Source organism: Mycobacterium sp. pV006 (genome assembly GCF_041287115.1).
In the GTDB taxonomy this organism is placed as follows: domain Bacteria; phylum Actinomycetota; class Actinomycetes; order Mycobacteriales; family Mycobacteriaceae; genus Mycobacterium.
On record NZ_JBGGKT010000010.1, the window covers coordinates 167,319 to 217,323 of the forward strand.

The 50,005-nt window shown below is 67.7% G+C and carries 47 protein-coding genes, 2 tRNA genes and 1 pseudogene (1 of these 50 running past the window's edge); 30 read left to right on the forward strand and 20 right to left on the reverse strand.

All coding sequences use genetic code 11. From position 1 onward, the window contains the following. The 4 genes from ACAG25_RS17035 to ACAG25_RS17050 all read left to right on the forward strand — a co-directional run. Positions 1 to 657 carry the 3' portion of a TIGR02391 family protein gene (locus tag ACAG25_RS17035; RefSeq protein ID WP_370489644.1) on the forward strand. 93 nt of this gene lie to the left of the window's left edge, so only the last 657 of its 750 coding nucleotides appear in the window; the start codon falls outside the window, past its left edge; the stop codon is at positions 655 to 657. Next, positions 654 to 4,103, forward strand: a complete 3,450-nt coding sequence (locus ACAG25_RS17040) for a helicase-related protein (protein WP_370489645.1) — start codon at positions 654 to 656, stop codon at positions 4,101 to 4,103. Before ACAG25_RS17035 ends, ACAG25_RS17040 begins: the two co-directional genes overlap by 4 nt. A gap of 407 nt (positions 4,104 to 4,510) precedes the next feature. Beyond that, entirely contained in the window at positions 4,511 to 5,746 is a 1,236-nt protein-coding gene (locus tag ACAG25_RS17045) for a hypothetical protein (protein WP_370489646.1), read from the forward strand. Positions 5,747 to 5,867: 121 nt separating this feature from the next. Beyond that, a complete protein-coding gene (locus ACAG25_RS17050; RefSeq protein WP_370489647.1) occupies positions 5,868 to 6,752 on the forward strand; it encodes a hypothetical protein in 885 nt (294 codons plus the stop codon). A gap of 14 nt (positions 6,753 to 6,766) precedes the next feature. Here ACAG25_RS17050 and ACAG25_RS17055 read toward each other — a convergent pair whose 3' ends face one another. From ACAG25_RS17055 to ACAG25_RS17065, 3 genes are all read right to left on the reverse strand, one after another. Beyond that, positions 6,767 to 7,273: a transposase gene (locus tag ACAG25_RS17055; protein ID WP_370489648.1), complete on the reverse strand. Its 507-nt coding sequence runs from the start codon at positions 7,271 to 7,273 to the stop codon at positions 6,767 to 6,769. A 42-nt stretch (positions 7,274 to 7,315) separates the two neighbouring features. After that, a complete protein-coding gene (locus tag ACAG25_RS17060; protein ID WP_370489649.1) occupies positions 7,316 to 8,878 on the reverse strand; it encodes an ATP-binding protein in 1,563 nt (520 codons plus the stop codon). A 134-nt stretch (positions 8,879 to 9,012) separates the two neighbouring features. Beyond that, positions 9,013 to 9,210 (reverse strand): helix-turn-helix transcriptional regulator, encoded by a 198-nt coding sequence (locus tag ACAG25_RS17065; protein ID WP_370489650.1) that lies wholly within the window; start codon positions 9,208 to 9,210, stop codon positions 9,013 to 9,015. A 631-nt stretch (positions 9,211 to 9,841) separates the two neighbouring features. Here ACAG25_RS17065 and ACAG25_RS17070 point away from each other — a divergent pair. Continuing rightward, positions 9,842 to 10,393 (forward strand): annotated as a pseudogene (locus ACAG25_RS17070) (tyrosine-type recombinase/integrase); the annotation flags it as partial. 206 nt (positions 10,394 to 10,599) lie between these two features. On the opposite strand, the gene ACAG25_RS17075 reads toward ACAG25_RS17070, so the two are convergent. The 4 genes from ACAG25_RS17075 to ponA2 all read right to left on the reverse strand — a co-directional run bounded on the left by ACAG25_RS17075 (position 10,600) and on the right by ponA2 (position 15,481). After that, positions 10,600 to 10,673, reverse strand: a tRNA-Pro gene (locus ACAG25_RS17075). 153 nt (positions 10,674 to 10,826) lie between these two features. Continuing rightward, on the reverse strand, positions 10,827 to 11,996 hold the full coding sequence (locus tag ACAG25_RS17080; RefSeq protein ID WP_370489651.1) for a PLP-dependent cysteine synthase family protein: 1,170 nt from the start codon (positions 11,994 to 11,996) through the stop codon (positions 10,827 to 10,829). Then, positions 11,993 to 12,967, reverse strand: coding sequence for a metallophosphoesterase (locus tag ACAG25_RS17085; RefSeq protein ID WP_370489652.1), 975 nt, complete (start codon positions 12,965 to 12,967; stop codon positions 11,993 to 11,995). The genes ACAG25_RS17080 and ACAG25_RS17085 overlap by 4 nt, the downstream gene beginning before the upstream one ends. Positions 12,968 to 13,015: 48 nt before the next feature. Continuing rightward, entirely contained in the window at positions 13,016 to 15,481 is a 2,466-nt protein-coding gene (gene ponA2, locus ACAG25_RS17090; protein ID WP_370489653.1) for a transglycosylase/D,D-transpeptidase PonA2, read from the reverse strand. Between the two features lie 287 nt (positions 15,482 to 15,768). On the opposite strand from ponA2, the gene ACAG25_RS17095 reads away from it, so the two are divergent. After that, the gene (locus ACAG25_RS17095) at positions 15,769 to 16,125 is read left to right on the forward strand and encodes a WhiB family transcriptional regulator (protein WP_370489654.1); all 357 of its coding nucleotides are present in this window, start codon (positions 15,769 to 15,771) and stop codon (positions 16,123 to 16,125) included. Between the two features lie 26 nt (positions 16,126 to 16,151). On the opposite strand, the gene ACAG25_RS17100 is transcribed toward ACAG25_RS17095, so the two are convergent. Both ACAG25_RS17100 and ACAG25_RS17105 read right to left on the reverse strand, forming a co-directional pair. Next, entirely contained in the window at positions 16,152 to 17,288 is a 1,137-nt protein-coding gene (locus ACAG25_RS17100; RefSeq protein WP_370489655.1) for an ArsA family ATPase, read from the reverse strand. 13 nt (positions 17,289 to 17,301) lie between these two features. Next, positions 17,302 to 18,348 carry an ArsA family ATPase gene (locus ACAG25_RS17105; RefSeq protein WP_370489692.1) on the reverse strand — a complete coding sequence of 349 codons (1,047 nt, stop codon included), beginning with the start codon at positions 18,346 to 18,348 and terminating at the stop codon, positions 17,302 to 17,304. Positions 18,349 to 18,419: 71 nt separating this feature from the next. On the opposite strand from ACAG25_RS17105, the gene ACAG25_RS17110 reads away from it, so the two are divergent. From ACAG25_RS17110 to ACAG25_RS17120, 3 genes are read left to right on the forward strand one after another with little or no spacing between them, the layout of a single operon-like run. After that, positions 18,420 to 18,581, forward strand: a complete 162-nt coding sequence (locus ACAG25_RS17110; protein WP_157897640.1) for a DUF4177 domain-containing protein — start codon at positions 18,420 to 18,422, stop codon at positions 18,579 to 18,581. Then, positions 18,578 to 19,042: a RidA family protein gene (locus ACAG25_RS17115; RefSeq protein ID WP_370489656.1), complete on the forward strand. Its 465-nt coding sequence runs from the start codon at positions 18,578 to 18,580 to the stop codon at positions 19,040 to 19,042. The genes ACAG25_RS17110 and ACAG25_RS17115 overlap by 4 nt, the downstream gene beginning before the upstream one ends. A 5-nt stretch (positions 19,043 to 19,047) precedes the next feature. Then, positions 19,048 to 19,830, forward strand: a complete 783-nt coding sequence (locus ACAG25_RS17120) for an MBL fold metallo-hydrolase (RefSeq protein WP_370489657.1) — start codon at positions 19,048 to 19,050, stop codon at positions 19,828 to 19,830. 93 nt (positions 19,831 to 19,923) lie between these two features. On the opposite strand, the gene crp is transcribed toward ACAG25_RS17120, so the two are convergent. Together crp and ACAG25_RS17130 are read right to left on the reverse strand one after the other, a co-directional pair. Next, a complete protein-coding gene (gene crp, locus ACAG25_RS17125) occupies positions 19,924 to 20,598 on the reverse strand; it encodes a cAMP-activated global transcriptional regulator CRP (RefSeq protein WP_005138643.1) in 675 nt (224 codons plus the stop codon). A 103-nt stretch (positions 20,599 to 20,701) separates the two neighbouring features. Beyond that, positions 20,702 to 21,046, reverse strand: a complete 345-nt coding sequence (locus tag ACAG25_RS17130; RefSeq protein WP_370489658.1) for a hypothetical protein — start codon at positions 21,044 to 21,046, stop codon at positions 20,702 to 20,704. A 205-nt stretch (positions 21,047 to 21,251) separates the two neighbouring features. On the opposite strand from ACAG25_RS17130, the gene nth reads away from it, so the two are divergent. Genes nth through marP form a run of 4 tightly spaced genes read left to right on the forward strand, consistent with a single transcriptional unit; the run spans position 21,252 to position 24,578 of the window. Next, entirely contained in the window at positions 21,252 to 21,932 is a 681-nt protein-coding gene (nth, locus tag ACAG25_RS17135) for an endonuclease III (protein ID WP_370489693.1), read from the forward strand. A gap of 12 nt (positions 21,933 to 21,944) precedes the next feature. Beyond that, entirely contained in the window at positions 21,945 to 22,592 is a 648-nt protein-coding gene (locus ACAG25_RS17140; RefSeq protein WP_370489659.1) for a TlpA family protein disulfide reductase, read from the forward strand. A gap of 10 nt (positions 22,593 to 22,602) precedes the next feature. After that, positions 22,603 to 23,388, forward strand: a complete 786-nt coding sequence (locus ACAG25_RS17145; protein WP_370489660.1) for a CoA pyrophosphatase — start codon at positions 22,603 to 22,605, stop codon at positions 23,386 to 23,388. Then, on the forward strand, positions 23,385 to 24,578 hold the full coding sequence (gene marP, locus ACAG25_RS17150; RefSeq protein WP_370489661.1) for an acid resistance serine protease MarP: 1,194 nt from the start codon (positions 23,385 to 23,387) through the stop codon (positions 24,576 to 24,578). The genes ACAG25_RS17145 and marP overlap by 4 nt, the downstream gene beginning before the upstream one ends. A gap of 1 nt (position 24,579) precedes the next feature. On the opposite strand, the gene ACAG25_RS17155 is transcribed toward marP, so the two are convergent. Continuing rightward, a complete protein-coding gene (locus ACAG25_RS17155) occupies positions 24,580 to 25,539 on the reverse strand; it encodes an alpha/beta fold hydrolase (RefSeq protein WP_370489662.1) in 960 nt (319 codons plus the stop codon). Further along, complete coding sequence (locus ACAG25_RS17160) at positions 25,539 to 26,042, reverse strand: phage holin family protein (RefSeq protein WP_370489663.1); 504 nt, start codon at positions 26,040 to 26,042, stop codon at positions 25,539 to 25,541. Before ACAG25_RS17160 ends, ACAG25_RS17155 begins: the two co-directional genes overlap by 1 nt. 176 nt (positions 26,043 to 26,218) lie before the next feature. Here ACAG25_RS17160 and ACAG25_RS17165 point away from each other — a divergent pair, with 176 nt between their 5' ends. Then, the gene (locus ACAG25_RS17165) at positions 26,219 to 26,875 is read left to right on the forward strand and encodes a serine protease (RefSeq protein ID WP_370489694.1); all 657 of its coding nucleotides are present in this window, start codon (positions 26,219 to 26,221) and stop codon (positions 26,873 to 26,875) included. On the opposite strand, the gene acs is transcribed toward ACAG25_RS17165, so the two are convergent. Then, complete coding sequence (gene acs / locus ACAG25_RS17170; protein ID WP_370489664.1) at positions 26,876 to 28,837, reverse strand: acetate--CoA ligase; 1,962 nt, start codon at positions 28,835 to 28,837, stop codon at positions 26,876 to 26,878. 125 nt (positions 28,838 to 28,962) lie between these two features. Here acs and ACAG25_RS17175 point away from each other — a divergent pair, with 125 nt between their 5' ends. Further along, positions 28,963 to 29,718 (forward strand): oxidoreductase, encoded by a 756-nt coding sequence (locus ACAG25_RS17175; protein WP_370489665.1) that lies wholly within the window; start codon positions 28,963 to 28,965, stop codon positions 29,716 to 29,718. A gap of 429 nt (positions 29,719 to 30,147) precedes the next feature. Here ACAG25_RS17175 and ACAG25_RS17180 read toward each other — a convergent pair whose 3' ends face one another. Further along, positions 30,148 to 31,014 carry an HAD-IB family hydrolase gene (locus tag ACAG25_RS17180; RefSeq protein ID WP_370489666.1) on the reverse strand — a complete coding sequence of 289 codons (867 nt, stop codon included), beginning with the start codon at positions 31,012 to 31,014 and terminating at the stop codon, positions 30,148 to 30,150. 415 nt (positions 31,015 to 31,429) lie between these two features. On the opposite strand from ACAG25_RS17180, the gene ssd reads away from it, so the two are divergent. The 8 genes from ssd to ACAG25_RS17220 are packed head-to-tail and all read left to right on the forward strand — an operon-like array spanning position 31,430 to position 37,146. Further along, positions 31,430 to 32,524, forward strand: coding sequence for a septum site-determining protein Ssd (gene ssd / locus ACAG25_RS17185; protein WP_370489667.1), 1,095 nt, complete (start codon positions 31,430 to 31,432; stop codon positions 32,522 to 32,524). Then, positions 32,521 to 33,696 (forward strand): TadA family conjugal transfer-associated ATPase, encoded by a 1,176-nt coding sequence (locus ACAG25_RS17190; RefSeq protein ID WP_370489668.1) that lies wholly within the window; start codon positions 32,521 to 32,523, stop codon positions 33,694 to 33,696. The genes ssd and ACAG25_RS17190 overlap by 4 nt, the downstream gene beginning before the upstream one ends. Continuing rightward, complete coding sequence (locus ACAG25_RS17195; RefSeq protein ID WP_370489669.1) at positions 33,693 to 34,472, forward strand: type II secretion system F family protein; 780 nt, start codon at positions 33,693 to 33,695, stop codon at positions 34,470 to 34,472. The genes ACAG25_RS17190 and ACAG25_RS17195 overlap by 4 nt, the downstream gene beginning before the upstream one ends. Next, entirely contained in the window at positions 34,469 to 35,035 is a 567-nt protein-coding gene (locus ACAG25_RS17200) for a type II secretion system F family protein (protein WP_370489670.1), read from the forward strand. Before ACAG25_RS17195 ends, ACAG25_RS17200 begins: the two co-directional genes overlap by 4 nt. A 25-nt stretch (positions 35,036 to 35,060) precedes the next feature. After that, positions 35,061 to 35,261, forward strand: a complete 201-nt coding sequence (locus ACAG25_RS17205; protein WP_370489671.1) for a DUF4244 domain-containing protein — start codon at positions 35,061 to 35,063, stop codon at positions 35,259 to 35,261. A 41-nt stretch (positions 35,262 to 35,302) separates the two neighbouring features. Beyond that, positions 35,303 to 35,584 carry a TadE family type IV pilus minor pilin gene (locus ACAG25_RS17210; protein WP_370489672.1) on the forward strand — a complete coding sequence of 94 codons (282 nt, stop codon included), beginning with the start codon at positions 35,303 to 35,305 and terminating at the stop codon, positions 35,582 to 35,584. Further along, on the forward strand, positions 35,556 to 35,933 hold the full coding sequence (locus ACAG25_RS17215) for an Rv3654c family TadE-like protein (RefSeq protein WP_370489673.1): 378 nt from the start codon (positions 35,556 to 35,558) through the stop codon (positions 35,931 to 35,933). The genes ACAG25_RS17210 and ACAG25_RS17215 overlap by 29 nt, the downstream gene beginning before the upstream one ends. Before the next feature lie 19 nt (positions 35,934 to 35,952). Next, complete coding sequence (locus ACAG25_RS17220) at positions 35,953 to 37,146, forward strand: serine/threonine-protein kinase (protein ID WP_370489674.1); 1,194 nt, start codon at positions 35,953 to 35,955, stop codon at positions 37,144 to 37,146. Here the strand turns inward: ACAG25_RS17220 and ACAG25_RS17225 are convergent. Together ACAG25_RS17225 and ACAG25_RS17230 are read right to left on the reverse strand one after the other, a co-directional pair. Then, on the reverse strand, positions 37,143 to 38,201 hold the full coding sequence (locus ACAG25_RS17225) for a PAS domain-containing protein (protein WP_370489675.1): 1,059 nt from the start codon (positions 38,199 to 38,201) through the stop codon (positions 37,143 to 37,145). The genes ACAG25_RS17220 and ACAG25_RS17225 overlap by 4 nt on opposite strands. Positions 38,202 to 38,211: 10 nt before the next feature. After that, the gene (locus ACAG25_RS17230) at positions 38,212 to 40,551 is read right to left on the reverse strand and encodes a DEAD/DEAH box helicase (protein ID WP_370489695.1); all 2,340 of its coding nucleotides are present in this window, start codon (positions 40,549 to 40,551) and stop codon (positions 38,212 to 38,214) included. 310 nt (positions 40,552 to 40,861) lie between these two features. On the opposite strand from ACAG25_RS17230, the gene ACAG25_RS17235 reads away from it, so the two are divergent. The 3 genes from ACAG25_RS17235 (at position 40,862) to topA (ending at position 44,714) form a co-directional block, all read left to right on the forward strand. Next, positions 40,862 to 41,065, forward strand: a complete 204-nt coding sequence (locus tag ACAG25_RS17235; RefSeq protein ID WP_006243848.1) for a cold-shock protein — start codon at positions 40,862 to 40,864, stop codon at positions 41,063 to 41,065. A 120-nt stretch (positions 41,066 to 41,185) separates the two neighbouring features. Further along, positions 41,186 to 41,776 (forward strand): hypothetical protein, encoded by a 591-nt coding sequence (locus ACAG25_RS17240; protein ID WP_370489676.1) that lies wholly within the window; start codon positions 41,186 to 41,188, stop codon positions 41,774 to 41,776. A 139-nt stretch (positions 41,777 to 41,915) separates the two neighbouring features. Further along, positions 41,916 to 44,714, forward strand: a complete 2,799-nt coding sequence (gene topA / locus ACAG25_RS17245; RefSeq protein WP_370489696.1) for a type I DNA topoisomerase — start codon at positions 41,916 to 41,918, stop codon at positions 44,712 to 44,714. A gap of 6 nt (positions 44,715 to 44,720) precedes the next feature. Here the strand turns inward: topA and ACAG25_RS17250 are convergent, their stop codons facing one another. After that, the gene (locus tag ACAG25_RS17250) at positions 44,721 to 46,340 is read right to left on the reverse strand and encodes an adenylate/guanylate cyclase domain-containing protein (RefSeq protein ID WP_370489677.1); all 1,620 of its coding nucleotides are present in this window, start codon (positions 46,338 to 46,340) and stop codon (positions 44,721 to 44,723) included. An 82-nt stretch (positions 46,341 to 46,422) separates the two neighbouring features. Between ACAG25_RS17250 and ACAG25_RS17255 the strand changes: the two genes are divergently transcribed. The 4 genes from ACAG25_RS17255 to ACAG25_RS17270 all read left to right on the forward strand — a co-directional run bounded on the left by ACAG25_RS17255 (position 46,423) and on the right by ACAG25_RS17270 (position 49,018). Next, a complete protein-coding gene (locus ACAG25_RS17255) occupies positions 46,423 to 47,637 on the forward strand; it encodes a DNA polymerase III subunit delta' (RefSeq protein ID WP_370489678.1) in 1,215 nt (404 codons plus the stop codon). Between the two features lie 84 nt (positions 47,638 to 47,721). After that, positions 47,722 to 47,797: transfer RNA gene (locus tag ACAG25_RS17260), tRNA-Thr, on the forward strand. Positions 47,798 to 47,976: 179 nt separating this feature from the next. Next, positions 47,977 to 48,642 carry a DUF433 domain-containing protein gene (locus tag ACAG25_RS17265; RefSeq protein ID WP_370489679.1) on the forward strand — a complete coding sequence of 222 codons (666 nt, stop codon included), beginning with the start codon at positions 47,977 to 47,979 and terminating at the stop codon, positions 48,640 to 48,642. Positions 48,643 to 48,685: 43 nt separating this feature from the next. Beyond that, positions 48,686 to 49,018: a hypothetical protein gene (locus ACAG25_RS17270; protein ID WP_370489697.1), complete on the forward strand. Its 333-nt coding sequence runs from the start codon at positions 48,686 to 48,688 to the stop codon at positions 49,016 to 49,018. A gap of 102 nt (positions 49,019 to 49,120) precedes the next feature. Here the strand turns inward: ACAG25_RS17270 and ACAG25_RS17275 are convergent, their stop codons facing one another. Both ACAG25_RS17275 and ACAG25_RS17280 read right to left on the reverse strand, forming a co-directional pair. After that, positions 49,121 to 49,726, reverse strand: coding sequence for a maleylpyruvate isomerase family mycothiol-dependent enzyme (locus tag ACAG25_RS17275; RefSeq protein WP_370489680.1), 606 nt, complete (start codon positions 49,724 to 49,726; stop codon positions 49,121 to 49,123). A 3-nt stretch (positions 49,727 to 49,729) separates the two neighbouring features. Then, on the reverse strand, positions 49,730 to 50,005 hold a 276-nt coding region (locus ACAG25_RS17280), incomplete at its 5' end, for a carboxymuconolactone decarboxylase family protein (RefSeq protein WP_370489681.1).

Here is a 50,005-nt window from a genome sequence, read left to right on the forward strand (position 1 = left end):
GGCGTGGTGGTGTTCGGAACTCACCAACGCCAACCGGACAGCGTTGTTGCGGAGTTGGCACATGTGGCCGAACAAATTCTCGATCGCGTCCTTCCTGAATGGCGTTCCGCCGACGACCGGCCGAAAGATGTTCGGCATAAGGCTCGCTGGAAACACTTGCGCGACTGGGCAGGCCGCGGAATGGCCGCGCTTAAGCGCGAACAGGAGTTGCGTGAGAAACTGGGCGAGGACGCGCCGCAGCTCTCGGCCGCGCGACTTCATCCTTGGGTTTGGAGCGGTGCGAAGTCCCTGTGGGTTTCACGCCACTTCCGCTCTGCGGTTGAGGACGCTGCGAAGAAGGTCAATGCCGAGACACAGAACAAGGTCAGGCGGCGGGACGTCAGCGAAACGAACCTCTTCAGGGAGTCCTTCAGCCCCGACCCTCCAGCGGAGGGACGTCCACGGCTTCGGCGGATGGCGGACGACGGAAGCGATACGTATCGGTCGATGCAGCGCGGCGGGATGGCCCTTGCGGAAGGGATCTTTGCGGGGATTCGAAACCCGTTCAACCACGAAGATCCCACCGACATTCAAGAGCAGGTTGCGCTGGAGTATCTCGCCGCTCTGAGCGTCCTTGCGCGATGGGTCGACGAGTCGACCGTGGAGCATGCCTCATGACCCAGCTTCCTGATTTCGCGACGAACCATTCGCCGAGTGACGCCGCGTCCACAGTTGCGGATAAGGTCAACGAGCTCTTTTATCTGTTGCGCCAGAACAAAGTAACTGCACCGCCGATCGCGATCGCGACGGCGTACATCAACCCGGCAGGCTTCGCGCTGCTCGCCGACGAACTGGAGCGGGCGCCTCGTGTGCGCGTTCTTCTAGGCGCGGAACCCGAGGAAGATTCCGTTCGAGCGATCGTTTCTGGCGACGCCGATCAAGACGCGCGGCGCGACGCCGCAGTACAGCATCACGAAGCATGGCTGGAAGCCGAGCGGGACATGATGGGGTTTGCGCGAATACCCACCGCCCAGGCGAGGCGGTTGGTCGAGTGGCTGCGCAGCGTCGACCCGGCTGGCAAGGCGAAGGTCGAGGTACGACGTTATGCAGGCGGTTTCCTGCACGGTAAGGCGTATCTTGTCCAGGACGGCGCCGCGCAGGCGGCAATCGCTGGTTCATCGAACATGACGTACGCCGGTCTGGCGCACAACGCGGAGCTGAATCTCGGCACCGGCGGTGGTACCAGCTCGGCTGCGAAGGTCTGTGAATGGTTCGAGCACTTCTGGAATTTCAGCGACCACTACGACCTGGCTGAGCTCTATGGCCGCTTGTGGGAGCCCCACACGCCATGGGTCATCTACCTTCGGATGCTCTGGGAACTCTATGGCGATCACCTTGAGGCCGACGAGAACCCGAATGTTCGTACGGGACTCAACCTCACGCGGTTTCAGGCAGACGGCGTGGCTCGGATGGAACGACTACTCGACGAGCACGGAGGTGTGCTAGTCGCCGACGAGGTTGGTCTCGGCAAGACATTTCTTGCCGGCGAAGTGATCTATCGAACGGCAAACATCAACCGGCAGCGGGTGCTAGTTGTCGCTCCGGCCGCACTGAAAACCTCAATGTGGGATCCGTTTCTGGTGACGCACGACTTCAGCAGGTGGGTGAAGGTCTATTCGTACGAAGAAGTGCGGAACCGCCTCGACCCTGACAAGGGCCCCATCGACGCGTTCTTGCAAGAGGTTGAGGACTACTCGCTTGTCGTGATCGACGAGGCCCATAACTTGCGGAACTTCGGCGCACAGAGGTCCGGTGCTGTAGATCGCGTCATCACCGCGGGCAGGCCCAAGAAGGTCGTGTTGTTGACGGCAACGCCGGTCAACAACTCGTTGATCGACCTCGAGACTCTCATCAAATACTTCATACGCGATGACGCCCGCTTTGCCTCGCTGGGCATTCCGAGCATCCGGGAATACATCAAGCGGGCGCAGGCGGTCGACCCAACAAACCTCACGCCAGAGCACCTGTTCGACCTCATGGACCAGGTCGCCGTGCGGCGTACCCGAAAGTTCGTGAAGGAGCACTACGCGAACGAGCTGATCATCGGGCCCGACGGCAAACCGACCACGATCAAATTTCCGCAGCCGAAGGTGCGGCGCATCGACTACGACCTCGACGCTGAAGGCCTCACGCTTATCGACGCGATGGTCTACGCGCTCGATGATCCGACCGACCCCCATGCGCCTCGCGCCTGGGAGGACCGCAGCCGGGATCCCAAGCGGCTCATGCTCGCCCGCTATCTATCCAGCATGTACACCGTTGACCACGACTTGCAGGAGTACCAGATTACCAATGCTGGGCTACTTCGTTCGGGCCTGCTCAAGCGGCTGGAATCCAGCCCTCACGCGCTTCACGCGTCGCTGGAAAAGATGATCGTCTCCCACGAGGCGTTCCTCGACGCTTTGGGCAAGGGTTTCGTGCTCAAGGGCGAGGCCCTGAGCGACTGGGTTTCGTCCGACTCAGATGACCTTGACGAGTTCGTGGCCGAATTCGACGAGGACGACCAGATTGAGGCGGTCGGCGGCTATCACCTGGCGGAACTGGCAGCTGACGTCGAGTCCGACATCACGCTGCTGTGTGAGCTGCGCGACCTTGCGGCGACGGTGATCAAAGGGGTTGAACCCAAGGCTCAGAAGCTCATTGACGAGTTAACCGAGATTGCAAGGGAGGCGCGGCGAGTCGACCCGCGCGGTTTATCGCACAGCGATCGTCGGAAGGTCATCGTGTTTTCAGCCTTCACAGACACGGTCATTCCTATTCACGCGGCCGTGGAGGAGGCCATCAACGCTTCTCCCGAGGGATCGCCTCTGGCCGATTTTAGAAACCGTGTTGCTCCGCCGATCATGGGGTCATACGCGAAAGTGCATGAGCGTGGGGCCACCGGAGGCGTAGACCAGGGCGGTCGTGCGTCGACAATTGCCGGGTTCGCTCCACAGACGGCCGGTCCTCGTAACGCTGCCGGTGAGCCAACGGCGAAGGATGAATTCGACATCCTCTTCACCACTGATGTCCTCGCTGAGGGTATGAACCTCCAGCAGGCCGGTCAGATGATCAACTATGACCTCCCGTGGAACCCGATGCGGATCGTTCAGCGCCACGGCCGCGTCGATCGCATCGGATCAAAGCACGACTACGTCCACCTTGGGCTGTTCTTCCCCGCCGAGCGGCTTGACGCCTTGCTCGAGTTGGAGGCTCGCTTGGAGGCGAAGCTCGCTCTGGCAGACGCAGCCGTCGGTGCCGGCGAAGTGCTGCCGGGACGAGGTCCAGGCCACGAGGTCAACCTCGCCGATGATCAGGTCGTCGACGAGTTCGAGAAGCTGCTTGACGCCGGCGGCTCGAGTGCCTCACTCTCTGGCGAGGAGTACCGTCGTCGCCTCTACGGCGCCTTCGATATGGAGCCTGTCCTGAAGTCCGATATCCGCGGCCTCCCTTTTGGATCGGGCAGCGGCTTCGTAAACCCGGCCGTGCAAGGCAACGGCTACGTGTTCTGCATCAAGATCGGTAAGAGTGGCAAGCCCTGGTTCCGTTACGTTCCCACGACGGAGGATTGGTCCATCAGATACACGGAAGACAGGCTCCCAATCGTATCGTCGGACACGCTGATCTCTCTTCGCGTAGCCGATCCGGAGGGCGCCATTGCCGAGCGGTGGCTGCCCGACGAGGTCTACGACAAGGCCTTTGACGCGTGGGAGGTCGCACGTGATAGCGCCTACATGGCGTGGAAGGAACTCACCGACCCCAATGCTTTCCAACCCGACTTGCCGCTGTCGTTTAGAGACGCCTACTCGCTCGTGCTTGGCAAGGGCGGATACCTCGGGAAGGATGCGCAGATTGCGCTCGCTAACCGCCTTCGCAGCGTGCCGTCGGCAAAGGTATCCCGTCAGGTGCGGAGAGCCCTCAATCAAGGCCGCACTGACGAAGAGCGCATCAAGCTCGTAGCCGAAGTGCTCGACGAGGCAGGCATCACCGCACCCCCGCCGCGCGAGCCTCTGCCCGACATCGAAGAGCACGAAGTGCGACTCGTGACTTGGGTGGCCGTTCACGGGACTCGAGGCCTTCTGTAACTCGTTGAATGACCTCCGACTTCAAACTCTCGATTTCAGCCATTCGCAGTGCGTCGGCCTGAATACCAGACGAAGCGGGTGATCGGTCCTCGCGGTCCTCGCGTGACGTCCCGCCCTAATCGAAATCTCACAGCCGACGATGCCGGGGGAGAGTTGCGGATATTAGACATTCTTGGCGTCGCGACGGCTGGCAGCGATACGGCGCTGAGCGCCGTCTGGCGAGCGGATGGACGCACCGGTCTGCTCGCCCACGGTTACTGCTTCGATGCCAAGTTGGGGTCCGCTGAAAATTCGTCCGGCGATAACTGACCGTTTCCGGCCCGGAGTGCAAGAGGTGTGTGGAATCGGCATTGAACGGAGGCTTGATGTGATGCGGCAGTGTCGAGGTGCATTGACCCTGCGGCAACGTGGCGGAGGATAAGGCGATGAGCACCTGCGAGTTCCGCGACGACGACACCGGCTACATGGAGTGGCTCACCGAGCACCCCGCTGGCTTCGTGATCAACATCAGGCGTAATCACAGTCCGACCGACGCGCGCGTTCACGGTGCCGACTGCTCGGCGATCAGCGTTCGGCAGCAGGGCGGCAAGGGATCATGGACCGACCAATACGTGAAAGTCTGTGCGGAGCACATGATCGGGATCGAACAGTGGGCGGCCGAACACGTAGGAGAGCCAATCTCGGGGTGCAGGACGTGCCGTCCTGGCCAAGACGTACCTCCGCGTGTTCTCGACAGGGAGACAGAGACCGCAGCTTCGAGCTCTGAACACGCAGACCGCTTTGAGATCCACGGACCGGACGGTGAGGTCGTCCAGGCGTGGGCCGATGACTACATCCGATTCGAGCGCCAACATCGGCCTGACTGGCAGGAGCGCTTGCGTTCGGCTATCAAGTCCCGTTGCAGGCAACTGGAGCCTGCAGGGGGACAGGTGCTACACGCCACATTCTTTGGCGAGAAGGACGACAGGGCAGACGTCGAAAACGTCGTGCTCTACGGCATCGACTCCTTCGCAGTGGCTGGCGCCAACGGAATGCGCTTCGAACTCGCCGGTGCCGCGAAACTAGCTCCGAGTGGTGCCGCGTACGCGTTTAGCTACCGCTACGCGCTTCGGTCGCGGTCTGATGGCTTCGACATCTGGCAGCAGGGCCGACAGCTGGCGGCGTTCGGTTGGACGGACTTGGGCGCGTTCGCAGGGGAGAAGCTGGCAGCACAGGTGTGGCTAGCAGTGGTCCGCGGACAGGTCAAGGTGGCTGGGCCAGTCTGTGATCGAGGGACGGCTTTCGCGGTCATGGTCGAGGTGCGACCTCCACATAGGCATCGGCGAGTGTTGGGCAACCTGGTGAAGGGGATCGTTGACGGTGTGGTCGCTGCGTTCCAGGCGCACACTGACACAACGATCCTGCAGGAGGCCGCGGCGCGGCTCGCAACAAGTCTCGCGGCCGATTCCGCAGAGATTGAACATCACCTGCTCGATCAACGCCGCGCTGTGCTCGGCTCGGTGCCGCGACTCGTCCGCTTGTCTAACGACGGCGTCGTTTGGGCACCTGCCGACGAGTTCTGCGTCGCCGGCGAGCTACTCCAGGTTGAAGCGATAGATGAGCACTGGGCGTTTCGGGGCGAGGTCGTCGAAGTCTCCCGCTGACATCACGGTGCGACGGCGTTAATCGGGCCTCGTAGGTCGCCCTGCCGTGGGTCTCGGACTGTCTGTACGAATGTGGCTCTGGTGGTGGACTAATCCGGCTGCCGGTTCGTAGGTTGCAGACATGGGCGGGAATGAGAAGCTTCTTGCGCGGCGCCGGGCATGGGAAGCGCAGCGAAAGAAGATAGAGGAGCGGGCTCGCCGTGATCGAGCGAACGCGGCGGGTGCCGAGGAGATCCGGGCAATTCTCCATAGAGTTGACGTCGTTGATATTTGGGAACGCAAGCGATTAGACCAGGCCGACGCGAACATCCGCGCTGATGCGGTGAAGAGGCGGTCGGGTCACTTCCGTGGACTGCAGACCGTCGTCGACCAGATGCGGGCTCGCGGCCAAACCTTGGCGCAGATCGCTGAACTCGTAGGCGTGGATGTCCGCGAGATCCAGATCGTCCTGCGCCGGGCGCGCACTGGAGATGAGGGTGGACGGGGTTCACTAGCTTCGGCGGCAGCGAGTTCGCGACCTGTTGATGCAGCGAGTCCGGACGTCGCCTCGGTCAGCGTCGATCCATTGCCTGAGGATGTGCGACGGGGGTCCGCCGGTGAGGGTGTTGATGGTGGTTACGACCCGACTCGCTGTGTTCGCTGCGATGCGGTGATGCTTGATGAGGACACCGCTCCTCGGCGCGGCCGTCGTCGACTGTATTGCTCGGACACGTGTCGTCGAGATGCGTCGGCGGCGCGCACAGCCGCGGAGCGCTACGGCGCACCGATACGAATCGTCGAGGTGTCGAAAGTCATTGCATCGCAGGAGCAATCCGCGCCAACAGGCGGACGGAGCGAGTCTGCCGTACAGGTGGATGCCGTCGGAACTGCTCTGGGTGACGCCGGGGTGCTGTGTGAGTTGCTCGCACGTGTGGCAGAGCAGGCTCGGCTTAAGAAGCTGGATCGGGCAACGCTGACGGCCGCGCGGGATCTGTCCAATGCCGTTCATCCGCACCGTAGTTGGTGAGAAGCTCAGGCGAATCAGCGGCTCGTGTGTCTCGACGTCTGTCGGGAACGTCGTCCGGCGGGACTACACCCGGTCATACTCGCGGCGGTCCGGCCAGTGGTGTGGAGTGCCCTCTGCGCGAGGTCATCTGACAGATACTCGATACTGGCCTGCAACTCGTAGACGGCATCCTTTCGCGCTTCAGCGATCATCACTGAAGCGCCCTCGGAATGGGGTAGGCAGCCGTTCTGCCGACTGAATCCGTCAATCACGACGTCGATCAGGTCGTCGAACCGGCTAATCATCTGCTGAGCGTCCATGTCGGCGTGCTCCGCGATGAACTCGTCGCGGTCGTCGGGAGTCCAGGACGGAGGGAAGGACAGATGCGTCCGGTAGAGGTCTCGGATCGCGGCGTCGAGACGGCCCGAGAATGCGGTCTCCGGCCAATCAGTGACCGCGGCGTCGGCCAACCGCTCCAGATCTTCATCGAGATTCATGTCAACTGGCCTTACCGTGTGTGTCCTGATGATGCCCTCCGGCACCGACAAGACAATGCGCGATTCCGGAGAACCACGGAGGCATTGCTATGCGGGTAGGTCTTCGCGACGCTCATCGGCGACCGGAGCAGCCGGGACCTCAGGGTTAGGCAGCGTGGTGGGGCTCGACCGCACCAGTGAGGGACGCGAGGATTGCGAGGCTTGTTCAGCCACTACATCTTTGTATGGCGGATAGATGGTCCATAGCAACACATTCCGATGGTTACGTGCACCGTCGTCATCGATGACCCATCCCAGGCTCCGCAATGCCGGCGCGTGCCGCCTCAGAATTGCCGTGACATCGCGGCCGTTCCTCGGCCATTCTTTGGGCCGTCGCCAGTGGTCGCTGACCGGGGTGACCATCGTGAGGAGATCACCGCCAGATTTTCCGACAAGTGGTTCTCGGGTGTGCCGGCGCAGTTGTTCGATGAACGGGTCGGCGGACAGGCTGTCCTCGGAGAGCTGATTGGCGCGCGAGAGGTAGCGACGTAAGCCATGGGTCGACAAGACCTCGTCCACGGCCGCCAAGGTGCGGCCAAAGTCCGCCATTCGTGGCGCATCGTCGACCACGATGGTCGCCAGGCGCTGATGGACGGCGCAGGCTAGGTCGATGAGCCCTCCTAAAATGCCTGGTAGAGACTCCACCCACATCTGTCGCATCGTGGCCTCCGGTTGTCGCATGTGGCGATCGATGCGTCGCAGGTCGACCGTCGCAAGTCGCTCGGCGAGGTCGGGACGTACCGCACCGACGTCGATGCCATTGATGATGACGCAGCGGCGGAACTTCACAACCGCCAGATCGGCGTCCGTGTAAAGCGCACGTTTGACGTTGCCGTCGCCAGTGGCGGCACGGCACAGCGAGTCCGACAACCACGGCGGGATGGCGGACAGGTTGTCCAGGGCGACCACCCATGAGCCGGAGGCGGCGGTCACCCAGGAGTCGGCGTCGCGCGGCGCCTGGCGCAGCGGGACCGGCGACGGGTCGATGAGGTCGACCAGCATCCGTGTCGTCGTGCTCTTGGCGCTGCCTTGCTCGGCGAAGAGGGCCAAGACAGGATGCGGCACGTCGCATTGGATCAGTGCAGCGACGAGCACCGCGAGCAACACGGGCCGATCTTCGACGGCGACATTGACGAAATCCCATAGCTTCTTTAAATCACCATCGGCCGGAGGTAGGGGCATGGCTGCGGTCAGCCTCGTTCGAGAAAACCGCACCGGAGCCGAGTCGAGGATCGTCCAACGGCCCGAGCCGATGCGAATGACCTTGCCGTCGGGTCGTCCGGTATCGATATAGCACGCCTCGTGGTGCTCAGCAACGCGCAGGTGCAGCTTCTCCGGGGCCTGGGCAGCTGCCAGGCCTTCAAGGATCAACGTAGCGTCGGTGAGTGCTTGGCCGCCGGCGACTGCGCCGGTCTCGGCGAAGTATCTGGCGGCGAGGTCGGCGCGCAGTCCGGTTCGGCCACCGCGAAGGAGCATCGCGATATGCGGGCGCGTACGTTCGGCGCCGAACGGTTCGCCGTCTTCGGACACCCCGAGAAGGTAGCGTTCCTGCGCCATGCCGACCAGACGGGCGGCGACTGACCGCTTGTCAGCTTTTCCATTGGCGCTCATAGGCTTTCCTGCCCGTGGTGCTTCTGCAGGCAGGCAAGACGAGCTATTCTCATGAGGAACTTCCGTGTTTGAGGTTCGGGTGGTTTGAACGAAAAGCCTCGGCTAGTCCCCGGGGCTTTTCGCTTGGATGGTCGTCATGCTGCGTCGCCGCCTCCTCGACGGGTTGCATTTTCCCGCTGCGAGATCCATCGCAGTACCTCGTTGCGCCGATAGACGACTCGGCGTCCCAGGGTGAAGCTTGCCGGTCCTATGTCCGAGTGCCGCCAGTACCGCAGTGTTCCGACCGGAACTCCGGTCAGCTCCGACACCTGTTTAGCTCCAAGCAGTTCCATGTGATTCCTCCTAGATCAAACTTTCTCCGTACGGATCTCACCCTGCTGGTGGCTTTATCGATCTGTCCACCAGTAGCGTGCAATTCACGCTGAAATTGGTGCCGGTCGGTTCTTCTCACCGACTGTCGGTGGTCGGTGCCAAACTGGCGTTGGCAGAGGAGCAGCTATGCAGAGACGTAACCGCCGAGCCGGTGTTGAAGACCGCTGGCGGCGATCCGACGGAAGCCGCTCGGCGCGCGCAGGCAAGGGACGCCGCTGGCTGGCACGTTATGTCGATGAGCACGGACAGGAGAACACCCGCTCTTTCGAGCGAAAGGTCGATGCACAGGCGTGGTTGAACGAGATCACGGCCGCCCAAACGACTGGAACATATGTGACACCAAGAGCCGGGCGTGTGACGGTCCGTGAGTTGCATGTCAAATGGCTTGGTACTCAGGGTCATTTGAAGGAGACGACTGTCGCTACGCGGGCATTTGCGTGGTCGGGTTACGTGGAAAGCAGGTGGTCATCGGTTTCGGTGGCTGACGTGCAGTCGTCGGACATCAGGTCTTGGGTTCAGGAGCTCGCTGTCGGCGGTGCGAAGCCCGCGACCATCGAGAACGCACTCAGCGTGTTGAGGCAGATCCTTGAGATGGCCGTTGAGGACAAGCGGATATCCCGCAACCCTTGCACGGGCGTCAAATCGCCACGACGACACCACCGACCGCGGGGTTACCTGACTCACGAGCAGGTGGAACTCCTGGCTGGGGAGGTCGGCGACTATGCGACCATCGTCCGGTTCCTGGCGTACACCGGGCTGCGCTGGGGTGAGATGGCAGCGCTGCGGCTGGAGTCATTCGACATGCTGCGTCGCCGGGTCAACATTTGTCAGGCAGTCGCAGAGGTCGGGGGCCGACTGGTCTGGTCTACGCCGAAGTCGCATGAGCGTCGTTCGGTGCCGTTCCCGGCGTTCCTTGCTGAGCCTCTGGCTGAGCTCATGGTCGGCAAGCGGCGCGAGGATCTGGTGTTCACCTCGCCGGAGGGGTCGGTGCTGCGGGTCTCCACCTGGCGACCACGGGTGTTCAACGCGGCGGTCAAACGACTCCAGAAGAAGCATCCGACTTTTCCAGCTGTCACCCCGCACGACCTTCGTCATACCGCGGCGTCCTTGTCGATCAGTGCGGGCGCTAACGTCAAGGCCGTTCAGACGATGCTCGGCCACGCGTCGGCGGTCCTAACTTTGGATACGTACGCCGACTTGTTCCCGGACGACCTGGAGCAGGTTTCTGCGGCGCTCGATGCCGCCCGAAGCAAGTCGTTGAAAGCCGCTGCGGACCAGCTGCGGACTGAGATGCAAGAAGGCCCCGACTGGAACGACCAATCAGGGCCCCTCACCTGCGATGACACGAGTCGGGGTGGCGGGATTCGAACCCACGACCTCTTCGTCCCGAACGAAGCACGCTACCAAGCTGCGCCACACCCCGCGTGAAGCCACGACAGCGTATCGCATCGGCTGCCGTTGAAGCCAAACGCCCACTGCTCGCACGGGATGGAAATCACTGTCGGTGGTGTTGTCCAGACTGACTGTCGGAAACGAGAGAAGCGAGGCGAGAGATGACCGTACTCGGAGCGTCGATCTACGTGGGCTTTTTCGTGCTGGCAGCGCTGTGGCTGTTCCTCACCTCCGACGGGCCGCTCATCCGCAACTCCGATTCGGGCCAGCGCCCGGAGCGTTCGAACTCGGCGAGCACCTCCGACGGCCCGGACAGTTCCATGCCGTGGCTGGTCAGCCACTCGTCGCAGAAGTAGGTCTCGCTGTAGCGGTCACCACCGTCGGCGAGCAACGTCACCACCGAACCCCGGCGACCCTGCTCGGCCATCTGCGCCAGCAGCGCGAACGCGCCCCAGATGTTCGTCCCGGTCGACGGGCCCACCCGTCGTCCCAGCACGCGGCTGACGTGGTGCGCCGCAGCCACGGACCCCGCGTCGGGCACCGACACCATCGCATCGACCACGCCCGGCAGGAACGACGGCTCCACCCGCGGCCGGCCGATGCCCTCGATCCGTGACGACGCGCCCGTGACGACGTCGGGATCCCCGGCGGCATACGACGGGAAGAACGCCGAGTTCTCCGGATCCACCACGCACAACTTGGTGGCGTGGCGGCGGTACCGGATGTAGCGGCCGATGGTCGCGCTGGTGCCGCCGGTGCCCGCCCCGACGACGATCCATTCCGGGATCGGATGGGTCTCCTCGGCCATCTGGGAGAAGATCGACTCGGCGATGTTGTTGTTGCCCCGCCAGTCGGTGGCCCGCTCGGCGTGGGTGAACTGGTCGAGATAGTGCCCACCGGTCTCCTCGGCCAACCGCTGCGCCTCCGCGTACACCTGCGCCGACTCGCGCACGAAATGGCAACGCCCGCCCTGGGATTGGATCAGCGCGACCTTGGCCGCGCTGGTGGACTCCGGCATCACCGCGATGAACGGCAGGCCGAGCATCGCCGCGAAGTAGGCCTCCGAGACCGCTGTGGAACCCGACGACGCCTCGATGACGGTGGTGTCCTCACCGATCCAGCCGTTGCACAACCCGTAGAGGAACAGCGACCGCGCCAACCGGTGCTTGAGGCTGCCGGTGATGTGGGTGGTCTCGTCCTTCAGATACAGCGCCAAGTCACGCTCACCCGCCCACGTGGGCAGTGGGTAGCGCAGCAGGTGGGTGTCGGCGCTGCGGCGGGCATCGGTCTCGATGAGCCGCACTGCATTGTCGACCCATGCGCGGGACGGTTGCCGACAGCCCGCGGGCGTCACCGCGCCGATACGGTCGGGTGCGACTGGCCGGCCTGCACACCGGCGTCGGAGCCGCCCGTGGGTGCGGCGACCAGCGTCAGCAGCGTGGCCTCGGGCCGGCAGCAGAACCGCAGCGGCGCGAACGGCGAGGTTCCGATGCCGGCCGACACGTGCAGCTGCGTGTGCGCACCCCAGCGCGACGGACCCTTGGCGCGTGACCGGTCCAGCTCGCAGTTGGTGACGATGGCGCCGTAGAACGGCAGGCACAACTGGCCGCCGTGGGTGTGCCCGGCCATCACCAGTTGGTAGCCGTCGGCGGCGAAGCGGTCCAGTACCCGCGGCTCCGGAGAATGCGTCAGACCCAGCGTCAGATTGGCCGCGGCCTTCGCCGGGCCGGCGATGGTCGCATACCGGTCCCGGGACAGGTGCGGGTCGTCCACCCCGGCGGCAGCGATGTGCAGGCCCTTGACCTCGAGCTCGCGCTTGGTGTGGGTCATGTCCAGCCAGCCGCGTTCGGTGAACGCGGCCCGCAGATCCTGCCAGGGCAGCGGTTCGCCGTGGATGCGGTGGGTGGGCTTGGTCAGATAGTTGGCCGGGTTCTTCAGCCTCGGCGCGAAGTAGTCGTTGCTGCCGAACACGAACAGCCCGGGCACGGCCAGCAGGTCGCCGAGGGCCTGCACGACCGCCGGGACCGCCTTCGGGTGGGCGAGGTTGTCACCGGTGTTGACCACCAGATCCGGCTCCCAGCGCGCGAGGTCGCGCAACCAGTCCTGCTTGCGTCGCTGCGTGGGACGCATGTGGATGTCGCTGATGTGCAGCACCTTCAGCGGCGACGAACCGGGGGACAGCACCGGCATGGTCGCCTGACGCACGACGAAGGCGTTGCGCTCGATCAACGAGGCGTAGCCGATTCCGGCGACCAGCGTGCCCAGCGTTGCGGCCGCGGTGGTCTTGAGGATCGATCCGGTGGAACCAGAAGGCACAGCAGGCATCTGCCCAGCCTACTGCCACCGGCCGTCAGGCACCGATCTCCCCGCTGATCAGCCGGGCGGTGGCGGCGGTGGCGGACCGAGCACCGGCACCGTGATCGGCGGCAGTCCCGGGATCTCGATCACCTGCTGGCCGACCGGCGGCGGTGGCAGCCCGGGGATGCCGGCCGCCGGCGGCGGGGGCGGCGGCGGAGCCGGCGCGATGCCGTTGGACACCAGGATGGTGATGATCGAGCCCGGAATCGTCTGGCCGGTCGGTGACGTCCCGACGACGGTGCCGCGCGACGACGTGCTGTTGACCGTCGACACACCGTCGGCCACCTGGAAACCGGCCTCACGCAGGCGTTGCCGCGCGGTCTCCTCCTTCAGGCCGGCCACCGACGGCACCCGCGATCCGGGACCGCCGTCGACGTACCGCGGGTCGGTGGGCGGCAGCGTGACCTCGCCGAAGTTCGTCGCGATCGGCTTCATCGCGGTGAACCACGTCCGCGCCGGTTCGTTGCCGCCGAACAGGTTGCCCGAGCCGCACTGGCGCAGCGGGAACGAGCACAGCTCGGTCGGTGCGGGCGAGTCGTCGTAGATGTAGTTGGCCGCGGCGAGCTGGTTGGTGAACCCCAGGAACGCCGAGGACCGGTTGGCCTCGGTGGTGCCGGTCTTGCCCGACATCGGCAGGTCCCAGCCGACCGACGAGGCCGCGCCCGCCGCGGTGCCCGCGCCGGTGTCGTCCTTGCTCATCGCGACCGCGAGCGTGTTGGCCAGCCCCTCGGGCACCACCTGTTCGCAGGTCTCGGTGGTGACCGCGACCTCTTCACCGTTGCGGTCGTAGATCGCCTCGATGGGGTTCGGCGGGCACCACATGCCCCCGGAGGCCAGCGTCGCGGCGACGTTGGACAGCTCCAACGCGTTCACCTCGATCGGACCGAGGGTGAACGAGCCGATGTTCTGCCGTTTGACGAAGTCGGCCAGGCTCTCGTTGCTCTCCGGGTCGTAGTCGCGGGCGGTGCCCGGCAATGCGTAGGACCGCAGGCCCAGCCGCACCGCCATGTCCACCGCGCGCGGCACGCCGATCTGGGCGATCAGCTTCGCGAACGCGGTGTTCGGCGAGGTGGCCAGCGCGTCGGTGACGTTCATGGTGCCGCGGTAGTTGCCGGCGTTCTGCACACACCACGTCGCCGGCGGGCAGCCGCGCGCCCCGCCGCTGCCCAGCCCCTTGGCCTCGAAGCGGCCCGGCGCGTCGAGCTGGGTATTGATGCCCATGCCCATCTCCATCGCCGCGGCGGTGGTGAAGATCTTGAACACCGAACCGGCGCCGTTACCGACCAGCGAGAACGGCTGGGGCTGCATGGTCTCCCCGGCATCGAGGTTCAGGCCGTAGGTGCGGTTGCTGGCCATCGCCAACACCGGATGGTTCTCCTTGCCCGGCCGCACCACGCTCATCACGCTGGCCACACCCGGCAGAGTGGGGCTGGCGAAGCTGTCGATCGCCGACTTGACCGTGGCCTGCACGTCGGGATCCAGCGTCGTCTTGATCATGTAGCCGCCCTTGGCGACCTGGTCCTTGCTGATGCCGGCCCGCGCCAGGTAGTCCAGCGCGTAGTCGCAGAAGAACGCGCGGTCCCCGGCGGCGATGCAGCCGCGCGGCAGTTCCTTGGGCTGCGGCAGCACCCCGAGGGGCTGTTGCTTGGCCTCGCGCAATTCACCGGCGTACTCGGGCAGGTTCTCGATCATTGTGTCCAGCACGATGTTGCGGCGCGCCAGCGCGCCGTCGGGGTTGGTGTACGGGTTCAGCGTGCTGGTGGACTGCACCATCCCGGCGAGCAGCGCGGCCTGCTGCCAGTTCAGCTCCGAGGCGTTGATCCCGAAGTAGGTCTGGGCGGCGTCCTGCACGCCGAAGGAGCCGTTGCCGAAGGACACCAGGTTCAGATAGCGCGTCAGGATCTCGGGTTTGGTGAACGTCTTGTCCAACGTCAGCGCCATCCGGATCTCACGCAGCTTGCGCGCCGGGGTGGTCTCGATGGCCGCGCGCTTCTCCGCGTCGGTCTGCGCGAGCACCAGCAACTGGTAGTTCTTGACGTACTGCTGCTCGATGGTGGAGCCGCCGCGCGTGTCGGGATTACCGGACAGGTAACCGGACAGGCCGGTCAGCGTGCCCTGCCAGTCGACGCCGTTGTGTTCGGCGAAGCGCTTGTCCTCGATCGAGACGATCGCCAGTTTCATCGTGTTGGCGATTTGCTCGCTGGGTATCTCGAAGCGTCGTTGCGAGTACAGCCACGCGATCACGTTGCCCTTGGCGTCGACCATCGTCGACACCTGCGGCACGTCACCCTCGACCAGTTGGGCCGAGCCGTTGGCCACCACGTCGGACGCGCGGTTGGAGATCAACCCGACGCCACCGACGACGGGGAACATCAACGCGGCGGCGACCACACTGGCCAGCAGGCAGCACCAGGCCAACTTGATGACCGTCACCATCTTCGGCGGTGGCGGTGTCGGCCGCGTATCGGACTGCTCCGGCATGCGTACAAGAGTAACGAGGGCGCAAACCCGCCCGAGCAGCAGCAAGAGATTGCGGCACCGCGTGCCAAATGTCCGGAATCGGCACTGTACCGGGCTGACGGCACGGTCGTCCCAAAAATGTGGTCACGAACGTATTGCGCAAACCATGCCTGACCACCTAAATTGGGCGCACAGTGCGATACAGGTCACACCCAGTACTCGCAGTGTGGCGCAGATCGCACCCGCGATCGACGTCTGTTTCCATCGTCTGCGTTGTCGGGGCGCGGCCAGTTCGAAGGGGATCGCTGGTGTCAGTTACAAAGCCCGCCGTGCGTAAGGCCACCGTGAATCCGCCGGCTCACTCGACCTTCAAGGGAGTAGAAGCCGAAGCACGAATCGCGTGGGTGTCCCAGGCGCGCTGCCGGCAGACCGACCCCGACGAGCTGTTCGTGCGCGGCGCCGCCCAGCGCAAGGCCGCCGTGATCTGCCGCCACTGCCCGGTGATCGCCGAGTGCGGCGCCGACGCGCTGGACAACCGCGTCGAGTTCGGCGTCTGGGGCGGCATGACCGAGCGTCAGCGCCGCGCTCTGCTCAAGCAGCACCCGGATGTTGTTTCGTGGGCTGACTTCTTTGCCGCCCAGCGCAAGCACCGCAGCGCCGGTTAGACCTTTTCCCAAGCGTCGGCCGCGGGTCAGCCCGCAGCCGTCGCTGCTTCTCCGGTGATCTGATCGGCGATCGCGCGCAGCGCCTCGAGATCGGACACGTCGAACGGCAACGACGGCACGCCGACCAACGCCACGTGCGGGTTGGCGCCGGTGAACCGCGACAGCAACCGAACCTCCCGCTTAGCCGTCGACGCGCGGTCCGCGTGGATCCGCAGCGCGGCGGCGGCCACCGAGTCGGGCCGCTGCTTCTCCAGCGTCTCGGCCGCCTCGGTGGCCTTCTCCGCGGTCAGGTCGCACAGGGTCGGATGGGTGCGGTTCAAGATCAGGCCGGCCAGCGGCATCCGCTCGTCGGAGAGCCGGTCGACGAAGAACGAGGCCTCCCGCAGCGCGTCCGGCTCGGCCGCCGAAACCACGACGAACTGCGTGCCGCGACGCTTGAGCAGGTCGTAGGTGCGGTCGGCCTTCTCCCGGAAGCCGCCGAACGTCGAGTCCAGAGACTGCACGAACGACGCGGCGTCGGAGAGCATCTGCGAGCCCAGGATCGTCGACATCCCTTTCATCGCCAGGCCCACCGCGCCCGTCACCAGACGGCCGAACCCGCGGCCCGGAGCCAGCAGCAACCGCCACAACCGGCTGTCCATGAAGCTGCCCAGACGCTTGGGCGCGTCCAGGAAGTCCAGCGCGTTACGTGACGGCGGGGTGTCGACGACGATCAGATCCCACTTGTCCTCGGCCAGAAGCTGTCCCAGCTTCTCCATGGCCATGTACTCCTGCGTGCCCGCCAGCGACGTGGCCACCGTCTGGTAGAACGTGTTCTCCAAGATCGCGTCGGCGCGCTCGACGCCCGAGTACTGCACCACCATCTCGTCGAAGGTGCGGCGCATGTCGAGCATCATCGCGTGCAGTTCACCGGTCACCTCCGGCGCCAGCGGCACCCGCTGCGGGGTGTTGCCGAGGTCCTTGATCCCGAGTGCCTGCGCCAGACGCTTCGCGGGATCGATGGTCAACACGACCACGGTGCGCCCGTACTCGGCGGCCCGCAGCGCCATCGCCGCGGCCGTCGTCGTCTTCCCGACGCCGCCGGCGCCGCAGCACACCACGACGCGATTGGACCGGTCGTGCAGGATCGAGGCCATATCCAGGGCCGGTGGGGTGGTGCTCATGATCGTCCTCCGCTCACCGCACGCCCTGGCGGGCGAGCTCTTCGGCCAGTTCGTACAGACTTCCCAGATCCACCCCGTCGGACAGGGTGGGCAACTGCAACCGCGGCACGTCGATCGCGACCAACTGCTCCGCGCTCTCGGTGCGCGCGGCGATCCGGGTGGCGTGCTGAATGGTCTCGGTGAGCAACCCGGCGAAATCGCTGTCGGACAACGAGATTCCGACCTGTTCGAGGTCCGCGCGCACCGCGTCGGCGTCGATGTCACCCTCGGCGGCCTTGGCCAGCGCGTCGGCGGGCAGGTACGCGGGGATGTTGCGGTTGACGATCACGCTGCCGATCGGCAGGTTCATTCCGCGCAGTTCCTCGATGGCCTCCACCGTCTCCTGGATCGGCAGCGACTCGAGCAGCGTCACCAGGTGCACCGCCGTGGCATCGGAGTGCAGCAGCTTGACCACCCCGTCGGCCTGCGAATGCACCGGACCGCCCTTGGCGAGCTCCGACACCGCGGCGGTGACGTCGAGGAAGCGCGCGATGCGACCGGTGGGCGGCGCGTCGACCACGACCGCGTCGTAGACGCCGTGCTTCGGGCGCTCCCGGTCCTTCTCGGTCCGGGTGACGATCTCCTTGATCTTGCCGGTCAGCAACACGTCACGCAGACCCGGCGCGATGGTGGTGGCGAACTCCACGGCGCCGATGCGGCGCATGGCCCGACCGGCCAGACCGAGGTTGTAGAACATGTCGAGGTACTCGAGGAACGCGGCCTCGGTGTCGATGGCCAGCGCGTTGACCTGACCGCCGCCCTCGGCCGTGGCGATCTTGACCTCTTCGTACGGCAGCGGCGGAACGTCGAACAGCTGCGCAATGCCTTGGCGCCCTTCGACTTCGACCAGCAACACCTTGCGCCCGTTGGCGGCCAGTGCCAGCGCCAGCGCGGCGGCGATCGTCGTCTTGCCGGTGCCGCCTTTGCCGGAAACGAAGTGCAGTCGCGCTCTGGTCAGGCGAGAGGGCCAGCCCGTCGCCTGCGGGACCGTCGCTGTCCCGTTCGGTGTGGTTGCCACCAGTGCATGCTAGCCATAGCCGTCGGGCCGACCGATAAGCTCGGTCCCATGACTGAAGGGAACGGGTGGGACAAGTGAGCGAAGCGACCAAATGGGAATACGCGACCGTCCCGTTGCTGACACACGCGACCAAACAGATCCTCGACCAGTGGGGCGAGGACGGCTGGGAGCTGGTGTCGGTGCTGCCGGGCCCCACCGGTGAACAACACGTCGCGTACCTGAAGCGTCCCAAGTGACCGCCTGGTCGGCCCGGCTGGGCGAGTTGGGGGTCGCGCTGCCCGAGGTGGTCGCGCCCCTGGCGGCCTACGTCCCCGCCGTGCGGACCGGCAACCTCGTCTACACCGCCGGCCAGCTGCCGCTGGTGTCGGGCAAGCTCCCCGTCACCGGCAAGGTCGGGGCCGAGGTGTCGCCCGAGCAGGCCAACGAACTGGCGCGACAGTGCGCGCTCAACGCACTGGCCGCCGTCGACTCCCTGGTCGGCCTCGACGCCGTCGTCCGCGTGGTCAAGGTGGTCGGCTTCGTCGCCTCCGCGCCGGGCTTCAACGGTCAGCCCGGCGTCATCAACGGCGCCTCCGAACTGTTCGCCGAGGTCTTCGGCGACGCCGGCGCGCACGCCCGCTCCGCCGTCGGAGTCTCCGAACTGCCGCTGGACGCGCCCGTGGAAGTGGAGATCATCGTCGAGGTCGGCGACAGGTAGCGGTCGTGAGTGGTCTCGAGCATCCCGCTTACGGCCTGCTGCGGCCGGTGACCGAGACCGCCTCGGTCCTGCTGTGCGAGAACCCGGGGCTGATGACGCTCGACGGCACCAACACCTGGGTGCTGCGCGGGCCGGGCAGCGACGAGATGGTCGTCGTCGACCCCGGACCCGACGACAAGGACGAACACATCGAGCGGCTCGCCGAGCTCGGACCGATCCCACTGGTGCTGATCAGTCACCGCCACGGCGACCACACCGGCGGCATCGACCGCATCGTCGATCTGACCGGGGCGGTGGTCCGGTCGGTGGGCAGCGGATTCCTGCGCGGGCTCGGTGGTCCGCTCACCGACGGTGAGGTGATCGACGCCGCGGGCCTGCGGATCACCGTGATGGCCACCCCCGGCCACACCGCGGACTCGGTGTCGTTCCTGCTCGACGATGCCGTGCTGACCGCCGACACCATCCTGGGCCGCGGCACCACCGTCATCGACTCCGAGGACGGCGACCTGGGCGACTACCTGGAATCGCTGCGCCGGCTACGCGGACTCGGAGTGCGGCAGGTCCTGCCCGGCCACGGGCCCGAACTGGACAACCTGGTCGATGTCAGCGACGCCTATCTGGCGCACCGCGAAGAGCGTCTCGACCAGGTACGCGGCGCGCTCGCCTCGCTAGGTGAAGACGCCAGCGCCCGTGCGGTGGTCGAACACGTCTACACCGACGTCGACGAGAAGCTGTGGGACGCCGCCGAATGGAGCGTGCAGGCGCAGCTGAACTACCTGCGCCGCTGAGTCACCTGCGCCACTGAACCACCTCGCCGAGATTGCATGTGGCGCGCTGAAACGCGTACTTGACGCGCGTGGAATGCAATTTCGGCGGGTTACCTACCTCGCTCGGCGGGCCAGCCGTTCGCTGTCGCTGATCAACACACTCTTACCCTCGAGCCGGATCCAGCCGCGATGGGCGAAGTCGGCCAGCGCCTTGTTCACCGTCTCGCGCGACGCCCCGACCAGCTGGGCGATCTCTTCCTGCGTGAGGTCGTGGGTGACGCGCAGCGCGCCGCCCTCCTGCGTGCCGAAGCGCTGGGCCAGCTGCAGCAGCTGCTTGGCCACGCGGCCGGGCACGTCGGTGAAGATCAGGTCCGCGAGGTTGTTGTTGGTGCGGCGCAGGCGGCGGGCAAGCACCCGCAGCAGCTGCTCGGCGATCTCCGGGCGGTCGGCGATCCAGGCCCGCAACGCATCCCGGTCCATCGACACGGCCCGCACCTCGGTGATGGTGGTGGCGCTCGACGTCCGCGGTCCCGGGTCGAAGATCGACAGCTCGCCGAACATGTCGGACGGACCCATGATGGTCAGCAGGTTCTCCCGGCCGTCAGGCGAACGACGACCGATCTTGACCTTGCCGGAGATGATGATGTACAGCCGGTCCCCGGGCTCGCCCTCGGCGAACACCGTGTGCCCGCGTGGGAAGTCGACCGGTTGCAGTTGCTTGGTCAGCGCGGAAACGGCGCTGGGTTCCACCCCCTGGAAGATTCCGGCCCTGGCCAGGATCTCGTCCACGTTGCCCCTCTTATGACTGTTAGGTGAATTGACATGCGCGAGCCGACCTGTAGAAGCGATCGCGAGATCAGTCTAGAGGTACAGCGTTGTTGACCAGCCCACGCTACACAGTGTTGGCGTGCCGGGTCTGCTGAAACCCAGGATTGCCGACGTGGCCGGTGTGGTGCTGGAAATACTCCCGCGTGGGCAAACCCTCCGCCGGGGTCACGGTGGACAGCCCGCCGGTGGCCGAATCCCTCTCGTCGCGGCGCTGCGCGGCACCGTGCAACGCGCTGTCGATGCCGTCGCGGGCAAGGGTGTCGACGTCGACGGCCTCGGCATGTCCGAGCAATTCGGCGACGTCGGCCGCCGAGAACATGTCCTGGCGCAGCCCGGCCTCGACGCGATCCAGGCCGAAGGTCGCCAACATCAGCAACCCGGGAATCAGCGCGACGAGCAACCACGACACATCGCAGAAGTAAACACGCCGAAGGTCTCAGCGCGATCACGAAAAGCCGTCGGTAAGGGCCGGGTGCAGCCGGGCGCGTCGGGACGGACCCACTGCGTACCCTGGCCTGGTGAGCGTGCGTGAGTCGAGCGCCCCGGCCCGGCGGGCGTCGAGCAAGAAATGGGACCGCGAGACCCGACTGGGTCTGGTCCGGCGGGCCCGTCGCATGAACCGCACGCTGGCGAAGGCCTTCCCGCATGTCTACTGCGAGCTGGATTTCACCAACCCGCTCGAACTGACCGTGGCGACCATCCTGTCGGCGCAGAGCACCGACAAACGCGTCAACCTGACCACTCCGGCGCTGTTCGCGAAATACCGCACCGCACAGGACTATGCGCAGGCGGATCGGGCCGAACTCGAGGAACTGATCAGACCCACCGGGTTCTTCCGCAACAAGACCACGTCGCTGATCCGGCTGGGTCAGGAACTCGTCGAACGCTTCGACGGCGAAGTGCCCAGAACCCTCGACGAACTCGTGACGCTGCCCGGCGTCGGCCGCAAGACCGCCAATGTCATCCTCGGCAATGCGTTCGACATCCCCGGCATCACCGTCGACACCCACTTCGGCCGACTCGTCCGCCGCTGGCGGTGGACCGCCGAGGAGGACCCGGTCAAGGTCGAGCACGCCGTCGGCGAACTCATCGAGCGGTCCGAGTGGACGCTGCTGAGCCACCGCGTGATCTTCCACGGCCGCCGGGTCTGCCACGCGCGCAAACCCGCATGCGGGGTGTGCGTCCTGGCCAAGGATTGCCCGTCGTTCGGGACCGGGCCCACCGACCCGCTGTTAGCGGCCCCGCTGGTGCGCGGCCCGGAGACCGAGCACCTGCTCGCGCTGGCCGGGCTGTGAGTCGACGCGACCATGAGCACGTCTGTCCGCTGGAGTATCGCCGCGCTGATCGTCGTCGTCGCGCTGGCGACGGCGCTGTGGACCGAACTCGGCGCCGACCGCGACGCCGGCCGGGCGGCGTCGGACGCCCCGTCCGCGCGCGACCGGCGCGACGCCGACACCCCCGAAGCGCTGGCCGAACCGCGCCGGCGCGCCGACCTGGCGCCGTGTCCCCCGGCCGGCGACGGTCCCGGCCCCGAAGCGCTGCGCGGTCTGGTCCTCGAATGCGCGGGCGACGGTTCCCGCGTCGACGTGGCGCCCGCGCTGGCCGGACGCCCGGTCGTACTCAATCTGTGGGCGTACTGGTGCGGTCCGTGCGCCGACGAGTTGCCGGCGATGGCCGAGTTCGCGCGCCGCGTCGAACCGGACGTGACGGTGCTGACCGTGCACCAGGACGAGAACGAGCAGGCGGCCCTGCTGATGCTGGCCGAGCTGGGCGTACACCTGCCGACGCTGCAGGACGGGCGGCGCGCGATCGCCGCCGCGCTGCGCGTGCCCAACGTCATGCCCGCCACGGTGGTGCTGCGGGCGGACGGTAGCGTGGCCGAGATCCTGCCTCGGTCCTTCGCGACCGCCGACGAGATCGCCGAAGCGGTCCAACCGACGATCGGAGCGGCCTAGGAATGCGTTCGTGAGCTGGGGCGATGACGACGCCGCCGAGCTGACCCCGGAAGCGTCGCCGGCATGGCTGGCGCCCCTGGTCGACCGGCCCGATGCCGTGCGCAACGCCTACCGGCGTCGGGTGCCCGCGGAGGTGCTCGCCGCACTGACGACGGCCAACGCCACCGCCGCCGTCACCGGGACCCGCCGCGACGCCGCCGTGCTGGTGCTGTTCTCCGGGCCGCCGGACGGCGCCGCGGGCGACCTGCCCGACGACGCCGACCTGCTGGTCACCGTGCGCGCGTCGACGCTGCGCCACCATGCGGGTCAGGCCGCGTTCCCCGGTGGGGCCGCCGACCCCGAGGACCGCAGTCCGGTGCACACCGCGCTGCGCGAGGCGACGGAGGAGACCGGCATCGACGCCGGCCGGCTACGCCCGCTGGCCACGCTGGACAAGATGTTCATCCCGCCGTCGGGCTTCCACGTCGTCCCGGTGCTGGCCTACTCGCCGGATCCGGGACCGGTCGCCGTGGTCGACGCGGGGGAGACCGCGCACGTGGCGCGGGTCCCGGTGCGCGCGTTCGTCAACCCCGAGAACCGGATCATGGTGTATCGCAAGGAGAACACCCGGCGCAGCGCCGGTCCGGCGTTCCTGCTCAACGAGATGCTGGTGTGGGGTTTCACCGGCCAGGTGATCTCCGCGATGCTCGACGTCGCGGACTGGGCCACCGACTGGGACGTCGACAACGTCTACGAACTCGACGAGGCAATGCGTCTGTTGGACCACGACGGCAGTTACGGTGAAGCCCAACGATGACCGCGTCACAGTGGCTGGATCTAGCCGTACTCGCCGTAGCGCTCATTGCCGCCGTGTCCGGTTGGCGATCGGGGGCGCCGGGTTCCCTGCTGGCCTTGATCGGGGTCGCGCTCGGCGCGGTCGCCGGTGTGCTGCTCGCGCCGCACATCGTCGACCACATCGACGGACCCCGCACCAAGCTGTTCGTCACACTGTTTTTGATCCTGACCCTGGTGGTGATCGGTGAGATCGCCGGCGTGGTGCTCGGACGCGCGGTCCGCGGCGCCATCCGCAACCCGGCCCTGCGGGTCGCCGACTCCGTCGTCGGCGTGGCCGTGCAATTGGTGCTGGTGCTCACCGCGTCCTGGCTGCTGGGCACCGCGCTGATGTCCTCGCCGCAGCCCAACCTCGCCGCGGCGGTGCGCGACTCCCGGGTCATCCAGGAGGTCGACAACGTCGCACCCGACTGGTTGCGCTCGACACCCGAGCGGTTGTCGTCGCTGTGGGAGACGGCCGGGTTGCACGACGTGCTCAAACCGTTCGGTCCCACCCAGGTCGCCGAGGTCGACGCGCCGGACGCGTCGTTGGCGACGTCGGCCGTCGTCGGCGTCACCCGCCCCAGCGTCGTCAAGGTGCAGGGAGTCGCCAACAGCTGCCAGAAGATGCTCGAGGGCAGCGGCTTCGTGGTGGCGCCGCAGCGGGTGATGTCCAACGCGCACGTCGTCGCCGGTTCCGACAGCGTCACCGTCGAGGTCGACGGGCAGTCCTACGCCGCCACCGTGGTGTCCTACGACCCCGACGCCGACATCTCGATCCTCGACGTGCCGGAACTGCCGGCCGCGCCTCTGCAGTTCGTCGAGAACGAGGCGCCGTCGGGCACCGACGGCATCGTGATGGGCTACCCGGGCGGCGGCGAATTCCGGGCCACCCCGGCCCGCGTCCGCGAGGTCATCCAGCTCAACGGACCCGACATCTACCGCACCAAGACCGTGACCCGAACGGTCTACACCATCCGCGGCGAGGTGGCCCAGGGCAACTCCGGCGGCCCCATGGTCAACCGCGGCGGCAAGGTACTCGGTGTGGTTTTCGGGGCCGCGGTCGACGACAAGGACACCGGCTTCGTGCTGACCGCCGACGAGGTCTCCCGCCAGATGGCCAAGGTCGGCAACCGCGAGACGGTACCGACAGGCACCTGCATCAGCAGCGGCTAGCTCACGCGTAGACCTGCGCGAGAAACCGCGACAGCTGCGTGTTGACCGCCCGCGGAGCCTCCTCGTGGGCGAAATGACCGGCGCCGTCGATCGATACGTAGCGACCGTGCGGCGCATAGCGTTGCGTGCGGTGGACCGGATCGGGCAGGACGTACGGGTCGGCCTCGCCGCGCAGATGCAGCACCGGGACCGAGATCGGGCTCTTCATCGAGCGCATGAACCGCCGGCCCTCGCTGCGCAGTTGACTTCGCACGGCCCACCGCTGGTACTCCAACGCCGAGTGCGCCGCCGAGGGGATCTGGATGGCACGCCGCAGATGCGTCATCGTCTCCGCGAAGTCCTCGGTGGTCGGCCAGGAGGCGGCCGCCCGCGCCCGCACCAGACGCTCTACCTCGGCACCGTCGTCGCGCGTCAGGACATGCTCGGGCCAGCGCGGCGTCTGGTAGCTCAGCATCGACGGCAGCAGCGCGCGACCCTGATCGCGGCGACGCAACGCCGACGCGCGCAGCGCCGCCGGATGCGGTGAGCTGACCACCGCGATCGCGTGCACGGCGCGGGGGTGCAGCACCGCGGTGGCCCAGCACACCAGGCCGCCGTCGGCGTGGCCGACCAGCGTCGCGGAGTTGTGTCCCAGGGCGCGCACCAGCCCGGCGGTGTCACCGGCCAGCGTCCACCCGTCGTAGCCGCGCGGCGGTTTGTCGCTGGCGCCGTAACCGCGCAGGTCGACCGCCACCACACGCGCCCCGGAGAGGCCTCGCAGTTGGTGGCGCCAGGACCACCAGAACGACGCGAAACCGTGCAGCAGGATCACCAGGGGACGGTCGGTCAGGCGGCGGGAGCCGTCCACCGCCGCGGATGCGCCCTCGGCCTCGACGACGTGGAACCGAATGCCGTTGGCGTGCACGTCGAGATGCCGCCACGGCCCGTCGATCCGTACGACCGACGGGTCGGGTCGGGTCATTACCAGCCGGACGGGTCGGCCGTCGCCGCCTTGCCGTCGACTGCGGGCACCGCCTTCTTGTCCGCGCCCGGCGTCAACGCCTCGGGAAGTCCCTTGACCGACTCGATCGTCTTCTGCGGCCCGCGGATCCGGCGCACCTTCAGGTACCCGAACAGGGCCAGGACCCCGGTGACCACGACCATGATGCCGAACACGATCAGGAACGCCGCCCACCGCCACAACCACGTATCGAGCAGCTCGGCGAGGAAGAAGAACAGGAAGAACGTGGAGTAGAACAACGTCACCAGCGCGGCGATGAAGAACACGCTGCCGGTGAGGCCCTTCTTCACGTCGCGGGTGATCTCGGCCTTGGCCAGCTCCACTTCGGCGCGCACCAGCGTCGACACCTGCGCGGTGGCGTCCTTGACCAGATCACCGATCGACGGATCGGGCTTGGGGGCGTGGGGATCCACCAGCGGTATCGATGTCACGGTGTTGGGCACGCCGTTCTTGCGCTCGCTCACGCACTGTTCCTTCCCGCAGGAGCCATTAGGGGTTCATGTTGCCATGCGTCGTACCGCTAAACAGCGTCGCAGTGACGTTAGACTGCCGACTTGCAGGAGATGGCGGGTCGGGCACATCGATTGGGGTTGCATTCGTGAACATCGGCGGCCGCTGCTCTGTCCTTCGCGCGGTGGTCGTGGCGGTGCTCGCGTGGTGCTCGGTGGGAGTCGTCCCGGCCGCGGCCGCGCCGCCGGTGACGCTGGGCGGCGGCTCCGGTCTGGTGGTCAACGGCGAGACGTTCTGCACCCTGACCGCGATCGGCACCGACAACCGGGGCAGCCTGGTCGGGTTCACCTCGGCGCACTGCGGCGGGCCGGGTGCGGTGGTGGCCGCCGAAGGCGCCGAAGCTGCGGGCCCCGTCGGACGGATGGTGGCCGGCAACGACATCCTCGACTACGCGGTGATCGAGTTCGACCCACAGAAGGTCAATCCCGTCAGCGAGATCAAGGGCTTCCGCATCGACGGCCTGGCCCCCGACCCCCGGTTCGGCGACGTGGCCTGCAAGCTCGGCCGCACCACCGGCTACTCCTGCGGCGTGACGTGGGGGCCGGGCAAGGAGCCCGGCACGATCGTCAACCAGGTGTGCGGGCAGCCCGGCGACTCGGGCGCACCGGTGACCGTGAACAACCGGCTCGTCGGCATGATCCACGGCGCATTCTCCGAAGAACTGCCGACGTGCGTCATCAAGTACATCCCGCTGCACACCCCGGCGGTGACGATGTCGTTCAACACCCAGCTGGGTGACATCACCGCCAAGGGCCGGCCCGGAACCGGGTTCACCCCGGTCCGTTAGCTACTTGCTCTCGCGGATCGCCTCGAACACGCTCGGATCGACCAGCGTCGAGGTGTCCCCGAGCTCGCGGCCTTCCGCGACGTCGCGCAGCAGCCGGCGCATGATCTTGCCCGACCGGGTCTTCGGCAGCTCTGGCACCACGTGGATTTCCCGCGGCTTGGCGATCGGCGAGATCTCGCGCGCCACCTCGGCGCGCAGCTCGTCGACCATGTTCTCCTCACCGCCGTGGGCGCTCGATTTGAGAATCACGAACGCGCAGATCGCCTGACCGGTGTGCTCGTCGGTCGCGCCGACCACCGCCGCCTCGGCCACCCCGGAATGCCCGACCAGCGCCGACTCCACCTCAGCCGTCGAGATGCGGTGACCCGAGATGTTCATGACGTCGTCGATGCGCCCGAGCACCCAGATCTCGCCGTCGCTGCCGTAACGCGCGCCGTCCCCGGCGAAGTACCAGCCCTGCTCGGCGAACCGTGACCAGTAGGTCTCCTTGAACCGCTCCGGGTCGCCCCAGATGCCGCGCAGCATCGCCGGCCACGGCTGGTCCAACACCAGGTAGCCGGTGTCGTGCTCGCCGTGGTCGGGGCTCGGATCGAGCTGCTTGCCGTCGTCGTCGACGATCTTGGCCGAGATGCCCGGCAGGGCCCGCATCGCCGAACCCGGCTTACAGTTCGTCACGCCGGGAAGCGGCGAGATCATGATCGCGCCGGTCTCGGTCTGCCACCACGTGTCGACGATCGGCGTCTTGTCCTTGCCGAACGCCATCCGGTACCAGCGCCACGCCTCGGGGTTGATCGGTTCGCCCACCGAGCCGAGCAGCCGCAGCGACGACAGGTCGTGCTCGGCCGGAATCTGGCGACCCCACCGCATGAAGGTGCGGACCAGCGTCGGCGCCGTGTAGTAGATCGTGACGCCGTACTTCTCGATGATCTCGAAGTGGCGGTGTTCGGTCGGGGAGGCGGGGGTGCCCTCGTAGACGACCTGCGTCACGCCGTTGGCCAGCGGCCCGTAGACGATGTAGGTGTGCCCGGTGACCCAGCCGATGTCGGCGGTGCACCAGTACACGTCCTTGTCCGGCTTGATGTCGAAGACGTAGTGGTGCGTGTACGCCGACTGGGTCAGGTATCCGCCCGAGGTGTGGACGATGCCCTTCGGCTTGCCCGTGGTGCCGGAGGTGTAGAGGAGGAACAACGGGTGTTCGGAGTCGAACGCCTCCGGGGTGTGCTCGGTGGACGCCTTCGGCACCACCTCGTCCCACCACAGATCGCGGCCCTCGGTCCACGGGGTGTCGATGCCGGTGCGGCGCACCACCAGGACGTGTTCGACGGGGCTGGCGTCCCCCAGACCTTCGATGGCCTCGTCCACACCGGTCTTCAACGACACCGCCGACCCGCGGCGGTACTGCCCGTCGGTGGTGACCACCAGCTTGGTCTGGGCGTCGTCGATGCGCGCCTTGAGCGCACTGGCCGAGAATCCGGCGAACACCACCGAGTGCATGACGCCCAACCGCGCGCACGCCAGCATCGCGACGATGGCCTCGGGCACCATCGGCATGTAGATCGCGACGCGGTCACCGGTCTTCAGCCCGAGTTCGGTGAACGTGTTCGCGGCGCGGCACACTTCGTCCTTGAGTTCGGCATAGGTGATGTCGCGGGCATCGTCGACCGGTTCGCCCACCCAGTGGATGGCGACCCGGTCACCGTTGCCGGCCTCGACGTGCCGGTCCACACAGTTGTAGGCGACGTTGAGCTTGCCGCCGACGAACCACTTGGCGAACGGCGCGTCCGACCAGTCGAGCACCTCGGTGAACGGGGTCTCCCAATCCAGCCGTTGCGCCTGCTCGGCCCAGAAACCCAGACGATCGGCTTCTGCCTGTTCGTAGAGCGCCTCGGTGGCGTTGGCATGCTCGACGAACTCGGCCGGCGGTGGGTAGGACGACGGGATCTCCACAGGCGTCTCGGTCATAGTTGTGAGGGTAGTCACTGGACGGGTCGATCAAACGGCCAACTCACAAGTGGCGCTGCGGACGGCAGGTGATCAGCGACGAACGCGATGGCTCGGCGGTCCAGCGGTCGGCTAGCGTGACGGGCGTGACCAGCAGCAGCTCCGGGCGGGATCCGTTGGCGCCGTTGACGGAGTTGCGGGGGGTGGCCGACGCGGCCGAGGAAGCCCGCGAGGCCCTCGGGCGCGCCCACCGCCACCGCACCAATCTGCGCGGCTGGCCCAAGACCGCCGCCGAAGCCGCCCTGCGGGCCGCCCGTGCGTCGTCGGTGCTCGACGGCGGGCCTTTGCAGTTCCCTGCCGACGGGACCGACCCCGTGTTAGCCGGTGCGCTGCGCGTCGCCGAGGCGCTGGAAGGCGGCGAGGGTTCCCTCGTGGGCGTGTGGCGGCGCGCGCCGCTGCAGGCGCTGGCCCGACTACATTCGCTGGCGGCCGCCGACCTGGTCGACGACGACGTGCTCGGCCGGCCGCGTAGCGTACCCGAGGTCGGTCCCCGGCTGGAGATGCTGGCCGAGCTGGTGACCGGGGGATCGCGCGTCCCCGCGGCGGTGTTGGCCGGTGTGGCCCACGGCGAGCTGTTGACGCTGGCGCCGTTCGGCAGCGCCGATGGGGTGGTGGCGCGCGCGGTGTCGCGGCTGATCACCATCGCCAGCGGGCTGGACCCGCATGGGCTCGGGGTGCCGGAAGTGCACTGGATGCGCCGCTCGAACGACTATCGAAGCGCGGCACGCGGATTCGCGTCCGGCACACCGGACGGTCTGTCGGCGTGGTTGGTGCTCAGCAGCGAGGGTCTGCACGCAGGCGCCCGGGAGGCGCTGGCGATGGCACAGGCCATGGCTTCGTAGGCCCTGCAGCAAACAAGAAGCGGGCGGCGTCCGAAGTACTTCGAAACAACTTCGGCGCGCCGCCCGCCAAGCACGGGACTCCGGTTACCAAGCGTGCGTATCGGGTTGCGTGGGTTGGCCTCGGCGTCGCTGCGAAGCGCTACGACCACCACCCCACCCAAAGGGCGGACTCGGTCGTCCGATTTTCGCAAGTACGCAGGCCCGCAACGCTCTTACCTATTCCGCGGTATGTGCTCCGCGTGGGTTCCGGGGACCCGTGCTGGGAGTCCGGGTTCGGGAGATCAGAGCCTTCTCTTCCGGCTCTGCCTTGGCCTCGCCCGGCTTCCGTAGTTCCCTTTGTACTACGTGATCGTGATCACATCAAGTCCCTCGCGGCGGGGCGAGCCCGGATTGTTACGCGGTCACCCAGCAATCTCGATGCGGGCGTGCTCAGAATGCGAACCGGCGCAGCAGCGTGTAGGTCAGCGCACCCGCCGCCAGCGCGCTGAAGCCGACGGCGACCGTCGTGGCGACCGCCGCGCCCGACGGCGCCGGGATGCGATCGCGCAACGGAACCGGCCGCGTAAAGGTCCGGATCTCCCAGCCGCGCGCGACCGCCTCTTTGCGCAGCGCGCGGTCCGGGTTGACCACGGTCGGGTGTCCGACGGCGGCGAGCATCGGGATGTCGGTGATCGAATCGGAGTAGGCGTAGCAATGTTCGAGCGCATAACCTTCGCGCGCCGCCAGGGCGCGGATGGCCGCGACCTTGCCCTCGCCGAAACAGTAGAACGCGATGTCGCCGGTGTAGCGACCGTCCTCGACGACCATGCGGGTCGCCATCGCATGGGTGGCTCCGAGCGCCCGCGCGATCGGCGCCACGATCTCCTCACCTGAGGCCGACACGATCACGACATCGCGGCCGCACAGCCGGTGGTCGGCGATCAATTCCGCGGCTTCGGCGAACACCAGCGGGTCGACGATGTCGTGCAACGTCTCCCCGACGATCGTCTTGACCTGCTCGACGTCCCAGCCGGCGCACATGTTGGTGATGTAGTTGCGCATGCGGTCGATCTGCTCGTGATCGGCACCGGACATCAGGAACAAAAATTGCGCGTACGCAGATTTCAGTACCGTGCGACGATTGATCAGCCCCTGATCGAAGAACGGTTTGCTGAAAGCCAAAGTGCTCGATTTCGCGATCACGGTTTTGTCGAGGTCGAAGAACGCCGCGGTCCGGACCGGGCGCTGCGGTGCCGCAGCTTCCTGGACCCGGGAAGTGCTGGTCGACGGCTCGGGTGAGGTCACACCGGTCAGCATAGAGCCGGCCGGTGTGACACAAAGCGCCAGAGCGTACAAATTGGCAGTTCACGACACGTGTCTGCGACTGTTACGTTTCCCAGATCTACATCACTTTTGCGTCTTTCGCTCTTGCGCTGGACCGCCTTCGCGTGTGTATAGTGGGCATCACTCGGCTTATGCCGGGTGTGCATCAGCCCGACCCCCCGGGGCTGATACACGACGACCTCCGCCTCCTCCCCCCCTGGCGGGGGTCGTCTCTTTTCTAAGGGAAATTCGCAAAGCGGATAGATCAATCGCGCAATTGTGATTGCGGAACGCTGTTTTCGCCCGCCGGCGATACTTTTGATCCCCAATTCCTCGTCCATCCCCAGCTTTCGCCTGGGGAGGGACGGGGTTCTTTTCGCTCTGCGTCGGGTCGATGACGCTTGTCGGCATGACGTCCGACGCGATCCTCACGCTGTGTGACGACCCGGTGCTGGCCGCCGACGCCGAACGGGTGGCCGCAGCTGCGGGTCTGACGATGGTGCGCGCAGCACTTCCGGTCGGCCGACGGGTGTGGTCCGCGGCCGCAGCGGTGTTGCTCGACGATGTGGCCGCCGCGCAATGTGCTGCGCAGGGACTGCCGCGCAGGTCGCGGATCCTGCTGGTCAGCGGCTCCGTCCCGGGTCCGGCGCAGTGGCAGGCCGCCGTCGCGGTCGGGGCGCAGCAGGTTTTGCAGCTTCCGGCCGACGACGACGTGCTGATGGCAGTGCTCGCCGACGCCGCCGAGGCCGCGCGCGACGCGGTGACGCGCGGTCCGGTGGTGGCGGTCCTGTCGGGCCGGGGCGGGGCGGGCGCCTCGGTGTTCGCCACCGCCCTGGCACGCGTCGGAGCGGAGTCTCTGCTGGTGGAGGCCGATCCCTACGGCGGTGGTCTGGACCTGGTGCTGGGCTGCGAGACAGAGCCGGGCCTGCGGTGGCCGGATCTGTCGCCCGCCGGCGGGCGCCTGAACTATCCCGCGCTGCGAGAGGCATTGCCGCGCCGCCACGGCGTCGCGGTGCTCGCGGGAAGCCGAGTGTTGTCTGCCGACCACAGCAGCAACGACATCACCCCCGCGACGCTGGAGTCGGTGATCGACGCCGGCAGCCGCGCCGGGGTCACCGTGGTGTGTGACGTCGCGCGTCAACCGATCTCGGCCACCGAGACCGTGTTGGCGCTCGCGGACCTTGCGGTGCTGATCACTCCGGCCGATGTGCGGGCCGGCGCATCGGCGAGCGCGACCGCGCGGTGGGTGAGCGCGGTCAACCCGAACACCGGTCTGGTGGTGCGCGGCCCCGCCCCGGGTGGGCTGCGACCGGTCGACGTGGCCCGCATCGTCGGATTGCCGGTGCTGGCGACGATGCGTCCGGAACCCGGGATCGGCCCCGCGTTGGAGCGCGGGGGTCTGCGGCTGCGTCGGCGCAGCCCGCTGGCGTCGGCGGCCCGCACCGTCCTCGACGTGCTGGGCCGGCACCCGCATCTGGAACGCCGGTCTGAGGTTGCGGCGTGAACTCGTCGCTGATAGACCGGGTCCGCGAACGCCTCGCGACCGAGGGAGCGCCGCTGAAGCCCAGTGTCGTGGCAGCGGCCATCCGTGCCGAATCCGGCGGCGTTCTCGGTGACACCGAAGTTCTGACCAATCTGCGTGAACTGCAGACCGAACTCGTCGGTGCCGGAGTACTCGAGCCCCTGTTGTGCGCGCCGGGGACCACTGACGTCCTGGTCACCGGACCCGACGCGGTGTGGGTCGACACCGGCAGCGGACTTCGTCGCGTCGCGGTGTCGTTTCCCGACGAAGCCGCGGTCCGCCGACTCGCCCAGCGGCTCGCGCTGAGCGCCGGCCGCCGCCTCGACGAGGCGCAACCATGGGTGGACGGACATCTCAACACCGTCGGAACCCGTGCGGGCAGCGCGTTGACCGTGCGTCTGCACGCGGTGCTGCCGCCGATCGCGGCGGCCGGAACGTGCCTGTCGCTGCGCGTGCTGCGACCGGCCACCCAGGACCTCGCCGCGCTGTGCCGGTCGGGCGCCATCGACGATGTCGCCGAGCGCCTGTTGCGCGAAATCATCGCCACGCGACTGGCATTCGTCGTCTCCGGTGGAACGGGTGCAGGAAAGACGACGTTGATGGCCGCTTTGCTCGGTGCGGTTCCCGCCGACGAACGCATCGTGTGCGTCGAGGACGCGGCCGAACTCGCGCCGCGGCACCCACATCTGGTGAACCTCGTCGCCCGCGCGGCCAACGTCGAGGGGGTCGGCGAGGTGACGGTCCGCGATCTGGTGCGGCAGGCGCTGCGGATGCGTCCGGATCGGATCGTGGTGGGCGAGGTCCGCGGCGCCGAGGTGGTCGACCTTCTCGCCGCGCTCAACACCGGTCACGACGGGGGAGCGGGCACCGTGCACGCCAACAGTCCTGCAGAGGTGCCCGCCCGCTTCGAGGCGCTGGCCGCCCTCGGCGGGCTGGACCGGGCCGCGCTGCACAGCCAGCTCGCCGCCGCGGTCCAGGTGGTGTTGCACGTCAGCCGGGATCGGGCGGGTCAGCGTCGGCTCAGTGAGATCGGCGTCCTGCGCCGCGACGCGAACGGCTCGGTCACGGTGGTGCCGAGCTGGCGCGTCGACACCGGATTCGACTGCGGCGCAGGAGAACTGAACACCTTGCTGCAGTCAAGGAGGCCGAGGTGAGCGTTGCCGGGCTGGTCCTCGCGGTCGCGGTGCTCGTGGCGCCAGGCCCGGCCCGCCACCGGATCGCGGTGCCCGCTGCCGAGCGTCGGGTGCGGGTGCCGGCCAGTGCGTTCGCGGTGCTCGGCTGCGCGGTGTCGGCCCTGTGGCTGCCACCGACCGCGGTGGCTGCATCGGCCGTGCTGGCCGCCACGTTGTCGTTCCGGCGCCGGTGCCGGCGCAGAGCAGCCGAGCGCACCCGCGACACCGAGACCCTGCAGGGCGCGCTTGACCTGCTCGTCGGTGAACTACGGGTCGGCGCCCACCCGGTGATGGCGCTGTCCGCCGCGGCCGCCGAGTCCTGCGGTCGCGTCGCGGAATCGTTGCAGACGGTGGCCGCGCGCGCCCGGCTGGGAGCAGACGTCGCCGCGGGATTGCGGGTCGAAGGGGTCCGGTCCGCCTCACCCGCGCACTGGGACCGGCTCGCGGCATGCTGGGAGCTGGCCCACACCCAGGGCCTGGCCATCGCCACCCTGGTCGAGGCTGCGCAACGCGACATCGCCGAACGGCACCGTTTCCGCGGACGAGTCGAGGCCGGCCTCGCGGGCGTCCGTGCGACCGCGGCGGTGCTGGCCGGCCTGCCGGTCGTCGGCCTGTTGCTGGGGCAGGCGGTCGGCGCCGACCCGCTGCGCTTCCTGATCGAGGAGCCGCTCGGCGGCTGGCTGCTGTTGATCGGTGCCCTGTTCATCTGTGCGGGACTGCTGTGGTCGGACCGCCTCATCGCCGGGGTCCTCGCATGAGTCTCGCCGCGCTACTGCTGGCGATGTCGCTTCTGGTCGGCTCATCCGCTCGTGGCCTCGACGGATCCCGGCCGTCGCGCGCCGAGAACGCGAACCCCGGGCGTGACGACGACCCGCTGGCCATGGCCTCCACCCTGGATCTGCTCGCGGCGTGTCTGCGCTCGGGGATGGCGGTATCGGCGGCCGCGGCCGGTGTGGCTGCGACAGCTCCGGCCGCCATGGCCACGATGCTGCGCCGCGCCGCCGACCTGCTGGCGCTCGGCGCCGACCCGGCCCGGGCGTGGGCAGCCCCCACTGACGAGGCTCCCGCGCAACTCGAGACGTTCCTGCGCATGGCTCGCCGCTCGGCTGCCTCGGGCGCCGCGCTGGCGCACGGCGTCGAGGATCTCGCCGCCGCGCTGCGCGCCGAGGCCGCCGACACCGCCGCCGCGAAAGCCGAACGCGCGTCGGTGCTCATCGCCGGCCCGCTCGGACTGTGCTATCTGCCCGCATTCGTGTGTCTGGGCATCGTGCCTGTCGTCGTCGGGTTGGCCGGTGACGTTCTGCAATCGGGAGTGCTGTGAGCACAGAGGGAAGGGGACATGGTCGATGAGACAACAGTTGAGGGAGTTGCAGGCGCGTCTGGTCGTGCTGGCCGTCGACGACGACGGCATGTCCACCGTGGAATACGCCATCGGGACCGTGGCCGCGGCGGCATTCGGGGCGATCCTGTACACGGTGGTCACCGGCGACTCGATCGTCGGCGCGCTGAACAACATCATCAGCCGGGCGCTGAACACCAACGCCTGAGCGGGGATGCCGGCGGTGTCACGGTCGAAGCCGCGTTCGCGTTGCTGTCGCTGGTGGCGGTGCTCGCGGTGTGCCTGGCCGGTCTCACGACGCTGGCGATGCAGGTCCGGTGTATCGACGCGGCGCGGGAGGCGGCGCGGCTGGCGGCGCGCGGTGACGACGGCGCGGCCGCTGTCGCCGGCCGCATCGCGCCGGCAGGAGCGGCCATCGAGGTCCGCCGGGACGGCGACCTCGTCGCGGCCACCGCCTCGACCACGTCGCGACTCTTGCCGGGCGTCCGGATCACCGCGCGCAGTGTCTCGGTGGTGGAGCCCGGCGCGTGACGAGCGGGGAGCGGCGGCCGTCGTGGCTGCGGCGGCGATCGCGGCGGTGCTGGCCACGACGGCAGCAGCTGCGACGCTCGGGGCGGCTGCGGTGGCGCGTCACCGCGCCCAGGCTGCCGCCGATCTCGCTGCCTACAGTGCGGCGATCCGGTTGACGGCGGGACCTGAGGCCGCCTGCGCGACAGCGCGCTCCATCGCCGGGATGACCGGCGCGTCGGTGACGGCCTGCCGGGTCGACGGCCTCGACGTCACGGTCGAGGTCAGCGTCGCGCTCGGTCTCTCGTGGGCGCCCGGTCCGGCGCGCGCGGTGGCCCGCGCCGGACCGGTGGATGGGTTTACGTCCAGGTAAGGCGGGCTACGCCACGGCTATGACCGGCCACGAAATCCTGGGCGGCCGCTACGAATTGCGTGGTGTGCTGGGCAGCGGCGGGATGGCCGAGGTGCGCGAGGCGTTCGACACGCTGCTGCGTCGCCCGGTGGCGGTCAAGATGCTGCATCCCAACCTCGACGACCCCGAGTACCACGGCCGGTTCACCCAGGAGGCCCGCGCCGCAGCAGCACTCGAACATCCGAACATCGTCGCGGTACACGACTTTTCCGAGCACGAGGGCCGGCCGTTCATCGTGATGGAGCGGCTGCCCGGCACCACCCTGGGCGACCTGATGGCGCGCGGACCGATGACCCCGCTGCAGGTGCGTGCGATGCTCGACGACGTGCTGTCAGCACTCGGCGCCGCGCACCGCGCCGGAGTGCTGCACCGCGACGTCAAACCGGGCAACATTCTGCTCTCGGCCACCGGTGACGCGCTGAAGGTCGCCGACTTCGGGATCGCCAAGACCGCGGACGCGGTGAACCACACGCAGACCGGTCAGATCATCGGGACCATGTGCTACCTGAGTCCCGAACGGCTGGCCGGGGCGCCGGCGTCGGTGGCCGATGATCTCTACGCCGTCGGCATCATCGCCTATGAGGCGCTACTCGGCCGCCGCGCCTTCCCGCAGGACCACCCCGTCGCGGTGGCCCACGCGATCGTCAACGCCCCTCCGCCACCGCTGTCTTACTGCCGACCCGATGTCGACCCGGGCCTGGCGTCGGTGGTCGAGCGCGCCATGGCCCGCGACCCGGCGCACCGCTTCTCGAGCGCCGACGAGATGCGCGCGGCGCTGACCGGACCCCTCCCCGTCACCGCGCCACCGCAGACCCGCGTGATGCCGGCCCCGCTGCCACCGCCGACCGGAAACCGTCCGGTGCCGGTCCGCAACCAGACCCGGACGTGGGTGCTGGTCGGCGGGATCGCCACGGCGTTCCTCGTAGCCGGTATCGCGCTGGCGATGCAACCGTTCTCATCGTCCCCGGCGCCGGCGCAGCCGGTCGGCACCAGCTCCGCCGTACCGGCCCCACCGCCCCCGCCGACCACCACGCCGTCGGCTCCACCCGTGGTGCAGCCGGTCGAGTCCGCACCGCCTGGCCCGCCGGCGGCGAAACCGGGCAAGCCGAACAAACCCGGCAAAGCGGAAAAGAAAGGGCCTGGCAACGGTCGGGGCGGGCCGAACGGCCGTTAGCGGCCGCGCCGCCAACCCGACGATGCGCGGGCAGGCCGTTGTTCGCGCGTGTCCACGTCGGCGAGCTCCTCGGCAGTGGGGGCCCGCAACACCGCCAGGCCGGCGAGTACCCCGTCCTCGAGCTCGACCCGGTGCACGGTGACGTGCAGTGGTGTCCACTCGCCGTCGCGGTCGGCCAGCCGCACCACACCGGAGGCGGGTCCGGTGGCGAACTGCTGTGCCATCGCCGCCGTGACGTCTCGGTCGTTCGGATGGATCAGCTTGGCGCTGCGCATGCCGGCACGCCAGTCGAAGAACGGCGGCGGATCGTCGAGCCACTTGAGGAGCGTCCATTTCACGGGATCGACCAGCGCGCGGTGGCGGCCGGGTTCGGCCAGCCCGTCGAGGATGCGTTGCGCGAGCAGGTTCTGCTGGATGCTGTTGCCTTCCGGGACGGTGCGCCAGTTCATCGCGCGGCAGATCACCCGCTCTGTTCCGTCGGTCCGGTCCAGTAGTGACCGCGACACGAATCCGACGGTGATCGGCTGTCCCTGGTAATCGTTGACGTCCCAGGTGGAACAGATCGTCACGCCCGGCTGCGGCTTGATCACCATCCCCAGCACCTTGGCCTCATAGGGGTTGAGGTCGCGACGCGGGAGGTCGTCGACGAATGCACGGCCCTGCAGGTTCTGGCGGCTCGGATCCCAGCCACCGACCCGCAGCGACTCGGTGGTGTCGGTGGCGGTACCCGCGCTCAGATCCCAGATCAGCGGACCGACCAGTGGTCGCGGTGGCGGCTCGTGATCGACCGACCCGATCCAGATCTGGACCCCGTGGATCACCCCGTCGGACATCTGCACCACCTCGGTGCGGATCACCTGGTGGTTCTTCGGGGTGATGCTGGTGAGACCGGTTCCGGCCCGCACGGTTTCGCTGATCGCGGTCTGGATGGCCATCAGATGCGGGTTGCGGCGCAGATGTTTGCCGATCGGGATGAGGTTGCGGGTGTGGACGCCTTCCGCGACCACCACGGGCTCGTCGCCGAGTGTCTCCACGAGCAACCAGTCGTGGTTCATGAGGGTGATCCTACCGAGACGTGCCTGCGCGTACCCGCGTCACCGCGTCGACGACCAGGCGCAGCACCGCCACCGCGCCGGCCTTGTCGAGTGGGTCGTTGGCGTTGCCGCACTTGGGCGACTGCACACACGACGGGCAGCCCGACGGGCATTCGCAGGACTCGATGGCCGATGCGGTGGCGGCCCACCAGTCGGCGATGACGTCGAAACCCCGGGCGGCGAAACCCGCACCGCCGGGATGTCCGTCGTAGACGAAGATCGTCGGCAGTCCGTCGACGGGTCCGATCGCCGTGGAGACCCCGCCGATGTCGCCGCGATCGCAACTGGCCACCAGCGGCAGCAGTCCGATCGCGGCGTGCTCGGCGGCATGCAGGGAGCCCGGGACGCGTAACGGGTCGATTCCGTTGCGCAGCAACATCTCCGGGGTGACGGTGCACATCACCGCCATGGTGTCCAACGTGCGGGTCGGCATCTCCAACTCGACGAAATCGATGACCTCGCCGTCCATCCGGCGTCGCAGGTACCCGGTGACGGTGTTGCTGACCGACACCGGGACGAGGCCGACGGTCACCTCGCCGTGGGTGGCGCGCCGGCCCTCACCGGTGACGCTGATGTCGGTGACCTCACGGGCGAACGTGGTGTAGCCCGGATCTTCGGGATGGACGAACGCCACCCCGGTCTCGAAGTCCAGCGAGTCCACCACATACGTCTCCCCCTGGTGCAGATACACCGCACCCGGATGCACGCACGCGGGCGCCTGCCCGGCGCCGGCGCTGCCGAGCATCCGGCCCGTGCCGTCCTCCAGGATCGCGATCTGGCCGCCGGTACCGCCGCGAATGTCCACCGCCGGGTGGGGATCCAGACCCGGCGACGCGAAATATCCGGCCGGTCGTCGGCGCAGCAACCCGTCGTCGACGAGCGCCGCGGCCACCTCCTCGGCGTCCCACAACCGCACCTCGGCCTCGGTGAGCGGCAGTTCGGTTGCGGCGCAGAGCAGTTGAGGACCCAGCACGTATGGGTTCGACGGGTCGATGACGACCCGTTCGATCGGCTCGTCCAGCAGGGCGGCAGGGTGATTGACCAGGTAGGTGTCGAGGGGATCGTCGCGGGCGATCATCACCACCAGCGCGGCCTGCCCACGCCGCCCGGCGCGGCCGGCCTGCTGCCAGAACGACGCCACGGTTCCCGGGAACCCGGCCAGCACAACGGCATCCAGCCCCGCGATGTCGATGCCGAGTTCGAGCGCATTGGTGGTCGCCACGCCGCGCAGCCGACCGTCAGACAGTGCCGCTTCGAGTTCGCGGCGATCCTCGGCCAGATAGCCCGCCCGGTAGGACGCCACCTGTTCGGCCAGATGCGGTGCGGTGTCGGCCAACCTGGTGCGCACGCCGAGCGCGACCAGCTCGGCGCCGCGCCGCGACCGCACGAAGGTCAAGGTGCGCGCGCCCTCGGCGACCAGATCGGCCATCACGCGGGCGGCCTCTGCGCCCGCCGAACGCCGCACCGGCGCACCGTTCTCGCCGACGAGGTCGTCGATCAGCGCCGGTTCCCACAGCGCGACCGTCCGCGCGCCGTGCGGTGATCCGTCGTCGGTCACCTCGACCACGGTCTGGCCGATCAACTCCGAAGCGGTGACCGCGGGTTCGGCGGTGGTGGCGCTGGCGAAGATCACCGTCGGCATGTCGCCGGCCGGCCGGTACCGGGCGCACAGGCGCAGCAGGCGCCGCAGCACCATTGCGACGTTGGACCCGAAAACTCCGCGGTAGTGGTGGCATTCGTCGACGACGACGTAGCGAAGGTGGCGCAGGAACACCGCCCACTTCGCGTGGTTGCGCAGCAGCGACAGGTGAATCATGTCGGGGTTGGAGAAGATCCAGCGGGACCGTTCCCGCGCGAAGCGCCGCACCTCGGTAGGGCTGTCGCCGTCGTAGGCGGCCGGCGCGACGTCGGCAAGCGCCGCGATCTCGCTCGTCAGTGCCGTCGCCGCGCGCAATTGGTCGTGCCCGAGCGCCTTGGTCGGGGACAGATACAGCGCCCGGGCGCGCGGATTCTCGACCATGGCCGTCAGAATCGGCAACTGGAAGGCCAGCGACTTGCCCGAGGCGGTCCCGGTGCTCACCACGACATGGCGGCCGTCGCGAGCCAGTTGCGCAGCAGTCGACTGGTGCGACCACAACGCGGTCACACCCCGATCATGGAACGCGCGCACCACATCTGGATCGGCCCAGCGCGGCCATGCGACCGCCGCGGCCTGTCGCGCCGGAAGGTCGGCGACGTGCCGCAGCGGCGTCTCGCCGGCCGCGGTCCCATCTAGCGCGCACGCCAGCAGCTGCCGGCCGAAATCGGCCACCGGCTCTGCCAAACCTGCCCTCCCCGGGTGCTGCACATCGACTCTCTGTGGTGAATTGTTCCCTACACCGAGATCAGAACACCTCGTCAGACTGTCGCAGCGGCCCTGAACGTGGTTGACTTACCCCGGTCGCAGCTTCTGTGTTCGTGTATCAGCACTCGCAGGAACGACGTTGCGATCGCGGTTCCTGCGAGGGTTGTAGGTCGGGTCGAGTTCCGAGCACTCCACGAAGGTATGGCGGTCGGAACGGGCCCGGTCTTCCGAATAACGGAGGACCGCCCGGTGAATACAGAGAAGGAATGTACGAAAGATGCCACAGGGAACTGTGAAGTGGTTCAACGCGGAGAAGGGCTTCGGCTTCATCGCCCCCGAGGACGGCTCCGCTGACGTTTTTGTCCACTACACGGAGATTCAGGGTTCCGGCTTCCGCACCCTTGAAGAAAACCAGAAGGTCGAGTTCGAGGTCGGTCAGAGCCCCAAGGGTCCCCAGGCCACCGGCGTCCGCGCCGTCTGAGCCCATCCGGGTTCACCACAAAGCTCTGCGCAACCCCCGCGTCGTCACCGAGACGGCGCGGGGGTTGTCGTTGTGGCGGGTACAGCCGGCGGGAGCGCGCCCTGCCTTACTGTCAGTGCTGTGAGCCAGCTGTCCTTCTTCTCGGCGGAGTCGGTGCCCCCGACGATCGCCGACCTGACCGGGATCCTGGCTGCCCCCGGACAGGTGGTGCTGGTCGGTGGGGAACACGGACAGGGCGCGCGGCTGTCCGTTGTCGTCGACGCGATGTGGCGCGCCGAGGGGCTCGCGGAGATGATCACCGATGTCGGTCTGGCGCCGGAGATCGCGCGCACCGACGAGAACTCCCCACTCGTGCGTACCGCGGTGGACGTCCGTCTGGTCGGGATCGCATCGGACTGGACCCGGGGAGCGGTCAAGACCGTGCCCCCGGAGTGGCTGCCCGGTCCACGCGAGCTCCGGGCGTGGACGCTGGCCGCCGGCGTCCCCGAAGCCGACCGCTACCTGCTCGGGCTGGATCCGCACGCCCCGGACACCCACGCGCCGCTCGCGTCGGCGTTGATGAGGATCGGAATCGCCCCGACGTTGATCGGGACCCGAGGGTCCCGACCGGCGTTGCGGGTCAGTGGCCGAAGACGCCTGTCTCGGCTGGTAGAGAACGTGGGGGAGCCACCGGCCGGCGGGGGAGCAGTGGCGTATTGGCCGCGGATATAGCAGTGTCGGGCGCACCGGTGCAGGGGGAACCGGTTTGCGTCCGTAGGCGCAGGGTGTCAAATTGGCAGTTGCCAGGGCAGGCAGCATGGATTCAGATGTTGTGCCCGCGGGCAACAGGAGAAAGTGGAGCAAGACCAAATTGGCTGACGGCGACCGCGCCAGCGGGGGAAATGGGACTGTCCGGCGACTCGTCATTGTCGAGTCGCCCACCAAAGCGCGCAAAATCGCCGGTTACCTGGGCTCCAACTACATCGTGGAGTCGTCCCGGGGACACATCCGGGACCTGCCGCGCGCCGCGGCCGACGTGCCGGCCAAGTACAAATCCGAGCCGTGGGCGCGCCTCGGGGTCAATGTCGACGCGGACTTCGAGCCGCTCTACATCATCAGCCCCGAGAAGAAGAGCACCGTCGCCGAGCTGAAGGACAAGCTCAAGAACGTCGACGAGCTGTATCTGGCCACGGACGGTGACCGCGAGGGCGAGGCGATCGCCTGGCACCTGCTCGAGACGCTCAAGCCGCGCGTCCCGGTCAAGCGGATGGTGTTCCACGAGATCACCGAGCCCGCCATCCGGGCCGCCGCCGAGGATCCGCGCGACCTCGACAACGCGCTGGTCGACGCGCAGGAGACCCGCCGCATCCTCGACCGGCTCTACGGCTACGAAGTGTCGCCGGTGCTATGGAAGAAGGTCGCGCCGAAACTGTCGGCCGGCCGCGTGCAGTCGGTGGCCACTCGCATCATCGTGCAGCGCGAACGCGAACGCATGGCGTTCCGCAGCGCCGGCTACTACGACGTCACCGCCGAGTTGGACGCCAGCGTCTCCGACGCCCAGGCCACCCCGCCGACGTTCTCGGCCAAGCTGAACACCGTCGACGGCCGCCGGGTCGCCACCGGCCGGGATTTCGACTCGCTCGGTGCGGTCAAGAAGCCCGACGAGGTGCTCGTCCTCGACGAGTCGGCCGCCAACGCGCTGGCCGCAGGGCTGCAGGGCGCGCAGCTGCAGGTCGCCGCGGTCGAACACAAGCCGTACACGCGCCGGCCGTATGCGCCGTTCATGACCTCGACGCTGCAGCAGGAAGCCGGGCGCAAGCTGCGGTTCTCCTCCGAGCGCACGATGAGCATCGCCCAGCGGCTCTACGAGAACGGCTACATCACCTACATGCGTACCGACTCGACCACGCTGTCGCAGTCGGCCATTGACGCCGCCCGCAACCAGGCCCGTCAGCTCTACGGCGAGGAATACGTCCACCCCACGCCGCGGCAGTACACCCGCAAGGTCAAGAACGCCCAGGAGGCCCACGAGGCCATCCGCCCCGCCGGTGACGTGTTCTCCACGCCGGGGCAGCTGCACAGCCAGCTCGACAACGACGAGTTCCGGCTTTACGAGCTGATCTGGCAGCGCACGGTGGCCTCCCAGATGGCCGACGCGCGCGGCACCACGCTGAGCCTGCGCATTGCCGGTCAGGCCCGGACGGGTGAGCAGGTCGTGTTCAACGCCAGCGGCCGCACCATCACGTTCCCGGGCTTCCTGAAGGCCTACGTGGAGAGCATCGACGACCTCGCCGGTGGCGAGGCCGACGACGCCGAGAGTCGGCTGCCGAACCTGACGCAGGGCCAGCGGGTGGACGCCAAGGCGCTCAGCGCCGACGGGCACACCACCTCACCGCCCGCGCGCTACACCGAGGCGTCGCTGATCAAGGCGCTCGAAGAACTCGGCATCGGCCGGCCGTCGACCTACAGCTCGATCATCAAGACCATCCAGGACCGCGGCTACGTCCACAAGAAGGGCAGCGCGCTGGTCCCATCGTGGGTCGCGTTCGCGGTGATCGGTCTGCTCGAGCAGCACTTCAGCCGCCTGGTCGACTACGACTTCACCGCGGCGATGGAAGACGAACTCGACGAGATCGCCGCGGGTAACGAGCGCCGGTCCAACTGGCTGTCGAACTTCTACTTCGGCGGCGACCACGGCGTCGACGGCTCCATCGCCCGTGCGGGCGGGCTCAAGAAGCTCGTCGGCGGCAACCTCGAGGAGATCGACGCTCGAGAAGTCAACTCCATCAAGCTGTTCGACGATGCCGAGGGTCGCGCGGTCAACGTGCGGGTGGGGCGCAACGGCGCCTACCTGGAGCGCATGATCGTCGGCGAGGACGGTGAGCTCACCCCACAGCGGGCCAACCTGAAAGACGAGTTGACCCCCGACGAGCTGACCCTGGAGTTGGCCGAAAAGCTCTTCGCCACACCGCAAGAGGGACGTTCGCTGGGTGTGGACCCGGAGACCGGCCACGAGATCGTCGCCAAGGACGGCCGCTACGGGCCGTACGTCACCGAGGTGCTGCCGGAACCCCCCGAGGATCCCGACGCGGGCGCCACGGCGAAGAAGGGCAAGAAGCCGACCGGGCCCAAGCCGCGCACCGGATCTCTGTTCCGCAGTATGGATCTGGAGACGGTGACGCTCGAAGACGCGCTGAAACTGCTGTCGCTGCCTCGAGTCGTCGGCGTGGACCCGAACACCAACGAGGAGATCACCGCGCAGAACGGCCGCTACGGCCCATACCTGAAGCGCGGCACCGATTCTCGTTCGCTGGCGACCGAGGACCAGATCTTCTCCATCACCCTCGACGAGGCGCTGAAGATCTACGCCGAACCGAAACGCCGTGGGCGCCAAGGGGCGGCGACCCCGCCTCTGCGCGAGCTGGGCACTGACCCGGCCAGCGGCAAGCCGATGGTGATCAAGGACGGCCGGTTCGGTCCCTATGTCACCGACGGGGAGACCAACGCGAGCCTGCGCAAGGGTGACGACGTCGCGTCGATCACCGACGAGCGCGCCTCCGAACTGCTCGCCGACCGCCGCGCTCGCGGCCCGGTGAAGAAGAAGGCGCCGGCGAAGAAGAAGGCCGCGGCCAAGAAGTCCCCGGCCAAGAAAGCCGCGAAGAAGAGTTGAGTCGGGTCAGGTCGAGTGGCTGACGTTGCTGCGGACCTGACCGTCATGGCGGGCGATCGCCTCGTCGGGTGAGGCGAGGTTGACCGGCCGGGCCAGCTGGGTCGGAGCGGTCCGGCCCCGCAACTCCACGGTTTCGCCGACGTTCCAGCACAGCGCCTCGGCGTCCAGCGCGTCGCTGACCGCGACCGCCGACGCGAGCACGTGGCCCTTCTCCAGCTTGGCCAGTTCGGTCAGCCGCGCGGCCTCGTTGACCGGGTCGCCGATCACGGTGTACTCGAAGCGGGCCTGGGCGCCGATGTGCCCGGCGATCGCGCGTCCCGCCGAGACCCCGATGCCGAAGTCGGTCTCGCCGAGCACCTTGATCAGCTCGTCGTGCAGTTCGCGCGCGGCGGCCAGCGCGCCGCCGGATGCGTCGGGATGCTCGATCGGGGCGCCGAAGATGGCCAGCGCCGCGTCACCCTGGAACTTGTTGACGAAGCCGCCGTGCCGGTTGACGGTGTCGACCACCACGCGGAAGAACTCGTTGAGCAGGTTGACCACCTCGGCGGCCGGGATGGTCGCGGCCAGGCGCGTCGACCCGACCAGGTCGACGAACAGCACGGCGACCTCGCGTTCCTGTCCGCCGAGTTCGGTGCCGCGTTCCAGCGCCCGCCGGGCCACGTCCTCGCCGACGTAGCGGCCGAACAGGTCCCGTAGTCGCTGTCGTTCGGCCAGGTCGCGCACCATGTCGTTGAAGCCGGCCTGCAGCAGGCCGAGCTCGCTGGCGTCGTAGATCTGCATGTGGGCGTTGTAGTTGCCGCGCTGCACCTCGCCGAGCGCCCAGCGCAGCTGCCGCAGCGGGTCCGCGATCGACATGGCCACCAGGACCGTCGACGACAGCCCGATCACGAGTGCGACGATGGCCAGCAGCAGGATCGTCGTCAGCAACTGGTCGGCCGGTGCGGTCAGCACCGCGAACTTGCTGGCCACCAGCGCCAGCACGATGGCCAGCACCGGGACCCCGGTGGACAGCACCCACGTCAGCACCTGACGCAGGATCACCCCGGGGGCCTGGAAGGTCTCCGGGACGCCGCCGCGCAGGGCGGCCACGGCGACCGGCCGCAGCACGCGTTCGGACTGCAGGTAGCCGATGATCGCGGTGGCGGTGGCGCCCAGTCCGGTGGCCACGGCCACCACCGGGGCGGACTTGCTGGCCACCGGCCAGCTGGCCACGATGAACACCACCGAGCCGAGCAGCCAGTTCGTGGCGCTGATCAGCGACCGGTAGAACGGCATTTTCAACGCGCGAATGCGGGCGACCTCGGTGTCTCCGGGGTCGCGGTCCCCGAGCAGCATCTCGCGGCGCTGCCAGCGCATCACCGGAATCAGCATGCGCAAGGTCAGGTAGGACGCAACGGTGAACGAGATGAACAGGTAGCCCAGGAAGATCGCCAGGTTGTAGGCCGGCAGATCCTGCAGCTGGATGCGGTCCTCGGGCGGCAGCCCGAACCGCAGGAAGCCGAGCACCAGCAGCGCGCCGATGATGTCGGCCTGCAGCATGCCCAGCGTGAACACCGGCCATGGCGTGCGCGCGACCCATCGGACGAATGCGCTGATTCGCCCCATGTCGGTCGCGTCGGTGGTCATTGCTTCACCGTAGTAGGCGGAGGCGACGCCGACGGGGCCTCTGAGACGGACGTGTCGGTTCGCAGCACTACTGTTATCGGCGATGGACGGGGTTTTCTCACGTCTGGTGGGTCAAGACGCAGTGGAGGCGGAGCTCATCGCCGCGGCGCGCGCCGCTCGTGGTGACGCGCCTCACGCCGACGCCTCCGATGAGGTCGGCGTCATGACGCACGCCTGGCTGATCACGGGTCCGCCCGGGTCCGGGCGCTCCATCGCGGCACTGTGTTTCGCTGCCGCGTTGCAGTGCACCGCCGACGGCCGCCCGGGCTGCGGACAGTGCCGGGCGTGTTCGACGACGATGGCCGGCACCCACGCCGACGTGCGTCGCATCGTGCCCGAGGGGCTGTCCATCGGGGTGGACGCGATGCGTTCCATCGTGCAGATCGCGTCGCGCAGGCCGGGGACCGGGCGCTGGCAGATCGTGGTGATCGAGGACGCCGACCGGCTCACCGAGGGCGCGGCCAACGCGCTGCTGAAGGTCGTGGAGGAGCCGCCGCCGTCGACGGTGTTCCTGCTGTGCGCGCCGTCGGTGGATCCGGAGGACATTGCGATCACCCTGCGGTCGCGCTGCCGTCACGTCGCGTTGACCACGCCGCCGGTGGCGGCCATCGCGCAGGTGCTCATCGAATCCGACGGCATCCCCGAGCCGGCCGCGAACTGGGCGGCCTCGGTCAGCGGTGGCCACGTCGGACGTGCCCGGCGGCTGGCCACCGACGAGCAGGCCCGCGAGCGCCGCAAACGCGCCCTCGGGCTGGCCCGCGATGCAGCCACGCCGTCTCGGGCGTACGCCGCCGCCGAAGAACTGGTCGCGACCGCCGAAGCCGAGGCCAAGGCCCTCACCGAGGGCCGCAACGAGAGCGAGGCCGAGGAGCTGCGCACCGCGCTGGGCGCGGGCGGGACCGGGAAGGGCACCGCCGGCACCATGCGCGGCGCGGCGGGCGCGCTGAAGGACCTGGAGAAACGACAGAAATCCCGGCAGACGCGCGCCTCGCGGGATGCGCTGGATCGCGCCCTGATCGACCTCGCGACGTACTTCCGGGACGCACTGCTGGTCGCCACCGGAGCCGGCGAGGTCACCGCGAACCACCCGGACATGGCCGAGCGCGTCGCCGCCATGGCCGCGCACGCCTCCCCGGAGGCGTTGTTGCGCTGCATCGAGGCTGTGCTCGACTGTCGCGAGGCGCTGGCGATCAACGTCAAGCCGAAGTTCGCCGTGGACGCGATGGTCGGCACGGTCGGGCAGGCGCTGCGCAGCTGAGGTCCGGCGGGCAGGAGCGCAGCGACCCGGGGATCGACTTGGGCGCGCACGAGCGCCTGCCGTAGACTCCTCCCGTCCGACAGCGCCGCCTTAGCTCAGTCGGCAGAGCGATTCACTCGTAATGAATAGGTCGGGGGTTCGATTCCCCCAGGCGGCTCCACACGTTCCTTCGGCATCGAATGAGCCGGAGGCTGCAGAACTGCCGCGATTTGCGCGGACGTTTCCCCAACCCCATAGATCGCGACGGTGTGGGTCAAATTTCTGAATTGAGTTGTGAGACCGCTGGGGCATACTGCTCACTAGGGACGAACGCGGGCATCCGGGGGAGGCGGGTGAAGAATGACTGTCGACATCTTCAAAGATCCGCTGTATACGCCGCGTGAAGTCTCGGCTTATCTGGCAATTCCCAAATCAACGGTGTACAGCTGGCTGCGCACGCCTTCGCGAGGGGGAGCACCGCTGGTGCATCAAGTACCGGTGGCGCACAGAGGAATGGCCTCGGTTCCTTTCGCCGCTCTGGTCGAGGCCTTTGTGCTGCGTGCGCTCCGCAACGAGTTGAAGTTCACGAAGCGACAGATTGCGGACACCGTGACGGATGTTCGTGAAAAGTTCGGTACAGATTTCGCCTTGGCCAGTAAGCGAATCGCGACCGACGGCATTGACATCTTCATTCAGCACGCCGATGACCAGTTCGACCGCGTCGGTGATCATCAAATCGTGATACGCGATGTTGTCGGCGATTATCTGCGGTACATCACGTGGGACGACGCCACCGATTACGCTGCCCGCCTACAGCTTCGTGCCTTCGGTGAGGACGCCAAAGTGATCGTCGATCCGCGCTTCGCGTGGGGCGAGCCAGTCGTCGAGCGCAACAAGGTTCCAGTCCGCTCGGTGCTCGACCTGTGGGCCGCTGGTGAACCTTTGACCGTTGTTGCCGACGAGTACGGATTATCCGTGGCGGAGACCGAAGCGATATGTCGCGTTGGACTCAAACGGGCCGCCTGAATTCTTCCTCGATCGAAGCCTCGGCAGACGCGTCGCCGAAGGGTTGACCGAACTCGGCTGGCGCATACACCGTGTGGTGGACCATTTTCCGAACGACGCCCAGGATGTTGCCGACGACGTTTGGATGCGCTATGGCCTCGAGCGAGGGTGGTACCCGCTCCATAAGGACGGTCGTATTCGGGGAACGGAAGCCGAACGACGGCCACTGATCGAGTACGACGCACCGATGTTCTATCTCGACAATCAGCAACTGAGGATTGACGACATGGTGCAGCGGTTCCACTCGGCGCAACGCCAGATCTACACGAAGGCGCGAAACTCCGGGGCCGCGTGCTTCGCAGTTTCGAGCGGTGGGATTCGACGGACATGGCCGTGAAAACTGTCGGGGCAGGCGGCTCCACGTTCCCGGCCCGCAGCGCCGACCGTGCACCGGTGGCGGTGTAAGCGCCGATTCTGCGCCCTGGACGCACGCTCGGCGCTACAGCCGGCTCACCCCGTCTCCGGTCAGCTCGTCCCGCACCGCGTCGACGCGGCCGGTCATCGCCAACAGCAACGCTTCCCCGGCTCCGCGCACCTCGGGGCCGCGCCCGGCCGACCAGTCCAGATCGGTCGCGACCAGACGCAGACCCCGGGTGCGTCGCGCCGCGATGACCGGGCTGATCCGCGCGTAGGTCAGACAGACCCGCAGCGCATCCTCGGCAACCGTGCGCGGCAACCCCAACGGTCGGCGGACGTCCTGCTGGTGGATCAGGCACTCGATCAGCGCGACCCGCCCGCCGTAGAGGCCGCCGGCGCCCGACGGTGCGGCGCCTCGGTCCATCAGGTCGACCAACTCGGCGGGCGTTGCCGCCGCCACCTGAGGTTGGATCGCGGCGTTGACGCGGTCCACGTCGCCGCGGGCAGCGACCATCCGACGCAACAGCCGAAAGACATCCTGGTCCAGATACCCGACGGTGTGGGCGGCGACGTCGCGCACCGACCATCCCGCGCACAGGCTGGGTGCGGCCCACTGCTGCGCAGTCAATCCGGCGAGCAGGTCGGCGAATCCCGACCGTTCACGCTCGGCGAGTTGGGGGACGCGCACCTTCTAGCCCTCGATCACCTCGCGGGCCACCTTGCACGCGGCGTTGGCCGCTGGGAATCCCGCGTACCCGGTGGCGTGGTAAATGACCTCGGCGATCTCGTCATCGGTCAACCCGTTGTTGCGCGCGATCGTGACATGGAACTTCAGTTCGTCGGTGGCGCGCAACGCGATCAGGATGCCGAGGGTGACTAGGCTGCGGTGAGCAATGATCAGAACCTGTGGATGAGCCTCGGTGAGGGGGCGTGAAAGTGGGCGCACCTTCCCGAGGATGATCTGAAT

Coding starts and splice junctions, on each gene's coding strand:
- ACAG25_RS17040 (WP_370489645.1), top strand. CDS start 654: ATGACCCAGCTTCCTGATTTCGCGACGAACCATTCGCCGAGTGACGCC.
- ACAG25_RS17050 (WP_370489647.1), top strand. CDS start 5,868: ATGGGCGGGAATGAGAAGCTTCTTGCGCGGCGCCGGGCATGGGAAGCG.
- ACAG25_RS17060 (WP_370489649.1), bottom strand. CDS start 8,878: ATGAGCGCCAATGGAAAAGCTGACAAGCGGTCAGTCGCCGCCCGTCTG.
- ACAG25_RS17065 (WP_370489650.1), bottom strand. CDS start 9,210: ATGGAACTGCTTGGAGCTAAACAGGTGTCGGAGCTGACCGGAGTTCCG.
- ACAG25_RS17085 (WP_370489652.1), bottom strand. CDS start 12,967: ATGCCTGCTGTGCCTTCTGGTTCCACCGGATCGATCCTCAAGACCACC.
- ponA2 (WP_370489653.1), bottom strand. CDS start 15,481: ATGCCGGAGCAGTCCGATACGCGGCCGACACCGCCACCGCCGAAGATG.
- ACAG25_RS17100 (WP_370489655.1), bottom strand. CDS start 17,288: ATGAGCACCACCCCACCGGCCCTGGATATGGCCTCGATCCTGCACGAC.
- nth (WP_370489693.1), top strand. CDS start 21,252: ATGAACCGCACGCTGGCGAAGGCCTTCCCGCATGTCTACTGCGAGCTG.
- ACAG25_RS17140 (WP_370489659.1), top strand. CDS start 21,945: ATGAGCACGTCTGTCCGCTGGAGTATCGCCGCGCTGATCGTCGTCGTC.
- marP (WP_370489661.1), top strand. CDS start 23,385: ATGACCGCGTCACAGTGGCTGGATCTAGCCGTACTCGCCGTAGCGCTC.
- ACAG25_RS17155 (WP_370489662.1), bottom strand. CDS start 25,539: ATGACCCGACCCGACCCGTCGGTCGTACGGATCGACGGGCCGTGGCGG.
- acs (WP_370489664.1), bottom strand. CDS start 28,837: ATGACCGAGACGCCTGTGGAGATCCCGTCGTCCTACCCACCGCCGGCC.
- ACAG25_RS17180 (WP_370489666.1), bottom strand. CDS start 31,014: ATGCTGACCGGTGTGACCTCACCCGAGCCGTCGACCAGCACTTCCCGG.
- ssd (WP_370489667.1), top strand. CDS start 31,430: ATGACGTCCGACGCGATCCTCACGCTGTGTGACGACCCGGTGCTGGCC.
- ACAG25_RS17200 (WP_370489670.1), top strand. CDS start 34,469: ATGAGTCTCGCCGCGCTACTGCTGGCGATGTCGCTTCTGGTCGGCTCA.
- ACAG25_RS17205 (WP_370489671.1), top strand. CDS start 35,061: ATGAGACAACAGTTGAGGGAGTTGCAGGCGCGTCTGGTCGTGCTGGCC.
- ACAG25_RS17220 (WP_370489674.1), top strand. CDS start 35,953: ATGACCGGCCACGAAATCCTGGGCGGCCGCTACGAATTGCGTGGTGTG.
- ACAG25_RS17225 (WP_370489675.1), bottom strand. CDS start 38,201: ATGAACCACGACTGGTTGCTCGTGGAGACACTCGGCGACGAGCCCGTG.
- ACAG25_RS17235 (WP_006243848.1), top strand. CDS start 40,862: ATGCCACAGGGAACTGTGAAGTGGTTCAACGCGGAGAAGGGCTTCGGC.
- ACAG25_RS17250 (WP_370489677.1), bottom strand. CDS start 46,340: ATGACCACCGACGCGACCGACATGGGGCGAATCAGCGCATTCGTCCGA.
- ACAG25_RS17255 (WP_370489678.1), top strand. CDS start 46,423: ATGGACGGGGTTTTCTCACGTCTGGTGGGTCAAGACGCAGTGGAGGCG.
- ACAG25_RS17265 (WP_370489679.1), top strand. CDS start 47,977: ATGACTGTCGACATCTTCAAAGATCCGCTGTATACGCCGCGTGAAGTC.